Below are 57,671 nucleotides of genomic sequence, written 5' to 3'. Positions count from 1 at the left end.
GACTTTTGGCATCGTTGCCCCGCAAAGACAAGTCTGAGGCGAAGTCTCGTTAGTAGAGTATAACTTTAGGGCTCGCGAAAAGAAACCCGGTTTCTGCGAGTCAATCGATGGCGCGATTTTAGATTTTAGATTTTAGATTTTAGATTTGAAGCATTGACCCGACGGATAAATACGTTCGGCAAGTTTTATCGGATACAGGTTTTTTATTTCTGGATGGATGAATCCGGGGTTTGTATCCTGAATGGTTTCTGTCAATTTTTGGCCATTGCGAGTTCTGCAGTTGCGGTAGTCAATTCGATCGCCAGTGCTAGCTTACCGTCTCTACCCAAAGCTTCATCGGCCAAGTGTACCATCCAGCGATTCGGCTTGGCTTGGGGTCTGGCGGCGAGCACCAACGCCCAAGCTTCCCGTTCTTTGCCACGACCCAACAGCGCAGCACACACAGTCAAAGCTGTGGCCGTTGAACGGCTGATCCCACTTTGGCAGCACATCAGCAAACTGCCTCCCTGGGACGACATTTTGAGGGCGAAGTCAATAATTTTCAGTACATCGTTAAGGCTAGGCAAGATTTGATCGGGGTCATCAACGGGGGTGTCGAGGTCGTTAAACTCCAGGCACATTCGGTTCGGGATTTGATCGAAAGTTTTGGGTTCGGGGACGCCTGGACTGCCGATCGAGATCAAGTATTTAATCTCGCGTCGCGCTTGGCGCTCAACAATGTATTCGCTGGCTTCTGCTTGCGAAGCAATCAGGATTTTTGGCAGTTTTTCACCCGACAAATCCGGGGAAACAGAGGGATCAAAATCAACTGTTTCTGCCTCAGTGCTGACATCCGCCAAGTATTGGGCAGCCCGGGCACGAACGTCAGCAAATTCGCGATTTAAAGCTGTTTCCAGAGCAACAATAGCAGCCGTGGAGCCAATGTGACCGAGGGATTTAACAGCCTTTTGGCGCACTCCAGAATTTTCGTCCCCCAGCAGCCGCACCAAACCTGCCACAGCTTCCTCTGTCCCAATTTCCCCCAAAGCAGCAGCAACTCTCCACCGCACATAAGATTCGCTGTCGCCAATTGCGCTCGCCAGTCCCGCGACCACCATTTTTGGCAATTTCGCATCTCCCTCTGTATTGATGTTCCCAAGGGCAACCGCCGCCCTGCCGCGCACGAAAATATCTCGATCCCAGAGCGACCCGATTACGGCCACCATAGCCACCTCGCTGCTGATTTCTCCCAAGGCAGAAACTGCACTGCCCCGCACGTCTGAGTCGTCATGGTTGAGGGCTTGCACCAGTCCCGCCACAGCCGTTTCCGTGCCGATTTGTCCCAAGGCCTCGGCGGCCCTCAAAGAAACTGCATAGGAGTCGGGATCATCGTGAAGCAATTCTACTAAGCCCGGTACTGCTTCAGAATCGCCGATTTTCCCCAAAGCCGCCGCCGCCCTAGCGCGGACGATGTGATTTTCGTCTCTGAGGGCATTCAGCAGGCCGGGAACTACCTCAGAGACGCCGATTTTCCCGCAGTTGACTGCTGCCCGCCAGCGCACTTCGGAGTCTGGGTGTTTGAGGGCTTTCAGCAGCGCGGGGACGGCTATTTTCGGGTTAATTTTGCCCAAGGCCCAAACAGCCCAGGCGCGCACCCCGGAGTCTGGGTGTTTGATGGCTTTGAGCAGTGCTACGGCGGCTGGTTTCGAGTCAATTTCTCCTAAAGCCCAAGCGGCCCAAGCTTGGATTTGGGAATCTTTGGATGCGAGCGATCGGGCTAATTCAATTACTGCTGCTTCGGAGCCGATTTTCCCGATCGCCCGAATCCCCTCCAGGCGCACTGCACTTTCTTTGTGGTTCAATGCGGCCACCAGTATCGGGATTGCCATATCCGAACTTGTGAGGGCCAGCAGTTGAATTTTGAGTAGGGGCGAAGTGGGGATTTTGTCGATTAATTTTATGGTGGCTATTTGAAATTCTGGCTTTACCGTTCCTGCTAGCTTTGAGCCGAGTTTTAAATTTACTTTTAGAGCTAATTTTACTGCCCGCAACGCCAGACTTTGCTGTTCTACTTGCGGCAATATAGTCGCCAAGGTGTGCATCCCTTGTTTTTGTTTCAAATATTTTTGATGGAATTGAGCATCGCTGAGCTCGGGTAGCTGTTGGATGAGGCTTGCTGCTGAGGTCACTGATTTATCCTAATATTTTGGCGAGCGGTTGAGATTGCTCTTTTAAACTGTCTTTAAAAAATATGGCGTCTACAAAACGCTACTTCTAAAAAAAAGCTTGCACCCACTTCTAAAATATGTCTCATTCCCCTATTTTTGCAACTCCCCAATTATTAATTATCGGGTTTGTTTGGGCGATCGGCTTGACAATGAGTTGCGCTTGCTGCTTGGCATCGCTGGGTTTTGAGATAGCCTAACTCTGCTATATCATTTTATAGCAGGTTGGTTTGAAATAGCGATCGGCGCGGTGGACAATCAAGCATCCAGGATACAAGCCCCCGGATTCATCCGTGGGGTCAATACTTCAATTCTCAAATCTCAAATCTCAAATCTCAAATCTCAAATCTCAAATCGATTGACTGCAGCCAACCGGAAACAGCTTGATTGCGGGACAATCTCTCAACGAGCATAGGGCCCTTTTTTCAAAACCTTAGCCAAAGCGTTATCGTTATCTCGCAAACCTTCGTAAAAAAACATCACTTCTCCTTGAATCCCGCAAGAGCGGTTGTAAGCAATTACTTGCAACAACAGTTCGGGAGTTATGCTATATTTGCTGCCTCGATTCGTCAACAAAATACCGGGCGACACGCACTTTACTTGCTGCCCGCTAAGCTGTCCCGACATCATTTTATCGACCAATTGTTTGTAAGCATTAAAATCGCGACGATAAAACTGCGGGTGAAGCAGATCCACCAAATTTTTGTCAACCCAAGCTTTAGAATCTTGCAAATATTCCACCAGTCCCCAATCATAAGGACTCGGCGACATCGATAGCAACAAATCAGGATTAATCGCTTTCACTTCTCGGTGTAAACGAGCCACAAACTCAGTAATAATATTAGCGCGCCACTGCAGCCAATGTTGCTCTTTACAATCCGACGGCGCTGCTTTACCGCACTCTTCTAGATAGCGTTTAACCGTTTTTTCGTCGTAACCGCCTTCTACCGGAAACGCAATGCGATCGTCTCCTTGAACGCCGTTTACCGGATAATTCTTAGCAACTTCCAGCATCAACCCCAGCACAAAGTCTTGCACTTCCGCGTCAAGAGAATTCATCCAGTCAAAGTTATTTTTTTTAAGTAAATTGCCGCTGGCATCACGGGCAATCCACTCAGGTTTTTTCGCCAGCAAATGACCGCCATTGCGATTGTAAGAACTCACAAATCCGTATTCAAAACAAGGAATTACTTTTAAGCCAACTCTCTTTGCCTCAACACATATTTCTGCTAAGGGGTCGCGACCTTGATAGCGCGAGTCAATTTCCACCCCAAAGTTTTCTCGCATTATCTGAGAAGGATAAGCCGTATAACCCTGGTTCCAAATTATAGGAAAAACGGTATTAAATCCCGTATCGGCGAGAAAGTCCATTGCCTCAGCAATTCGCTCTTTTGATGTGAGAACTTTGCAGTCAGTGGTGGGTATCCAAACGCCGCGAATTCCACCATGATTGTTAGTCGCAAATGAACTTGGCAGCGTTGCTGGATTTGGTGCAGAAAATCCAGTCGTCGCCAACCGCTGTTGGAATGAAGAGACCAAACTGCGAATTGCAGATTGGAAAGGTGTGAAAAATCGCATTTATTTATTCTTTTTTTTTTGTAAGGTGCGGAGTACGCACGCTACGTTATTAATTTGTAGCACCCGATATTATTTATGGATAAGATGCGCCGAAGCACCGCCTATATTATTTTTGAATAAGGTGCGGAGTACGCACCCTATATTGATTGGTAGCACCCGATATTATTTATGGATAAGGTGCGCTGCGCGCACCCCAACATTGTACTATCCAGCGACAGCAGATAACTGCTGGCTCAAAGCTTCTTTCAAAAGTTCGGCCTTATCAGTTTGTTCCCAAGGCAAATCTAAGTCAGTGCGCCCGAAGTGACCGTAAGCCGCCACATCTTGATAGAAACGGCCGCCTCTTTCAGCAGGCAAATTCTGCAAGTTAAATGCCTGAATGATTCCCGCAGGACGCAGTTCAAAATGCTGCTTCACAACTTCTAAAAGGCGATCGTCATCAACTTTCCCAGTGCCAAAAGTTTCGATCATCATGCTAACAGGCCGCGCAACGCCGATCGCATAACTCAACTGCACTTCGCACTTTTGGGCCAAACCAGCCGCTACGATATTTTTAGCAACGTAGCGACAAGCATAAGCCGCGCTGCGGTCTACCTTGGTGGGGTCTTTCCCAGAAAAAGCGCCGCCGCCGTGGCGGGAATAGCCTCCGTAGGTATCCACAATAATTTTGCGGCCCGTCAAACCCGAATCTCCTTGAGGCCCGCCGACCACAAATTTGCCGGTGGGGTTGACAAGGAAGCGAGTTTCTGAGTCCGGCTGCACGCTAATATCGGCAAACACAGGTTGGACGACTGCAGTCCAAAGGTCTTCTTTGATCTTGGCTTGAACTGCGGCCGTTTCTGTGATGTCGCCGATCGTTTCGGTGTGCTGGGTAGAAATTAAAATCGTATCTATGCCAACGGGTTTGCCGTCCTCATAGACTACTGTAACTTGGCTTTTGCCGTCGGGACGCAGGTAAGATAACTGACCGGTTTTGCGGACTGCTGCCAGTTGACGGCAAATCCGGTGGGCTAAACTAATCGGCAGAGGCATCAATTCCGGCGTTTCGTTGCAAGCAAAGCCGAACATCAAGCCTTGGTCGCCGGCTCCAATGGCGTCTAATTCCTCTTCACTCGATTGTTCCCGGCTTTCGTGGGCTGTATTCACCCCTTGAGCAATATCGGGAGACTGAGAATCAAGAGCTACCAACACTGAACAACTATTGGCAGAAAACCCGTTGTCAGCGTGGATGTAGCCAATATCGGCTATTTTTTTCCGGGCTAATTCTATGTAATTTACCTGAGCTTTAGTGGTAATTTCGCCCGTCAGCAGCATTAAGCCAGTGTTGACGACAACTTCTGCTGCGACGCGGCTTTTGGGGTCTTCGGTCAGTAAGGCATCTAAAATCGTATCGGAAATTTGATCGCAGATTTTATCGGGATGCCCTTCAGTGACCGATTCAGAGGTAAACAGGTAGCGGCGTGACAATGATTATTTCTCCTTAGATAGGGGCTCTTCCTGCGCGACCTCGACGACCAACGAGTTATTTTTCAGGTAAAGGCCAAGAAAGATCGCGTCTGGGCTACCGTCGAATTTTTGTCGGTCTGCAGAGCCGTGTTGAAGCAGGGTTTGAGATTGGGTAAAGTGACACTACTATAGCAAAGTGAGTTCCGGGAAGTCCCTAAAAACTTAGATTTTTTAGGATTGTCGATCGATCTTGGACACCGCTCGTCTCCCCCCTAACCTGACAAAGGTTGATGCACAGTAAGATACAGTCAGGGTATCGCCTTGCGGAACGACTATGGCAGGACTCCAAAAATTACCAAACTTGATCCAAACAGTTGCAGACCTAGAATTTCCCGGCGGCCCCATACCGCTTGACTCTCGATTTTATATCGATCGCTCAGGGGCCGAAGCCCTGGCCTGTGCAGAAATTAGCAAACCCGGTGGCCTTGTTCGCATTAAAGCTCCCAAAAAAATGGGCAAAAGTTCGCTGATGCTGCGGATAGTTCACGCGACAGTCGATCGTGGATACCGCACAGTAACTGTAGACTTTCAGCAAGCTGACGCAGCGGTTTTTGCTAGTTTAGATAAATTTTTACGCTGGCTTTGTGTCAATGTCGCTCGGCAACTCAAACTCGAACCAAATATTGATGAATTCTGGGATGAAGATATGGGCAGCAAGGTCAGCTGCACAATTTACTTTGAAAACTATTTGCTCGAACTAATTGACAGTCCTATTGTCTTGGTGATTAACGAAATAAATCGCATATTTGAACGGACTAACATTGCTCAAGATTTTCTTTCGATGATCCGTTTTTGGTATGAACAAGCTCGCGCTAGCACAATTTGGCAAAAACTCCGCATTGTTGTCATTCATTCGACCGAGATTTATATTGCTTTGAGGCTTAATCAATCTCCATTTAATGTAGGAATGCCGATTAAACTCTCAGAATTTACTGCTGAACAAGTTCAAGATTTGGCGTGCAGACACGGACTGAACTGGAGCAATAGCGCTCCGATCGAGCAATTAATGAACATGGTAGGCGGGCATCCTTATTTAGTGCATTTAGCGCTGTATCACCTGGCAATTTTGCAACAAAATCGCCTCTTTGTCGATCGGGATGAACCAGGGCAGGAACTGGCGCTAGCCAAGTTGGCAGAACTTTTAACAGCAGCTCCTACTCACAGCGGAATTTATAGCGACTACTTGCAAAATCAGTCGATCGCCATTCAACAGCAGCCCGAACTCGCCTCCGCATTCCAACAGGTTGTCGATGCTAAAAATAGCGTTCACCTCGAACCTTTGATGGCTTATCAGTTAGACAGCATGGGACTTGTCAAATTAGAGGGAAATAACTGTAGTTTGTCTTGCGAATTATATCGCCTGTATTTTCAAGGGCAAAATTTGTGCGAGGACAAGTTATCGGTGGTTCGTTTTGAGGAGTTGCAGCAAGAAAATCTAAGGCTGCAAGCTTTGGTGAATGTGGACGAACTTACTCAAATTGGCAACAGACGGTATTTTGATAGTTGCTTGCGAACCGAATGGAAACACATGGCTCGCGAGGGGTCTCCGATATCTTTAATTTTGTGCGATCTCGATTATTTCAAAATATATAATGATACCTACGGACATCAAGCAGGAGATGATTGTTTGCGATTGGTAGCTCAGACAATTCGCCGATCGCTCCAGCGTCCTGCTGATGTAGCTGCTCGCTACGGGGGCGAGGAATTTGCTGTGATTTTACCGGAAACTGATGCGTCGGCGGCTCTGGTTGTTGCCGAACAAATTAGAGCAAAAGTGAAAGCTTTGAATATTCTTTTTAACCCGCAGAGTCTTGACGGTCTACCTAATTCTGTGGTAACGATTAGTTTGGGAATTGCCAGCGTTGTTCCCAGCGAGGAAAATGATGCGATAACCCTGCTACTGGCGGCTGATGAAGCTCTTTATGACTCGAAAAGGCAGGGGCGCGATCGGCTCACTATGAGTACGCTTTTCAATTTTCGATTTGCTGGTGTTAATTAGCTACTTCTGGGGGAATATAATTCGTTTCTACACATAACCTGTTGTGCATTTAATTTGTATGTTGAGGGCGGGTTCTCCTGCCCAACCCCTACTCCCCACAAAAGAAAAAATTTATTTTACTATGCAATTTAAATGCGGATTAGCTTACAAAGTCCGCCCGCGCGGACTCTGAAGAAAACGATAGTTAAGAACTGGATTTGATGTTAATAGCGGGGGACGGTTCGATCGACTACCATTGAGTAAGCATCGATACCGCCAACGATATTTTTAACGTTAGTAAATCCTCGATCGGTCAACCACTGGCACATTTGAGCCGATCGCACTCCGTGATGACACAGAACTAGGGTTTCGGTGTCGCGATCGAGTCTAGCGTCAATTTCACCAGACCATTCGGCAAACTCGCTCAGCGGAAAAGCTACAAATCCCGGCAGCGCCGCGAGTTCAATTTCGTGAGGTTCCCGCACGTCTACAAGCTGCAATTTCTCAGCATTAGTTTCTGCTAATTGGCGAGCTAATTCTTCGACTGTAATTTGAGCAAAAATTTCTGACATTTGATTAGGAAAATGTAGGCATCAGTCAATCGATTTTAGATTTTAGATTTTAGATTTTAGATTGTTAACAGTCAACAGTCAACAGTCAACTGTTAACAGTAATTAATTGAGGGGCGAAGGCGGTGAAATTAGCTCCACAGGAGGGGTAGGTGCAGGACGCCCGTCCAACTGGCTCACGCTGTCCCTGGGGTCAAGACAAGTGGCGATTAACCTGTCAGTGGGAAATTCGAGCCTGCCGCTCAAACCGACTACGCATTCAGAAAACTGTTGTGGCAATAAACTGCGGCGGCATCCATCGAGCACTACCAGGGGATCGGCAGGTTGAGTTCGACTTTTGCTGTTAATATTCACTACGCAAGTAGCCAATTCTTGGGGACGCCTCACCCGCCGACAGCTAGAGAGCGCTTCGACACCAGAAATCTTGGTTTTGCGGTTGATTTGGAGGGCGCATTTAGATATGTCGCGGGGGCGGAGGGCGTCAGCACAAGCGGCGGCGGCGGCCTCTGCTGCCACTCCGGCTTCGATTAGTTCCAAGGCGCAGACGCGATAGGGATTCCTAGAGCGAGGAATTCTAATAGTGATGGCTGAGGCTGGCGATATGGGCAGGGCTGTTGCCAACAAACCAAGTGCTGCTAGCTGCGTGCCGAGAGCTAATATCCAGCGCCCGGTAGGGTTTGAGCCGGTCGGTGCTGGCTTTGGGGAAGAAGTGCGGGAGAAATTGCGGTTGTGCATGGCAGATCGAGTAGTGAGTTTTTTTGGCTGATTTGGGCGATCGAGCGATCGGCTTTTCCTTCAGAATTTACCGCACATTATGGATCGCCCTCCGGTCGATCGTTTTTTTATCGATCTTTATTTGAATTTTGACCGTTACCAACATATAATATAGAGTCTGCATAAATATTGCATACAGATATTAGAGAGGAAAATAAATGTCTCGATATCGAGGCCCCCGATTGAGAATCGTCCGTCGCCTGAAAGAGTTGCCCGGTCTAACCCGCAAAACCCCCAGACGAGATTATCCGCCTGGACAGCACGGTCAAAACCGCAAAAAGCTCTCTGAGTATGCGGTTCGCTTGCAAGAAAAGCAAAAACTCCGTTTCAATTACGGTGTGACGGAACGCCAATTGCTCCGTTACGTCCGCAAAGCCCGCCGTGTCACGGGCTCCACAGGTCAAGTGTTACTGCAATTTTTGGAAATGCGCTTGGACAATACTGTGTTTCGGATGGGAATGGCTCCAACCATTCCGTCCGCTAGACAATTGGTAAATCACGGTCACATAACTGTCAATGACCGTGAAGTCAATATCGCCAGCTATCAGTGCAAGCCTGGTGATGTGGTTGCTGTGAAAAATAGAGAGCGCTCGCGCACAATGGTAGAAGCTAATCTCAAAGACCCAGGCTTGGCTCACTTGCCGAATCACTTGGAATTTGATAAGCAAAAACTAATTGGCAAAGTTAATGGCGTTATCGAACGCGAGTGGATTGCTCTACAGATTAACGAACTGCTAGTGGTGGAATACTACTCACGGCAAGCTTAATTTATTAGTCATCAGTCGTTGGTCATTAGTCATCAGTTGGTTGCTAGCAGAATAATTAATAATTGGGTACGAACCCAGTTATTGATTAATTGCTACTGAATAATGAGGACTAAGGACTGAGGACTAAGAATTCATCATTTTTAACACTCCCACCCCCTAAAAAGGGATGGGATTTTTTGAAGGTTTCGCTTGTTAACTTCTTTTATATCGTTTCCGGTTGCATCGGAATGATTTAACCGCAGAGGGCGCAGAGAACGCAGAGGGAGAGAATACAGAGATGAATACAGGACGATGCTACCGGATTTGATATTAGTTGCCATTTGCTCAGACGACACCTGCCTGATGGCTTAAATGATTTCCCAGCCCCAAATTACTCCCTTAAAAAGTTTCTTCTCCTGTGGGTTCTTGGTGGACAAGACCTCGCTTTTGAAGGCGATAATTCGCTACAACGGGGTAAACAACACCGCGTATCCGATTGATCGCACCTACTGGACGATGAACTGCTAAGCCGTTCCAGGGAGAATATCTCAGGTTTTCGTTGAAATCAGATTGTTTTTCATAATCAATAATCTGATGCTTGACGGTGAGACGACCTACTCTCAAGAAGGGTGATTCCTTTTCCTTCCAGACATTGATGCCATCGTCGATCGGCATTTTTAGGCTGGTTTGGAACTGAATGCCAAAATCCCAACAGTATTGAGCGTCAGGTTTCGCCAAGGCTTGAATGAGATCGTCCCGGTAATAATTGTCTGGTTGATTGGGATCTAAACCCAAGGCTTTAGCGCGATCGACAAAGGGAATTTTAGGGATTCCCGGTCGAGATTGTTCTGGAATTATGTCGTGCGGTGGTTTGCATGAAACCGGAGTGAACCCATACTTAATTACAGCAGGATATTCGACAGGAACTAGACCAGGTTGCGAGGGATCGAAATCGGGATTGAGACCCAAAGCAGAGGGTGAACCGCTCCAATATTTGGCTGTTAGCAAACTCTTCGGAGTCCGGCTACCCGTAAGCGTTGACACAGCTAAAAAGTGTCTGGGATGTCGAATTAGCCACTTCTTCAATGTCTCTGGTGATTCAACCAAAGCAGAAAAAAAGCCGTAGTAGTCTTTGATGGTTTGGCTCACAAATAGCTCTGAATTGTGAACAATGATGTCCTGGGTTTTTGACTCGTGGCTTTGCGCCAGTCGTTCCCCTTCCACCCCCATCACTTTCAGTGAGATTGAACGCGAATCTTTTTGGTAATCAGGGTATACTTTGGTAGCGCCGTTAGCAAAGCGCAACCAAACAGGATATTGTTGGGGTTTTGCTAGCAAACCTTGCTTAAGGGAAATCGCATTCAGTTGCGAAGAAGTTAACGAAGCGCGTTTGCCCAATTCCCGTTTAATCGCTTCCTCATCAAAGTCAAAAATTTCCAGAGTTCCTTTAACGCAAGCATGAGTTTTGGCGTGAGTATCTCGCAGCGCCCGATCCTTATTGCCGTAAAGATTATCCATCCGAAGCTTGGCCTGCTCAACCAAAAGATCGTAATATTTGCGTTCGTCTTGTTCGGGATATTCGGTAAATAACTTCTTGTTCATAACATAACCTTTGGTTAATCGCTAAAAAAGGCTCTACACAAACCGTTGCATCTGTGAAACAGTATAAATGCTGGTGCAATTGCTTCCGAATTGCCGTAGCTTATCGCTTGCGAAAATATCGCCTTTTTCTTCCTCATTTTTGAGGGCGCAGGTGTCTTTGCGCCCCCAACTAATTTGAGTCTTAGTTGTCAGCTACAACTTAAAGATCGAAGGAGACTTTGTACTTGGGATCGCTTGGAGGAACATTACGATTCACTAAATCAGAGACTGTTTTGGTATTTTGGATAATTTCCCAACCAACCTCAGAAAAAGTTTCCTTATTGAAGACTTTAGGCGATAACAAAGGATTAGTTAAAGCTTGGGAGAAAGCATCAATGCCAATTATCCGTGCTACTAAAGGCGGAATTGCTGAATTTTCCCGCACATCTTCAGCGTACAATCCGACAAATAGTTCAATCTTATCAACATGACCGTACAACTCTTTTAATTTCTGTTGAGCGTATTCGTCACCCGTAATTTGATTGAAATCAGTCACCCTGGGATAACCACACATTTCGCGGTAATCGTTATAACTGGCTAACTGCGCCTGCCGTCCGAGTTTAACAGATGCTAGTTCGGTAGCATCAATAAATGTATAAGGTGTTCCTGCGATCTTAAAATCAGGTGTGTTAAACAAACCAATTCTAGTGCCTGGTTGGGAACAAGTTTCTTCCATCAATGCACCCAACCCTTTATCGATTAACATCTGATTATTCCAGAGGGAATCGTACATGGATTTTTCTTTCCCGTCATAGGTAAAGGTTTCAGGAACCGCACTATGCCAGCGATAGACAAAACTAAACTCAATCGCCATCCAATTTTCTCGATACCAACTTTCCTTGGTAAAAGCTTCAGGATCGGCAAAGAACCTAAAATTATAGGGCGTAATGTGGAAAATGTACTCTTCCATAATGATATTGAGAACAATCACCATGAGAATATTTCTCGCGGTTTGGAAGAGCCTCTCGTCGTCCCATTCTGGATAGCTTTTTGACAAAACATCGCAAATTCGATTATGCTCCCTGATACATAAAGTGTTGAGCATGACATAGCCAACTTGGACGTTTGCCCGTTCAACTCCCATTGCAAATAGCTTGCTTTTCTTTTCGGGGGATTGTCTTTTCTCATCATTAAGGGGTGCATGAAGACCTTCAAATTGAGGATCGATAATACCCTGCTCAGGATCGGCATAATAAAAGAGTGGATATTCTTCTTCTACGCCATCTTTGCGCTTGAGTTTTTGGGTTTTAAATTTACCGTCTTTGAAAGCTCTGAGCATATTTGTTTGTTTGCGGGTCAACCCGTAAACATTACACATATCAATCTGATGGTTGGAGGTATTTTTGAAGCGGTTTTGCTGATCGATCCGCAGAAAACTATCTGTAAACCACTGCACCCAATAGGGAAAGAGCAGAGTCGATTTGTCTGAATAAATGGTTTTTCCATCTCTTTTTTGAAATAAGGTCTTTAATTTACCCAGTGGTGGTAAATTCCCTTCTTTGTTAAATTCGGGGTCGGGAGGTAAATGTCGCCCAGTATAAGTCTTGTCTGTAAGTGAATCCCAAGAGATGTAGGTATCAGTTTTTTTTGGAATATCTGTCCCTGGAATTTTGGGATCTAAGCCCATTAAGCTATAGGGAAGCGGGCGAGTCGGAAGTTTGTAAATGATGCTATTGAGAAAAAATTTGTTTAGTTTACGTTTCAGAGGCTCGTAACTTTGAACTAAGTTCCAAATTGGTTTGAAATGAGTCAACGTATATGCTAAAGCTTTGTTGCTAAATCCATCTCTAGATGTATCTCTTTTCATGATTGCTTTTCCTTTGTTGTAGATGAGATAGTCTTATTAGGTTCCGTTCTGAGAGCTTGATAAATTTTTATCATTTTTCTATATTATCAATTATTTTGGAGAGAATTTTTTGCAGATTCTTAGGTCGATAGTCTTGGCGTTTTTTTAATCGATTGATCGTGCTTTCGTGAAGATCCTCAATAGCATCGCCCACCTCGCGGAACTTGATTCCTGCCAATTTGAAGAACCCAGGATTGTTTTTAAAATCAATCTCATAATTGGGATTGATACCTGTGGGAATGGCACTTGGATCGAATTCAAGCCCCAATCCCAGGTTACGGGTTGAATCGATCATCCATTGTAAGGCGGCATCTGATAAACCGCTGTATTCTTTCGTTCCACCGCCGATGCAGATATGCGAGCCGGGAAACCAAACTTGAATAACCCGCTGGTTCTCAATATCAGGATTTTTTTTCATAGGCGTAACATCAAAGATTTCGCGAACTTCGTCGATCGCAACGGCGTGCAACGCATTTTGAATTAACTTATTTAAAGTGGTGTCGTGGAATCTGTACCTTTTCTTGAGCTGTTCGTCATACTTCTTGAAGGCGGGTAGAGTAGGAATACCAAGGGCTCCAACGGTGTCGAAACAACCAAGCAAGGTAATCGGGACGCGATCGCCGTAATCTTCGCGGTAATTGGCTGCTACCCGATCCTTTGGTTTAATGTCTCGTTTACGGTAAAGCTCGTAAGCTTCTGATGCCCTGGTAATATGAGGGCGGGATAGGAGACCGGAGCAATAAATCATCCCGGTTAGACTCCTGACTGTGTAAGCACCGCGACTGAACCCGAATAGATATATTTCGTCACCCTTCTCATAGTTGAGAGAAAGAAAACGATAGGCATCTTGTATATTTTTATCGATTCCCAGTCCAGTGGCTCCGCCCAAAATCTTGTTACTATCCGCTCCAACTCCTTCGTCATAAAACACGATTTGCGGAACCCCGTCACTGGCGGTCGATTTCACTGCCTGGGCAAGTTTAATCACATTACTTGGGTAACTACTATTGAGTTGTTGCCAAGTGCCATCACAGCAAACGATTAGACGTTTCATTTTTACTTGTCTCTCTTTGAATCGGAAATTTGAGAGCGATCTGTCATTGGTCATCGGTTACAAGAGAATTGCCAATTCCCCTTTTTGTATGGCGTCAGGCGATCGCTGCTAGTTTTTGGATCGAAATTGTTATGTGGGTGGGCAATCTTTAGTTATTTCGATTGTCAGGATAGTAGTCTCAAACCACCACCTAGTTGAGTTTATTGTATTAAAATGTGAATAATATTTATATTTCTTAATACAAAAAGGGCTGAGCGTGAGATCGTAGGTTTGGTTCTGAGAAAATGCTCGATTATCCTAAAACGTAAAAAATTCAGAGCGTGAAATCGTAGGTTTGCTTCAGGGAAAATGCTCGATTATCGTAACATAAGTAGTGATACGACGCCCTAGCTAACGAACCTTTAAACACATTTACGGTCTGCACAGTGAGTTTTTAGAACAGCTATATATTATCGATTTGTCGGTTGGCTGCAAGATAATAGTGAGATATTTGCCGCACATCAGATTTAGGCGATGTTTTAGGTTAATTTTTGTCTCAGTCACTCTCAGGTTTTCTGCGATCTGCTTGAAGTTTTTAACAATCTGTGGGCTTTTCTGGTTTCTCGATCGGTAAATTTGTGCGAAAATTTCCTAGCCCCGATTAAATTTAAAACGTCCCAAAGTGGGGACGATCGACCGCAGCGACTGGCTACGAGGTTCTCGCACCAAAATCAAAGGCAGCAAGCCTACCAGCCTCACAGCAGCCGAGAGGGCAAACAGTGAGCCCAAACTCATACCAGGAAGTTGGGCAAGAAAGCCGCCGGCGGTAGTTCCCAAAGCCCCAGCTAATCCCGAAACAGCAGCGCCGATCGCAAAATAAGTCGAAGGTTGCTCGATCAACGCGAGCTCCATTTGAATATTGTTAGTACACAGCCCGATCGCCCCTAAAGTCGTTCCCCCCAACAAGTGCAGCAGCGGCAGCCACACCCAGAGGGCAAACGGGTAATTGCCCGTACCCAACCACAGCAAAGGGGTTACAGCCACCACCAGCCCAACCGCAATTAGCAGCGGACGATTCCCCCAGCGATCGGCCAACTTACCCCAAAACATCAGCAGCAGTAGATTTGCGCCGGAACTTAAGCTGGTGTAAATCGTTACAAAACTCACATCCAAGCTTAAATCTTTCAGCAAGTAGATATTAAAAAAAGGCGCGCTGAGATTAACTGCAAATGTCCATAGGCTGAAGTAAAGAATAAACATTAAAAAATTAGAATCTTTCAGCACAGAAGGCACAAAATCTGTTATTTGCTTTTCTTTTTTCTTTGTAAGTCGATCGTTCAGTGCATTTTTTTTGTATACCTGGGGATTCACATCAACCATGAAGGATTGACACCCCAAACTAATCATTCCCGCCAAAACACCCACCAATAAAACAATACCGTAGCCCAAAATTGGGCCGCCGTCCCAAGTTGACACTCCCAATCCCATCAACGGCACTCCCAGCAAAGTGATGAGGCTGACAGCACTGTTGCGAAAGCCAAAATAGCGTCCCCGCAAGCGCTGAGGAACCACAGCAGCCATCCAACTGAACCAGCTAGAATTGGCAAAAGCTGCCAGCACGCTAGCTGCTACGACTGTTACCAGTGTCCATTGCAGCAGTTGGCGGGGATCTTGGTGCTGGGAACCCCAAACAATTGCCACCGCCAGCACCAGCCACAGCAGCCGCGAAACGCTGAATACAAATAGGTTGTACGAGCGGCGGGTGGTTGTCCGATCTGCGATGTAGGCTCCTAATGGTTGCAGGAGATTTACCACCATCGGAATAGCAAAGAATATACCTATTTCCACGCTACTCGCGCCGAGTTGCAGCAAGAAGTTGCTCAGCAGCACGCCGGTGGTCGCCGACTCGAAGATAGTGGCAAAAACGCCGTCTAGAGTTGAGGCTTTCAGGGTCGATCGAACGTCTTTTTTGGAAAATTTGAGAGCTATTTTTGGAGAGAGAACGAGCTGAAATATTTTCGGGTCTACTATTTCTACTATTTCTGCAGTCTGAAGAGATAGAGGTTCATTTAACTCTGCAACTGGTTCAACCATAGTCAATCGATTTTAGATTTTAGGTTTTAGATTGTAGATTGGATAATTGAAGTAACAGGGTTAGATAAAACCAGCCCCACCTTCAAGAGGCTAGCTCGAAAGTAGGACTGGCACGTCCGGGTAATTCAGATCAATATAAATGACTTGCAATCGCTAGGACATCAACCGGTTGGGAGATATAAATTTGCTAATTGTAAACAAGTAGGTTTTAGGGCTTAACAAGGAAGCGATCGCAGCATTTCGCCTGCCAACAATTGCTCGAATTCCGCCTCAAACAAGTCGCCCCAAGGGCCAAAACAAATTTCGCCCGATCCTCGACTCGGCTCTGACACATTTACGGCTAGGTAAATCTATAGAATGAAAGACGATCGACTTGCCGAGTATAGCTGCTAACGATTTGTACCTAATTCCTGGAATCCGTTTGTTCAGCCCCAGCGCTCGCGATCGAGATTCCGGGTTTTTTGTGAAAATCGCCCGCACCGGCCCGTAAGCCTTCGGAGTGGGTTGTTGGCGATCCTCTACGTTGGCGTAGCCCCCGTAGGGGCGGGCTCCGCTAACGCACCTCAACAAAAGTGTGGCTGCGATCAGCAACTGGGAGAACCAAATGATTACTTGACAAAAATTACCCTAACTGCTGATAATAACAAACCCTAAAATTAAGCTTAAATGTTTGAGGGGTATCACTGCTACGGCGTGATGTCGATCGCCAGCCAATTTACGGATTTCTGAATTACAACGTGACAAAAACTCAACCTTTATCGGGGTATACACTGCCAGTATTTGCCTGTGCGGCCGCACTTGCAGCTTTGCGGTGCTTACGCGCAGGTATTCAGTCTCTAGATAGCGTATCAGTCAATTTACTGGAACCGCAAATAACTGCAGAAATTCCGATCGAACAGGCGTCTGTACTCAAAACTGATACCGCTTTAGGAGTGACTCGCTCAGATCCGGGCGACAATCTCGATCTGACTCGAAATACCCCCGTTTGGGCAATGGTGGAATTGGGGAATTGGGAAGAGGGAGAGCAGATTGTGATTCTCGGCGGTGAAGGTATAGGGCGTCACACAGTCGGTGGAGGGGCGGCGATCTATGATTACGCAATGCGACTGTTGCGATCGAATCTGAGCCGAGAACTCGCAGGGGGAGAAAAAATTACTGTCACCCTGATTCTGCCGTCTGGGCGGCAACTAGCCACCCGCACTTCTAACGAAGCTTTCGGCGTGGTAGAAGGACTTTCGCTGCTGGGTACAACGGGCATTTCTCAACCGCTGAGCGCCCCTGGACAGTTGGAAGTTTACCGCGAACAACTGCAACAAAAAGCCGAACTGTTTGACTGTTTGGTTTTCTGCATCGGCGAAAACGGCTTGGATTTGGCGCGACAACTGGGGATTAATCGTGAGAGGTTAGTCAAAACCGCTAACTGGCTCGGCCCGCTGCTGGTAGAAGCCGGATATCAGGGCGTGCAGTCAATTTTGCTGTTTGGCTATCACGGGAAACTGATGAAATTGGCGGCGGGAATTTTTCACACTCACCACCACCTCGCTGACGGGCGCAGGGAAATTCTCACAGCTTACTGTGCTAAGGCTGGAATGCCGGCTGATGCGTGTTCCGCAATTTTTGCCGCAGCGACAGCCGAAGAGGCTCTCGGGCAACTGCGGGCTTTAGACGCCGAGTTTGGGAGCAATTGGGTCGATCTAATTTACGGCGACATCGCCCGACAAATAGACTTGCGGTCATCGGATTGCATTTTTACTCACACTAACTTGCACATCCCCGTGGGCTCGGTGATGTTCGGGCGCGATCGCAAAATTATTGTTAAAAGTGACATAGGAGATACATTTTTGACCCAAATTTGTTAATGTAGTGTGAATATCCCTGAATTCTGTTTAAAACATCGGTCAGGGATAATATTTAACAAGTAATAATTCTCTGTCCCTAAACCTTAATTATACTAGGTTGCTTCGGGAAGCTATTTCTGAAGCAAGAATTCAATTAATTAGGGTAAGGATCGAAGTAAATCTATGGCCCTGTACCCGATTAATCGACTAACATCGCTGACGGCAATCTAGTATCAATAAGATTTATTCCTAGCGACCAATGGTTCCTAGTCTTCCTTAGAATTGTACTGAGAGCGCGACAGATACGTCCGCTACTTTCTGCCCAATTAGCACTTAGCAATTACGCAATAACCGTGACTACTAAAATAGAAACTGAGTCCGTTCTCACAAACTCTTTAATGCAGCAGATCGATCGCCAGATCATCGTGATTCTCGACTTCGGTTCGCAATATTCCGAACTGATTGCTCGTCGAATTCGCGAAACTCAAGTATATTCAGAAGTAATTTCTTACCGCACTACGGCAGAACAGTTAAAAGCTATCAATCCTAAAGGAATTATTCTTTCAGGAGGCCCAAGTTCTGTATACGATGAAAAAGCACCCCACTGCGACCCAGAAATTTGGAATTTGGGAATACCGGTGTTGGGAGTGTGTTACGGGATGCAGTTGATGGTAAAGCAGCTCGGAGGCACGGTTGAACGGGCTAAGTTAGCCGAATATGGCAAGGCATCGCTATTTATTGACGATCCTACAGATTTGCTGACAAATGTCGAAGAAGGCAGCACGATGTGGATGAGCCACGGAGACTCGTGTACTCAACTGCCACCGGGTTTTGAAATCCTCGCTCACACAGACAATACTCCGTGTGCTGCTGTGGCTAACCACGAGAAAAATTTGTACGGGGTTCAGTTTCACCCCGAAGTAGTTCACTCGATCGGGGGAATAGCTTTAATTCGCAATTTTGTTTACCACATTTGCGAGTGCGAACCGACTTGGACGACTGCTACTTTTGTGGAGGAATCGATTCGCGAAATTCGCGCGCAAGTGGGAGATAAACGAGTTTTGCTGGCTCTATCGGGCGGTGTAGATTCTTCTACTTTGGCTTTCTTGCTGCATAAGGCGATCGGCGACCAACTTACCTGTATGTTTATCGATCAAGGGTTTATGCGGAAGTATGAACCAGAACGGTTGGTAAAATTATTTAAAGAGCAATTCCACATTGACGTTGAGTATGTCAATGCTCGCGAACGGTTTTTAGCTCAACTTGAAGGGATTACCGATCCTGAAGTAAAACGCAAGCGGATCGGTCACGAATTTATCAACGTATTTGAAGAAGAATCGAAGCGTCTGGGCCCCTTTGACTACCTCGCACAAGGTACTCTTTATCCTGATGTGATTGAGTCGGCTGACACGAATGCAGACCCCAAAAGTGGCGAGCGAGTTGCTGTTAAAATTAAAAGCCACCACAACGTCGGCGGTTTGCCGAAAAATTTGCGATTTAAGCTGATTGAACCGCTGCGAAAACTGTTTAAGGATGAGGTGCGAAAAGTCGGCCGGTCGATCGGGCTTCCCGAAGAAATAGTGAACCGACAACCTTTCCCCGGCCCGGGATTGGCGATTCGGATTATCGGAGAAGTTACCTCCGAGAGACTAAATATTTTGCGGGATGCTGACTTCATTGTTCGCCAAGAAATTAACCGGCACGGATTGTACGGTGAACTTTGGCAAGCTTTTGCAGTTTTGCTACCGATTCGCAGTGTAGGCGTGATGGGCGATCAGCGCACTTATGCTTATCCGATCGTCTTGCGATTTATTAAGAGTGAAGACGGGATGACGGCTGATTGGGCGCGGGTTCCTTACGATTTGTTGGAACTGATCTCGAATCGGATTGTGAATGAGGTTAAGGGGGTGAACCGAGTGGTTTACGATATTACTTCTAAGCCACCGGGAACGATCGAGTGGGAGTGATTTCTAGTTAGCGATTAAGTAGGCGGACTAATTTTTTTGTCTGTCTACTTATTTTGATTTTGGATAAAAAGTCAACAGTCGTTACTTGTTGACAAGTGATTGAAGAAGAGGTAGTTCTTCCTATGAAGGTCTGAAACATTTGCACAGCAAGAGGTTCAGACTCGTGAAAAACGAAAATTATCACTGTGACACTTGAAGGGCCGAAGGTTGGTTCTAACTGACATCTTGCACCATTCTCGATAAGCATTTTAGGAACAGGCTTTTCGGCCTGTTCCACAAGAAAATTCACTCTTTGTGGAACAGGCCGAAAAGCCTGTTCTTGAGAAGGGTGCAAGATGTGGGTTCTAATTGTTCCACCGCTGCATTAGTTTCAATGTTGTGACTTCGATCACTGGTAACACGGACTTGGTTCACCGAAGATTTTCAGTATTATCACGGAAAAAAACCAGCACCATCACTTGCTCTTAGGAGAAACCACGAGATGATTAAGGTGTCGAGTTCAAAACAATCCCATGTATCCAGTTAATCTTCTCCCCGGCGCTATCAACGAATTAATTGCCACTGTCACCGATACTCACCGCGTTACCAAGGCTGACCGCTACGGCATGATGGCCGCCATCCTCGATGAGTCTATCAGTGAAGAAGAACGTGGCTCACTCGATCGTCTGATTCGCTCCCTAGTCAAAGGTAGGATTCAAGTCAGTGATGAACTCTCCATCGTCTCGTAAGCAGAAAGCTCGTTGAGAACTCGACACTCTACAAGAGCTTTCGATTGGGAAAGTTTAGACCAGTCACTGATATTGCGATCGTCCTTTACAAGGATAGCTTTTTGTATCATGCACTTTTGACATAGACGATTAGCGTTGGGAACTTCATAAACATTATGACGGATACCATCCAGCATCTCATCACAAATTTGGGTAGAAACCCCGTCCTTTTAGGACGGCTTTATATTAGAATGTAATTGGTCAACGACCCACCCGAGACGATGGATCAAACAGCCTATACGAGCGAAGTTCAGCCCGAGGTGCTGGCGGCGAAGCAAAATCGGTAGACCGGGAAAAGAGGATAGGGCAATGGAAGTCTAACCCTAGAATCAAAACAGGAGAAGAATTCCGTTTGGTATTCGACACGTAAAAACCGCAGGGCTTGCGGGGTTAGTCTGTGGAGCGAACATAAGACCAAAACTCTTTGAGGGTGGAGGCAGTTGCGAAGAAGCAGAAACTTAAGTCGCGAGGCTTAAGAATCACCGTACCTTCAGGTCAGTGAGTATGTCAATGAGCCACACATTCAAGATTTGGGTGGATTCCAAGCCCGTCACTTGCTTCCCTCAGACGTTTTAGCACTGGTAGGCCCGTTCATCTTTTTTGACCATCTCGGCCCTGCGGTGTTTCCACCCGGCCGGGGCGTGGATGTCAGACCGCATCCGCACATCAACTTAGCAACCGTCACCTACCTGTTTGAAGGTGTTTTGCTGCATCGTGATAGTGTGGGCAGCGTTCAAGAAATCCGTCAGGCGTGCGGTGAACTGGATGACGGCAGGGCGAGGCATTGTCCACTCCGAACGCACGCCTGACGACGATCGCAGCAAAGAAGCCATCCTGCATGGCATTCAAACTTGGATAGCCCTTCCCCATGAATACGAAGAAACCGACCCCTGGTTTCGGCATCATCCGGCAACTGAACTGCCTGTTTGGGAGTCGGACTTAAGTGCCAAATAGTTTGCTAAACTTATCTACAGTTGATTGCCGAGAAGAAGTTCCATGTTTGCCGTCAAGCGAGCGCTCAAATTGAATAACAGCGAAGCGACCTTGATGGCAAAACACGCAGGATTTAGGCGAGTTGTTTTCAATTTAGGATTGAGCCTGCGAGTCCAAATGTACGGTGAGGGCAATTTTTCTGACTCAAAGGTTATCGGCGAAGTCAAGAAAGTTCTTACCAACCACGTCAAGAAACAACCTGAATGCGCTTGGATGAACCAGTTGTCTTCTCGTGTTTACCAAAACGCTTTGATTGACTTGAAAGAAGCGTTCAGTCGGTATCGTTTGGGGAAAGCCGGCCATCCGAAATTTGCCAGCCGCCGAGACGGGCAATCATTCACGGTTGATTCTTCTAATGGCAAAGTTTTGCTAAGTGCTGGTAACACCATCAAGATTCCTACTTTGGGGACTTTTCGGCTTCACGAGCCACTCCCGTGTGGATTTGCATCTCAAACTTTTACCATTTCAAAAGAAGGAAATCGCTGGTTCGTCTCTTTCTGTGTTGATGCCCAACGCCTGCCAATTCAACAGCCTGATAGTTCTGTAGGAATTGATGTAGGTGTCAAATATGCGGCCACCCTGTCAAACAGTCAAGTGTTTGATGCGCCAAAACCGCTCAAGCAAGCGAAAACCAAGCTTGCTACTTTACAGCGCAAGGCGTCAAGACAAATAAAAGGTTCTCGCAACCAACGCAAAACTTACAACAAGATCGGCAGACTCCACGCACGGATAGCCTGCATTCGTAAAGACTTCCTTCACAAGTTGACGACTTATTTAGCGAAAACTTTCAAGTTAATTAAGATAGAAGACTTGAATGTTAAAGGATTGCTGGCAAATCACAAGTTGGCAGGGGCAATATCCGACTTAGGGTTTTACGAATTCAGGCGACAGCTAGAGTATAAGTGCAAAATGTATGGAGCAAGCTTAGTGCTGGTAGATCGATGGTTCCCCAGTTCTAAGATTTGTGCCAATTGCGGGCATAAAAAAGATATGCCTTTGCAAGTGAGGACTTATGATTGTCCTGCTTGCGGCGTGTCAATAGATCGCGATTTGAATGCTAGCTTGAATATTTTGAATTGGGAACCCAAGGCTATTGGGGGATAGCCTGCTTATCTTGGGATGGCCGACCACCCAACAGCGCAGGAAGTGAGTTCTGAATTGCGACTAAAGATGGCTTTAGTCAAGTTTGGGTAAGTTTTACGAAGCAGGACGCAGGAGTTTCGTTCACCCTGATTGCGGGTGAGGCATACGATCGCACTTCCCCAGTTCAAATATTTTCACCCATGATTTATCTGGACGTGCAACTGACTGCTGGAAGAGAATTTACCTTACCGGGCCATTACAGCGAACAGGCGGTTTACAGCGTAACAGAGGGGCTTGCGATCGATGGAGAGCCTCTGGAACAACATCGGTTAGCGGTTCTAAATTCAGGCACTGAAGTAAACATTTCTGCTTCAGCCAAGGCTCGTTGTATTGTGATTGGCGGTGAACCTGTTGGTGAGCGCCATAAGTGGTGGAATTTTGTTTCGAGTCGGCACTCGCGCATTGAGCAAGCTAAACTCGATTGGAGAGAGGGACGCTTTGCTCAGGTTCCTCAAGAGACAGAGTTTATTCCGCTGCCCGAAGAGCCACCTTCTCAAGCAGAGCAACCGTTGTGAATAACCGCAGAGATTTAACTTTAAAAACTGTTTTTTGATGCATAATTTGTCTTTTTTACTCTAATCTTCACGAATATTATTTCAAAATCGGCGTTGCTTAATCAGGGTATGAAAAAAATCAGTGGGAAATCGGGAAGCTTTGTGGGTACTGGTTTATATGACTTGCATATTGAGCTTTTCATACCGTAAATCAGCAACGCCCTATCTGCCTATATTGCGCTTCATTCGATCGAGTTCTTCGTCTGCTTCCCAGCGTTGAAACTTTTCTTCTAAAGGATCTGCCGCATTAAAACTGTTATAATTTGAACTCTGATTCCAACCCTTTGTATCCCAATTTGGCTCTGTTTTAGTGGTAGGGCGAGTTGCGGCTTCTGCCGCTTTGGCTCGGACTTCTTTTCGCCGTACTTGAATTTGGCGGTACAGTTCTTTTGCTTTTTCAATCCGTTCTTTGCAGCCTTGCATTTGACCCCAGCGCTGATTTCCCTGACGCAGCAAAGCGGCTTGTCGCTCTTGGGCGGCTTGAGCTAAATCGAGCCTTTGAGCAGCTTTAGCTTTGTTGATGCGATCGTTCCAGCGCTGAATTTCTTGGGCGGCGGAGAGAATTTCGGCTTGCAGTTTTTTCTCTTGTTTTTGGATATCGAGAATCAGTCGCAGAGTGTCTTCTTCTTGTTCCTTCAGTTGTTCTTCTATTGCCTGCAATTCGAGATGGGGATTGCTACGCAAAAATTCTTCTAATCGGGTTTCTAGAAAGCGGCTGAAATCATCAAATAAGCCCATTTTTTATAATTCCTCAGTCAATCGATTTTAGGTTTTAGATTTTAGATTTTAGATTTTAGCATTGACTTGCGCGAGATAAATTCGGGGGCAAGTTTATCGGATACAGGTTTTTTATTTCTCCACACATGAATCCGGGGGGTTGTATCCTGGATGCTTTCGGTCATTAGTCATTGGTCATTAGTTATTAGTCATTGGTTCTTAGTCACTGGCGATCGATCATCGGTCATTAGTTGTCGGTTATTATAACTAACTGTTTTCAACGGTGAGGTACAGCCTCGTAATTGCCAATCACCAATTACCATTACCTAACTCATAACTAATGACTGATGACTAATGACTCATAACTGATGACTGATTAGAACTTTTGGCCGACAAAAACCGATCGCACATCTCCTCCCTTGCGAATCACTGCTTCTTGATTTTTGATTTCTGCCAGCGTCCAACCGCTAGCGCCGATGCTTTCGCCGACATAAATTCTGCGGGCTACGCCGTCTACTTCAAACAAAGCAGCCGATCGATCGCCCAACTCCAAAATCCCTACCAGCGTGTGGGCGGAAGTGGAGGCGCTGCTAACGGCCGGTGCCGATTGCTCGGGCGCGGGCGCAGATTGCTGGGCTGCTGCGGGCGCTGGTGCCGGTTCGGTTTCGCGAGCCAAAATCTTTGGCTGGGGAGACTCCGAGGGGGAAGGGGAAGCGGCGAGGGGCTCTCGATTTCCCGCAGCGGCGATCGCACGACCGGAGGCTGGAGCAGCCGGTGAGGGGGAAACTGCCGCGGTTTGAGGAGCAGCAGGAGCAGCAGGAGCCGCCGGAGCCGCAGCCACCTGAGCAGGCGGAGCCACAGTCACCTGAGCGGGGGGAGGGATCACTACGATTTGGGGTGCTGGTGCTCCCGGCTGTGCGCCGGCTTGTTCTAGGGCATCAGCGATGCGGTTGACTGCTGTCGAAAGACCTGCGGTTGCCGGCGGCGCGCCGGAAATTTGAATGCTCGGCAGCGTCCCTGGGGTGGGGGCTGCGGGAACTCCTGCAAGTTGGGGGTTAGCCTGGGGTGCTTTTTTTTGTTCGATCGCTTCTAGGGAGCGCTGCACGTATTCCACAAACGGGGTGTCTGGTGCTGTTTTGCCACTTGCTGCGGGTGTCTCTGGTGCGGGGGCGGCGGGCAAGCGCACGAGTCCCGACCTGCTCGCGAGCCATAACCCCATGACTAGCAGCAGCGACCCAAATGCTGCTCCCAGCAGCATTCTGTCGAATGATTGTTTGGACTGCTGTTTTTTGGTTGTTTCTAGGGCGACTTGGCGGGCGATCGCTTCTACGTCTTTTTCGCCCCGCTGCGACTGGGGGGGTGCCAACTGCGACAAAACTATTTGAGGTACCGAGATCGACTTGAGGGCCACGAATTCTGGCTGCACTGGTTCCGATGGCAGTCCGCCGCTGCCGTCGAATGCTCGATCGACTCCTTCAAACAGTTCGTCCATCAACCGATCGGCGTAGGACTCTACTGCCACTGCTTCGGCTGGCACTGTTTCCACCGTCGCCCTCACGGCGATCGGCTCTGACGCTGATTCCAAAGACATCTGTTCGGCGATTACTTTTTGAGGCATAGTTTTCTGTTTGCTCCCGCTCCTCGACAACCCTGAGATTCTCAACTTCAGACTTCTACAGGATACTTGTGATGTTGACCAATTCTTGGCTCAGAACAGGTCAATTGTATCTCACCCATCACCATATTTTTAGTCCTCGACCAACTTACTTTGCCCGATCGACTTTTGTTTTACCTGTTTTGTGCCTTTTCGCCCCTGTTTTCTGCTGCCAGTCTTACTTGCTTACCCTGACTTTTACTGCATATTCTACTGCTTTTGTCAACCCCACCCTCCGGGGCTTCGCAGTTTGTGACATACAGCTTTACTTGGGGCGATCGCAAAAAAAGCGGGTTTTTTGCCGCTGTTTGCGATGGCTTTGCAGCTTTGACAACGATTTCAGACTTTTATCCGTCTTAAGTTTTTGGTCAGTTTGCTTGACAGTAATGACAGGTTGCAGATTTTCTCATAACTCATGGCTGCAACAGTGGTAACAACCGCTGTAATTCCCCACAAGCTGCCTGAAGCGATAGCGGCGCATTTTCTGGTAAGCTCTGAGAATAACATCGATCGGCTAAATCCTCAACAGGGCGTTTGCAAATAGCCTCATTCTTCTCAAATTTTGCATAAGCATCCTCTTCATTCACAGTTTCTCCCTGCAAATAATCTCCCTGCAAATAGTGTATCCAAGTCTCAATATTGCGCTTGGGAACAAAAATCGCGATCGCCTCATTCGGTTCCCTATTTTCCTGCTTATGTTCATCAAGCACACTAGCTAACCAATTAAGTCTTGCTGCCAGCGTACCCGTATCTGCATCAATTAACACAACTAATCCAATCGCCACCCGGTTTCTATTCTGGCGATAAGCTTTCACTTCCGCCAGATACTGAGTGCGTACATACTGTTCTCCAGCTTGGCTACCTTTCGGACAAATATTAGCCCGAAATCTACCTGTAAAACCTCTCCTTTTTAGGAAATAACGCGCAAAAACAAACTGCTGTAGATCCTCGCAGAGAATGACAATCTGAACTCTACGCTGACTCATTCAACCATCCCCGTGCAATCAGTTCAGAAACTGGCAATCCCGAATTGTCAGCTACTTCATTGCTAATTCGTTTGACTCGAACAGCAGCATTGCTTTGACGCTCAAACCAATAGCCAATCCGTGAAGCTAAAAGATAGTTAATTAACTCAGGATGGTGAGAAATTAGTAATGCTTGAACTTTTTCCTCGCTACAAAGGTCATAAAGCTCAATCAGCCAGGGTTGAATTTCTGGTAATGCTAAAAAGTTTTCCGGTTCATCAATCCACAAGGTATAATCTTCCGATTTTGTACCGTAAATCAGCGCGTATAAAGCCACTAATGTTTTTTGTCCGTCCGACAATTCTCTGAGACGATATTCAATTGGCTTGCTGTTATCTTTTTCTCCTGAAAACCGCAGTTTTAATACCAAATTATCTTCGCTTACTCGCTCAAACTTAAAATTGTTGAATCCATCCAAAACATCTCTTAAAATATTTCCAATCTCAGCAATTTTACCTTGATCTTCAGATAAGTAGCGATACCAAGAAACAAAATTTTCCATCCGAGGACTCAAACGCATTTGTTCTTGGCTACTTTCATCAACCATCAAGCTGGGAACAACTTGCACGATGATAAATCGCGCCATCCGTTCTCTAAACCAAGTTAACTTCGTGTTGTCGTTTCTTGGCATTAATGAAGGCAGAATAGATTGCGACCAGTCAAACTGGTATTTCGGGCCCGGTGAATAATCATCTCGATAGAGTTGAACTTCGCCGAATTCAAATTGTAGTAAAGGCTGGTTATCAAAGAGCAGACTCTCGTACCTAACACGACATTTATCTCCATACTCATCGATTTGTAATTGATATTTGTAGCAGCCGCCATTACCGAGAATTTCTAGCTCGAAACGCTGAATTTGTAAAGTTTGCCAGCGGGTGAAGTCCGCAGGTTTGAAAATTCCTTCAACCTTACTGTCGCCGCTGACCAATGCTTGGATTTTCTGCAACACCTCAAAAACTGTTGATTTACCCGATCCGTTAGAACCCAGAAATAGATTAATGGCATCAAAGTCAAGTTCAAAGTTTACCAAACAGCGAAAATTGTCAATATATATTCGTTTCAGCATGGGATTATTTCACTCATAATTACTCTATAGCAATCCTAAATCATTTGTGAATTTCTTACTCCCTCCCCTTACCAAGGGGAGGGTTGGGGTGGGGTAAAAAATTTACGACTCCTGCAAGGATTGCTATAGCTCCTGTCATTATTAACAGGAGCTAAACACAACATTCGGACAACCCAAATTAACCCACCCGTTCCGCCAATTCCAACCAGCGCTCAGTCGCCCGATCGATCTCCTGCGTCAACTGAGCCAAACGATCCGATAACTTCTTCATCTCGGCAAACTCGCTCGGAGCATTGTGAGACAAAATCTTCTCAATGTCTTCTTTTTCAGCTTCCATTTTCGGGATTTGACTTTCTAATTGTTCGTATTCCCGCTTCTCATTGAAGGAGACTTTGGGAGCTTTTTGAGGGGAATTTGTGGGTTTTGAATTGTTAGATTCAACAGTACGCGTAACTTTTTCTTTTTCTTTTTGCCCTTTTATTTCCTTGGCTTCTTCGGCTTTCTTGTAATCTAAATACACTGAATAATTGCCGGGATACAAGCGCAAATTGCCGCCAGGTTCCAATGCGAAAACCATGTCGATCGTGCGATCGAGAAAATAGCGATCGTGGGACACCACAATCACGCAGCCGTTAAAATCTTCGAGATAATCCTCCAAAACCGCCAAAGTCTGCACGTCCAGGTCGTTTGTCGGTTCGTCTAAAATCAGCACGTTTGGCGCACTCATCAGCACTTTCAACAGAAATAACCGGCGCTTTTCCCCGCCAGAAAGTTTGTTAATCGGTGCATACTGTTGGTTCGGTGGAAACAGAAACTTTTCCAACATTTGAGAAGCGGTAATGATTTCGCCATCCGCCGTTTGCACCAACTCCGCCACACTTTTCAAGTATTCAATAACTCGCTGGTCTTCGTTCGGCGTCAAATCCTCTGAATGCTGGTCAAAATAACCGATATGAATGGTTGTGCCAATTTCGACAGTACCCGAATCCGGCTGAATGCGTCCGGTGATGATATCCATCAGCGTCGATTTTCCCGCACCGTTGCAGCCAATAATTCCTATCCGGTCTTCGGGTGTGAAATTGTAGGTAAAATCTTTAATTAAAGTGCGATCGCCGTAAGCTTTAGAGATATTCAGTAACTCAATCACCTTCTTACCAATCCGGCGGCCCGCTGTCGCAATTTCGACTTTGCCGTTGGCTGTTTTGAACTCCTGGGCTCGCATATCTTTAATGCGATCGATCCGAGCTTTTTGCTTGGTACTCCGCGCTTTCGGCCCGCGTTTGAGCCATTCCAATTCGCGCCGCAATACACCCGCGTGTTTGCGAACTGTGCTGGCGGCGGATTCTTCAGCTAGGGCTTTTTTCTCCAAGTAATAAGCGTAATTGCCAGCATAATTGTAAAGGTCGCCGCGATCGATCTCCAGGATGCGATTGGTAACGCGATCGAGAAAATAGCGATCGTGCGTAATCAGCAGCAAAGCACCGCGATAGCCGTTCAAATAGTTCTGCAACCACTCTACAGACAGCGCATCCAAGTGGTTTGTCGGTTCATCCATCAGCAACACATCGGGCTCGGACAACAAAGCCGTTGCTAAGGCAATTCGCTTGCGGTAGCCGCCGGACAAATCGGCAATTTTCGCATCAAAATCCTCAATCCCCAACTTGGTCAAAATCAATTTCGCCTTGGTTTCCAAATCCCACGCATCCACCTCATCAATCCGTTCAGACACCGCAGACAGACGCGCCATCAACTTGTCTGTATCGCCTTTGCCGTGGGACAATTGATCGGAAATTTCCTCGTATTCGCGCACTAAAGCCATTTGTTCGCCACTGTCGGCAAATACTTGCTCTAAGACAGTGTGATTTTCGTCTAAATCCGGCTGTTGGGGGAGATAGACAATTGTAGACCCTGGATTGACCCAGCGATCGCCAGAGTCGATCGACTCCATACCCGCAATCATTTTCAGCAGGGTTGATTTGCCGGAACCGTTGGTGCCGATGAGTCCGACTTTATCGCCTTCATCGAGGCTGAAACTGGCATCTGTCAAGAGTTCCTTGATGCCGAAGTCTTTTTTGATCGATCGTAGAGTAAAAATAGTCATGAGTATATAAAATTATCTACCTAACTTTTGACATCGGTGAGCGAATTGCGGTATTTTAGGTTATATCATATATTGTAACGCATTTGTGACACAACTATAGAAACAATCTAGACTAAAAAAGTGAATGTTCCAAATTATTTTCACACTAGACGCTTTGTTTTTCTATGATATCAGAAGTAGCACTATCAAAAAGGCGCGGTTTTCAGTTTATAGAACTGGAAGCAAATAAGGTTGGCATTCTTTTAGTCAAAGCTCCCATTGAATTAAGCAGTCCGGTGATTGCCAAAGTATTTGGTGGCAATTTAGAGCTAAACGTATGGGGTAAGCAGTATCATCCTAGTGATTGCTGGATGTCACTTATATATCAGTATAAAGGACATCCGTGGAGTATAGTTTTTCCAATCAATGTGTGTGTAGATAGCAAGGTTTCTCAGGTGTCTGAGTCATTGAAAACTCGATGCATTTATTTACAGAATGAAGATACATCAGGTTGTTCTGCGTATCAGCTATTTGAGAATGGTAAATGTATTGAAGAGTTCGAGTGGGGAGTAGATTACACCGAAGAGGTTTTTGAGATTTCACCCCAAGAATTACCGGAATATGCAGAGGAAATGGAAGCGCGGGGTACGCCCATAGCCGACGGTTGGAACCCCAAGAAATGGGATATTTATATTACCAGTGGTACTCATGTTGGTTACAAATTTCGCACTGAAGAATGCACGCTCAAAGTAACTGAAGATAGTTTAAGAGATTCGAGACTTTTTCTTGATTTTCTCCTGCGAAGGCAAGATGCTTGGTTGCCTGATTATGAATACATCCCTTGGGGAGAAATTATCAAAGCTGAAAGTGCCAACGCTGACGATTTTGTGCGCGTAGACGGGATCTACAGAACGACTAAAATAGAGAGACCAACTCCACTTAACTGGGACACTTGATATGGTTTCGTCAGAACTACTCTTGAGGTTGCGAGGGTCAAAATGAAAATAGATCGTATTACAAGCAATCCAAAGCGGATGAACGGGCAACCATGTATTCGCGATCTTCGGCTTACTGTTCGTCGAGTGATTGAGCTGCTAGCAACTTATCCCGATCGAGAAGAGCTACATCAAGAGTTTCCCGAACTAGAGGATGAAGATATCCGGCAAGCCCTAGTTTTTGTATCTTGTTACCTTGACGATCGCATCATTGAGCTACCTAATCATTATGAAGCTGTTGCTTGACCAGGGATTACCACTTTCGGCGGCAGCATTATTACGTGATGCAGGTATCGAAACCATCCATGTTGGTGAAATTGGTATGTCTCAAGCCGAAGATACCGAAATCATCCAGAAAGCCAGATTTGAGGAACGTGTGGTTGTTACACTCGATGCGGATTTTCATACATTGCTAGCACTTGATGAAGCAGCTTCTCCTTCAGTTATTCGCGTTCGGATTGAAAGGTTACGCGCCCAAGCATTAACGGATTTACTGCTGATGGTAATTGCTGAGTGCGAGGAGGATTTAGAACAAGGAGCGGCCATTTCGGTCGAGCCAAGCCGTATTCGTATTCGTCGTCTGCCACTCATACCGGATGTCTAAAAAATAGTCATCAGTATAAACAGTCATTTACGTGACCCTGATGCTCAAAAGGTTTATGTCAATCTCGATTGTCCACGCCTTCCAATGTACTATAATTCAGATACCAACCTTTGTTGGAGTATTTTTTTATGTCCTTGCAAGAGCTTAAAGAAAAAGCCAGCCAACTATCAGTCAGCGATCGCCTTGCCCTGCTAGGTGCGATCGTTCAATCCCTGCAAAGTACACCAGAAATCGAGAATTGGCAATATTTAATTGCACGTCCTCATCCTTGGCGCAAACAACTTTACATTAAGGGACGTAAATTACTGGCATCGACTATTTGGCGAGACATGACTGCCAATCAGATGTCACCCGAACAAGCTGCCGAAAATTGGGATTTACCCCTGTCTGCTATCTATGAGGCGATTGATTACTGTCAGAATAATCAAGAAATTTTAAAATTAGAAGCAGACGAGGAACGCTATCGATTGGAAGTAAAAGGAGTCCAAGTTCAGTCTACGAATGCTGCTTGACGAAGATTCTCAAGCCAAGTATTTAGTCAATCTTCTTCAGGCAGCCGGTCACGATGTAGCCACAGTCAATACATTAAATTTAATGAATCATCCAGATTCAGTCGTGCTAGACGCTGCCAGAGAAAATGAGAGAGTGCTGCTTACACGCAATTGTGATGACTTTCAGCAATTGCATCAAGCGAACCCAGAACATTCAGGAATTTTGGCAGTTTATCAAGATTCTGAAGCTTCTAAGAATATGAGTTATCAGGCGATAGTGAAGGCAATTGATAATTTAGAAACAGCCGAATATGAACTCAATAATCAGTTTGTGGTTCGGAATCAATGGAATTATTAATGAGAAATTTATGTAAAAATGCAAAATATAAGTCTCATTGTTAGCAGCTATTATACAATTTTATCGAAACCTAGTTTCTGCTAGACAAAGGAGGCTGAATGAAAACCGATCTCGCCCTGCCAATTGACCAAATCACCAAATTCTGCCAACAGTGGCAAATCATCGAACTCTCCCTCTTTGGTTCGATACTTCGTGACGACTTTCATGCAGACAGCGACATCGATATCCTAGTTGCTTTTGCCCCCACAGCCAACGGGCGTCTACTCGATCGCGCCCAAATGCAGGAAGAACTCGAAGCAGTGCTAAGTAGACGAGTCGATCTAATCAGTAAACGGGCGATCGATCGCAGTTCCAACTGGATTCGCCGCCTTTGAAATTCTCTCTACTGCTCAAACTATTTATGTCAAATAACTGGTCTCGCACTTCCTTAATCGATCGCTCTTTTTATTTCAACAACTGCTTCTCCCGTTTTACCCGTGGCGCGATCGGGTATTGATAAGAAGTCGTGCCGATCGACTGCTTAAACAGATCGGCGAAAAGTCCGTTAAGGTTATCTGTTTTCAGCCGAGATTAGGCAAGCAAAATCGTTAGCTTTCTGGGTAAGTGCAAGCGATCGCCGATTGGTGTCCAACTTAAAGATTCAACAGACAGCAGCCATCTTGGCATAGCTGGCATACGCACCTTACTTGTATCTAGAGACGGGTTGTTTCCACAATATCTGCTCTACCTTTAGGAATACATAAACCCGCCCTGATCTAACGCCACAAAAATAATGTTGTGAGTAAAAAGGCAGGGGTGGAAAGTACGAATGCAGATTGTAGGGTTTCCTTGCCTGTCATTCCCAAGTGCGATCGCCGAAGATAAGGGTATAGAAATTAAACGGCTGGTTTTCACCCGCCCTTACACAAAATGAACTCACAACTAGAACAACAAGTAACAATTCTACAAGACGAAACAGCAGCGGCAGGGAATTCAGCCAACCCAACAGTTGAAACTCATGTATTCGCCTCAGAATTTGCCACAGAGGAAAAAGTCAGAGTGGAAGAATTTAAGATTAGCGGCGACAGCCTAATTGGTAAAGTCAAAGAACTAATTCAGCAAGGAAAACTCCGCCGCCTTGTCATCAAAAACTCGCAAGGGCGGACTTTGGCAGACATTCCGCTGATGGCGGGATTGGTAGGTGGCGTTGCAGGATCAGTAGTCTTTCCCATTGCTGCTGTACTTGCTACAGTGGGGGCAGTTGCGGCTCATTTGACTGTGGCTGTCGAGCGCAAAGAATAGAGCTCTTGCAAAAATCCTTTCCCTCAATTGATGGGACGGGCTCTTCGGCCCATCCCACAAGAAAAAATAACTCTTGTGGGATGGGCCGAAGAGCCCGTCCTAATTATTTTTGCAAGAAGTCTAATAGTGATTAGTAATTAAAAATCTTCTCTTCAAGTCCGCGAAGGCGGACTTTGTTTGTTTAGTAGCGATTTCTATCGCCGAATTGTCTGATCAACGTAACTTCTCCGGTACTCTCGCCGCAGGTTGGTCTAAATAATTGTAAACAATCCGCGAAATTCGACGGACAAAATCTCTCACAATCGGGTCATTGTAAGGACGTTTGACAAAGATTGCGGCTAAATAACGCTTACCGTTGGGCATATCAATAATTCCCGCATCGCCAACCACAAAGCCGATATCTCCGGTTTTGTCCGCAATAACTGCACCGGGACCCAAACCTGAAGGCAACAGCGTTCTAGTTGTTGTGTGCCGCAGTAATTCTCAAGCTTGTTCGCGACTGGATTCAGAAACTAATTTATCGCGAGACAGCATTGCCAGCAGCTTTACCATATCCACAGAACTTGTGGTATTTGTTCCTTAAAAATCACCGAGCCAATTGCGAATTATCGTATCAGTTAATCCCAAACTGCGAAAACGTTCGTTGAGTTTAGTAATTCCCCCCAAACGTTCAATAATCATGTTGGTGGCTGTGCAGTTTTAGAGTCATATTTAAAAAGAAAGAGTTTAACGCCTGCAGCGAGAAAGCGGCTGAAAAAACGTTATCAACCGCTTTCGAGAAGAAGCACCTAGCATCATACAGTCAACTCTTGCCCGCAGCCGTATTTTTTTTGTTTTCTTTGAGAGTATTCCGTTTCCGGGACTCCTATCAAATGCGGTTCTATTACCCCTTTTTTTTCGAGTCTGGCGGAGGGAGACGAAAGTTTGTACAGGGGCGAATTCTAGTGGCAGAATTCTTGTTTTGTAGACACAAATTTTATTCACCTGAGATGAATCCAAGTTAGGCGACTTCCCGATTTCTAGCATCTTCGAGCGAGTCGATCGCGGCTTTGAGAAAAACTTTTCCTTTAGCAACAAATCGGCGATCGCTCAAAGGATCGTAAGCTTCCCAATTACCGCTAACTTCGCGATCGCACCACAAAAACCAGCAGCGGTAGATTTCCCCGCTATCTATATCATCGCACAAAGCCAGCCAATCATCCCCCGTCAGAGCGCTGGCATCTAATGCTACCAATTCCACCCACGCAAGTGCAGTGCAGGCATCGATCGCCTCAGCGTCAACGGAATCAGATTTGGTAGCTATAGGTTGTGGTGAACACAGTGTAGACTTCATAATTTCTCCTTAATTCAATTAAATCAATCAATCAATGGATTGCCCTATTTATGGAACTGACCCGGTACGCCAAGTGGAAAAACTGTGTTTTGATAAATTTCTGGTTCGTCAAATTTACCAGCCGCTGATGCTTCTGTTAAATTATTAAGTGTATTAATTGTGAAAATGGCGGCGGTTCCCAAAGCGGCCATTGCCAGTCTGTGTAAGATTTTGCTCATTTGGCTGCTCCTTTTTTGCTTGGTGTATCTACTCTAAAAAGTTAAGTGGTGAGTAGTGGCGGAGATTGGGGAGTTAAGAAAAACTTTTTATCCTCAAATATATTCAACTGTTGAAGCCGTTATCAGGACAGAGTTTGAGGAGTCGATCGCCCCAAAAACCTCTTCAAGTAAAATCCCTTAAATTCCGGCTGGCTGACTATCTTCCTTAAAATCGCCTAAAATAGGGACTTAAGGCGTTAAAATTTCTAGATTCGTTCCCCTTTCAGTGCAAGCGAAGTGCTCAAGTCAAAACGCGATCGTGGTCGCATTCTCACTGCCTCTGGCTTAAAGAAACTTAACGAGGCGCTCCAAGAATGGTCTGACCGATATAACATTAGAGGTACTCTGACTGAAATCGAGGCCGAGTCTGGCGTTGGTGCCGATACAGTCAGCAAAATTAAGCAGGGTAGAGAAGGTGCGGATTTGAGTAAAATTCGACAGTTGTTCGCGGCTTTTGAAATGACTCTGGCTGCTAGCGACCATCGATCGGCTAAACTTGAGGAACCGGAAAATTTAGACGTGCTGGACAATTTGCCGCCAGCGGGAGAAACAGCCACCAGCAGCAGAATTGTTAAAGTATTTGTCAGTTATCGCAGCGCCGAACCCGATCGCGAGTTGGGAAAACAGTTAGAAACGGCCTTAAGCGCGATCGGTCATACAGTTTTCACAGCAGAAAATAATATTAGATTAGGAGATAATTGGTTCGATCGCATTAATTTATTCCTCCAAGAATGCGATTATTTGCTGCTACTGTTACCGCCAACGGGAAACCAAAGCGAACTACTAACATATCAAGTTCAGCAAGCAAAAGAACTCCAAGACTCCCGCCATGACAAAAAACCAATAATTCTCCCCATCCGCGTCGGTTTTCCGCTGAACGCGCCTCTAAATCACGATTTGCGGGGTTATCTGTACCGCATCAAACAGAGGGAATGGAAAACCACCGCCGACACTCCAATTATTATCGAAGAAGTTCTGAACTTGCTAGCAGAAACTCCCGCACCAGTCACAGAAGAAACAGAAGATTTAACACAAAACCAGGTATTAGAAATTAGCAGCGACGAAATACCTCTACCCGCCGCCGAACCAGAATTACCGGGAGGACAAGTCGATGTCGCTTCTCAATTTTATGTAGAACGCCCGCCCATTGAAGAACGCTGCTATCAAACTATTGTGCAACCCAGCGCGTTAATTAGAATTAAAGCACCGAGACAAATGGGCAAAACTTCCTTGATGGCAAGAATTTTGCATCACGGATCCCGTCAAGGCTATTGCACCGTGCCGCTAACTTTTCAGTTAGTAGATAAAGGCGTCTTTGCCAACTTAGATAAATTCTTAAAATGGTTTTGCGCTTACGTCGGCCGCGAGTTGCACTTACCAAATCAATTAGACGATTATTGGGACGAGATTTTTGGCAGCAAAGTTAACTGCAAAGATTACTTTGAAAAATACATTTTGCCGCAAATCGACAGTCCTTTAATTTTAGGATTAGACGAGATCGATCGCGTTTTCCAATATCCCGACATTGCCGAAGACTTTTTAGGACTACTGCGGGCGTGGCACGAAGAATCGAAGCGGCGCGACATCTGGAAAAAACTGCGATTAATTGTAGTTCACTCCACGGAAGTTTACATCCCGATGAACATCAATCAATCGCCTTTCAACGTCGGACTTCCCGTTGATTTGCCGGAATTCAACGCTGGGCAAATCCAAGATTTAGCAGCGCGCCATAATTTGAATTGGTCGGAGGCAGAAGTTGAGGAATTGATGGCAATTGTCGGCGGACATCCGTATTTAGTGCGAGTTGCATTATATCACATTTCGCGATCGGATTTGACACTAGATGAATTAAAAGAAAGTGCGATCGCAGATGCTGGAATTTACAGCGACCATTTGCGCCGCCAATTGTGGAATTTAGAAGAATATCCAGAGTTGGCGCAGGGGATGAGAGAGATTGTAGTGGCGGACTCTCCGGTGCAATTAAAGGCTATGCAGGCTTTTAAATTAGACAGCTTGGGGTTGGTGAAATTGCAGGGGAACGAGTGCGTGCCGAGGTGCGAGTTGTACCGACAATATTTTCGATCGCACTTGAGCGCGATCGGGTAAAATGTAAAGCGGTTTGCGATCGTATAATTCCCGATATTGTAGGGGCGGGTTCACCGATAATAACAGCCTAAAACTGACAATCTCATAAACCCGCCCCCACCAAACGAAAAATCACAATCTACATATTTTTAGATTAAAACATCCCATGAACGATATTTTTTTGATAACATCCGATAATTGGCTAGATTGGATAGCCGTATTTGGTTATCTAGCTTTTACAGCTTTCATTGCATGGCGCGTATTCACCACAAAGTAGATATATTATGAAATTACCTTCCTCTTCTTCTTCTTTCTTACTTCGCGTCCTTCGCGCCTTCGCGGTTCGTTAAATAAACAGTAAAATAAAACAATAATCAACTCGCCCAGACAGTTATGCCGCCCGTCGAAAGTGTTGCAGCAATTCCGAACGATCTGATTTTGCGCTTGAGCATCGAGCAGTATCATGCGATAATTCAAGCTGGCATTCTCACCGATGATGACTCTGTAGAATTGCTGGAAGGTTGGCTGGTTTTCAAAATGCCCAAAAATCCACCGCATCGAGTCACAACTCGTCTTGTCAGAACAGCTTTAGAGAATATTTTACCCCCTGGTTGGTATGTCGATTCTCAAGAACCGATAACGCTATCTAACAGCGAACCAGAACCTGATATAGTGGTTGTTCGAGGGGATACAAGACAGTATCTCGATCGCCATCCGGGTGCTGAAGATATTGCCCTGATTATTGAAGTATCTGATACGACACTTCAGCGCGATCGCACTGTCAAAAAACGGATTTATGCCCGCGCTGGAATTGCGATTTATTGGATTGTGAATCTTGTTGAAGGACTGGTGGATGTGTACTCTCAACCAATTGCTGAAGTTGAGCAGCCAGATTACAGTCAAAGATTAGATTTCGGGCGATCGGCTGTTATACCGATTATTATTGAAGGCAGAGAAATTGGGGCGATCGCTGTGAATTCTCTTTTGCCTTAAGATAAAATGAGTAATATCGTTTACGGTTGTTTTTGAATGATTAAACCGCAGAGGCCGCAGAGGGCGCAGAGGAAGATAAGAGAGAGATGAATAATTCCGATAGCAACGGATTTGAGATAAATCCTCAACTTGTAGGGTGCGTCAGACGAAGTTTTAGGGCGATTATTCAAAGTTTAGGATATGACGCACCTTACTAATTAAACAGTTATACATTTTAAGATAAGTTACAGAGGTAAGCACTATGAGGAAAGTAGCCGAGTCTAGGAAGCATCCAGACATTAAGCAAGTCATTCTTTATAAACCTGAACTTGGGGAAGGTGTATATGCTTTCCCATGCACATCACTCAATGATGGCTTTGGAATTGGTGATATTTTTTACCAAAGTTGGCGGGATGCAGAAGAATTTTGTGAACAAGAATATGGAATTTCCAAGGATGCCTGGAAATTTATTCCAGACCCCCTAGCAAACTGTCAACAAGACTGGATTGCACCAGTTCGAGTAATAGGTCGAAATACAGGAACACCGCAATGGGGAAAATTAGAGAAACTGATTGATGGTAAGTGGGTGGAGATAGAGCTAGTAAATGGAATATGGATGGAGAAATAATAATAATTTTATTGTTAGCTATTGGTCATTTATTTGTCATGGGTAATTGAGCTCTCAACTTTCGCAAAATTGGAATTTGTTCCAACTGTTCCGGCCGTATATGATCCCAGTTTAACCCAATTGGACGCGGATAACTTGTATTAGTATCAATTACCTCCTCAGCATTAACAATCCAATTCAGCGCCCAATCGTGAGCCTGCATTGGTAAACGCAAATCTTCGACTATTTGCAAAGGATGCACTGTTGTGACAATTGGCGTATCGATTTTTACTAACCCGAATTCTTTCAACATAGCCAATTCCAAATCGGCAAAACCTGCACCTTTCCCGGTTCTTCCCCCGTTGCGCGCCACCGCTACACAACCGACTATTACTAAATCAATTGGCTCCATTTCTGCAAAACTTACCAATTTTCCGCAATCGAGAGCTTTGCGGGCGATCCTCTTCGAGGGCTTCGCTAACGCACTTTCGGCAATTGATATATTTTGTCTCTGCAAATCCTCAGCGGTTAACTCAACAAAACAGCGATCTTCTGTCAAGCGCGGTACTGCCATATACAGGCGTTTTCCATCTTGCAAAGCTTGCATCCGCACCGGATTTTGCGCCGCATCTGGATTGCACTTAATCGTTTTTGCTTGTTGCCAAATTGGTAAATTTGCCAATTTTTCCGCCGCCAACTGGGCCCCAACAAAGTTGGGAATATGACCAAACGGATCGCCAATAGATGCGGCTTGCTGCTTGAGCAAAGACCAAATTTCTGTTCTTAACTTGTCTTTGTCGTCGTTATATCCAGTCCAATCAGTTTTCATGTTATTAGGCCTTATTGGTGGCGGTAAACTGCGCTAAAATTGTATGGTGCGTCCGACTTTCGTTATAGGGCAATTATTCAGGATTTCGGATCTGACGCACCTTACTAATTGTGCCCGTTTCGGTAGATGTAAAGAGATATTTTAAATGATGTAGTAGCGGTTGAAACCGCCGAATGACTAAAAGGTGATCTTTTTATTGTACCATTTTATCCTATGGATTATACCACAAAACCCAGTTACTATCAAGTCGGTGGGAGTTTGACAAATAACGCTCCCAATTATGTGAAGCGGCAAGCAGACGACGATTTATATAACGGATTGAAGGCGGGGGAATTTTGCTATGTTTTGAATTCCCGGCAAATGGGCAAATCTAGCTTGCAGGTGCGGACAATTCAGCGGCTGAGAAATGAAGGAATTGCTTGTGCTGCGATCGACATTTCGGAAATTGGCAACCGCGGCGTCACTCCCGAACAGTGGTATGCTGGTTTGCTACGCATCCTCGAAAATAATTTTAACCTGTCGGATATTGTCAACGTGCGGACTTGGTGGCGCGATCGCAATTTTTTAACTCCGGTTCAAAGGTTGAGCGAATTCATCGAAACCGTACTGTTACCGAACATTTCCAGCAATATTGTCATTTTTATTGACGAAATCGACAGCATTCTCGCCCTAGATTTTCCCGCCGACGATTTTTTAGCCTTAATTCGATCGTGCTACAACAAGCGCGCCAACAATTCAGAGTTCGATCGCCTAACTTGGGCCCTCTTAGGCGTCGCATCGCCGACGGATTTGTGCCGCGAGCAAAATGCCAGCAGCAATACCCCTTTTAATATTGGCAAGGCGATCGAATTAACTGGTTTTGACGAAACAGAAGCGCAACCGCTAGCAGCGGGGCTGGCAGAGTTTACAGACAGCCCTAATCAAGTTTTGAGAGAGGTTTTGTATTGGACGGGCGGGCAGCCGTTCCTGACTCAAAAGCTGTGCAAACTATTGTTGGAAAATGCCGAATTAATCCCGAATTTACCCCAGGGCGGGCACGGGGGCACCGCCCCTACATTCGGGGGGAAAGATACCATCCAAAATCCTCAAGAGTGGGTTGAAAAGGTAGTACGCTTGAAAATCGTGGAGAATTGGGAATCTCAGGATGTTCCAGAACATTTGTCCACAATTCGCGATCGGCTTTTCAAAGAAAACCAGCGCATTGTCAGGAGACTAGGATTATATCAGCAAATTTTAGAGCAAACTGAAATTGTCCCCGATGGTAGTGCCGAACAAATGGAGTTGCGATTAAGCGGATTAATCGTTAAGCGCGGGGAAAAATTAACAATTTCTAATCCGATTTATGAAGCTGTATTTAACAAAAAATTAATTGAAGAAAAATTAGAAAAACTCTCGCCTTACTCGGAAGCGATCAAAGTCTGGCTAAATTCTAGCTGTGAAGATGATTCCCAACTGTTGCGAGGAGATGATTTGCAGTCAGCATTAGTTTGGGCGGCAGGAAAAAGTTTAAGAAACGAAGATTTTCAGTTTTTGACTGCCAGCCAGAAAGTGATTTTGAGCGACCAAAATCAACTGCTGCATTTAGCTACACTCGAAACCAAAAAAGCTGTCTGTGATGCCGAAAAAGCTTTGAGTGAAGCTGACTCTGCCAAACAAAAAGCCAAACAGTGGATCGGCATCGGTTCTGCGGTACTGGCAGCATCGTTACTGGCGGCGATCGGCTTTTCAACTCTCGCTTACCAGCGGTTTAAACTAGCACAAGCAAGTATTGAAATCGAACAAAATGGCAGCGATGCTTTACTGTTGGCGGTATCTCAAAAAACCGAAAACACCGAAGCTTTATCAGAAGCTTTACTGAGGGCGATCGCCTCCGGGAAAAAATTAAGAACCTTGGTTCAAAACAAACCTAAGCTAGAACAATACCCGGCAACTAGACCGCTGTTAGCCTTACAAATAATTCTCGATAAAATTAGCGAAACACAGCAAATTAAAGCCTCATTAAGTCCGCCAAGAAAGATAACGTGGCAAGCTCATAAAAATGCCGTTACCAGCGTCAATTTTAGCCCAAATCGGCAGATTTTAGCAACCGCAGGAATAGACGATAGAGTTCGGATATGGAACTTTTCCGGGCAAAAAATTGCTGAATGGAAAGCTTTCCAGCAGTCAGTTAATATGGTAAATTTTAGCCCAAATGGTAAATTTTTAGCGACCGCAGGAAGGGACAGCACAGTTAAAATCTGGAATTTATCAGGTAAAAATATTGCTACTTTGAAAGGAATTAAAGGCTCTGTTACCAGCATCAGTTTCAGCCCGGAAGGAAAGTTATTAGCGGCGGCAGGGATAGACAGCTATGCTGCAATTTGGCAATTGTCAAAACAGCCACAATTAGTATCGCCTAGCCAGAAACTCCCAGGTCACAACGGCTTAGTGAGAAGCGTAAATTTTAGCCCAAATGGTGATTTCATAACGACTTTAGATGGCAAATCTACAGTGCGACTTTGGAATTTATCGGGCAAGCTAAAAAAAACACTGCCTATTCAGGCAATAGGGATTAGTTTCACTCCGGCTCAACACCAGTATCGCTTTGCTACAGTAACATTAAATGGCAAAGTTGGGCTGTGGAATCTGTCAGAAAAAGAATTAGTTAAGGAATTTCAAACCTTGCATTTTGATGCGAAATCAATTAGTTTTAGCCCCGACGGAGAACGGCTGGCTACAGTGGGAATTGACAAGACAGTGCGACTGTGGAATTTAGCGGGGCGGCAGGTTGCTCAATTTGAGTTCGAGGAGAATGTTGTTAGTGTCAGTTGGAGTCGAGACGGAAAACAAATTGCTGTAGCTGGAAGCAACGGCACTGTATGGTTGAGGCAGGTTGAAGGGTTAGAAGAATTGCTGAAGCAAAGCTGCAATTTTTTCGCCACTCAACCGAAGTATTTTACCAGAGTTTCAACTATCTGCAAGTAGGGACACCGCACCGTGCCCTTATTCGTGTCAACTTAAGCTGTCAGCCCGCCAAGTCTGTTAGTCGTCCATCAAGTCCGCCAGGGGTTGAAACCCCTGTCTAATAGCGAAAGTCCTCTCAAAGAGGACTGAAGAGAAGAATCTCCACTCATTAGTCCTCTGAAGCGAGGACTTTAGCTTTGAGGCAGGGGTTTCAACCCCTGCCGGACTATTTGTTGTACCTTAAGTTGACACCTATGGGCACGGTGCGGTGTCCCTACTAATGATTATCAATTTACTTTAACAGGCGAAACACTTACATTAGGATTTGTAACTCTTTTTAAGAGTTCTTGTCGGGCTTGTTCGGGATTTTGACCTTTGGGTACTTGATATAATAATCTACAGGAACCGTCTTGAGGATTAGCTGCACAAATAATTAATTGACCGTTGCTAGATGCACCTGCTGTGACAATATTATCCCAGCTTCCTTGCGGTTGCGAGTTGTTGAGAATTCCTGAGACTCTGGTGCACCGAGTAATCGCATCTTCTCCTGATTCATTGAAATAGTTATCAGCTAGCCACAAAATAACGGGAATATTTTTGCCTTGTTGGACTGCAATTGTAGCGGGGCGGCCACCAGTAGCGCCACAGAAGAATGAAGGCGCTTGGGCGAAGGCTGGACTGTTTGCTAAAATCGGAGCAGCAAGGGCAATAATTGACGCGCTAAAAACTGACTTTAAGAGCCGAAATTTCATGAGCAGTAATAAGCTTTTTCATTTAAGGTTACTAATAGTCTAAAAATTTAAACTGTTTGTTGCCGGGAAGATTAGGCATTTAGAGAAAAAAATAAAATTTATTCGGCAAATTTTTGCGATCGCACACACTGGCCTCATCTGGGCCAAAACTCCGGGAAAAAAGCTCGCTGACAAACACCAAAGGCAGAAAATAGATGCAGCCCTAGGGGGCGCAGGCGCGAAGGTATAGGGTAAAGGATTGGTTTTTCAGCGTTTTTTGCGATCGCCTCGCTCTTCCCGATCCCGCCCCACCTAAAGTGGAACCTGTGTTACCATCGGGAAAAATATTCTCTTTAATAATCAACAATGGGCAATGTTCTGGTGCTGAACGCCTCCTACGAACCCCTTAACATCACCAATTGGCGAAGGGCGGTAGTTTTGTTGCTGAAAGGAAAAGCAGAACAGGTAGAACACAACGGGAAATTTATTGCGCCAAACTTCCCGCTACCAACTGTGATCCGACTGCGGCATTATGTCCGAGTTCCCTATAAGGATATTCCGCTAACCCGCCGGAACATCTTGCACCGGGACGCACACTCTTGTCAATACTGTAGTTATACGGGCGACGATTTAACCCTCGATCATGTAATTCCCCGATCGCGCGGAGGAGGGGACAGTTGGGAAAACCTCGTCACCGCTTGCGTGCGCTGCAATGTCAATAAAGGCAGCCGGACGCCGAAAGAAGCGGGAATGTCGCTGCGCTATCCGCCTAGGAAACCTCACAGCGGTCTTTATTTTGAAGTCACTAAACACGTTAAGAGCGGTATGCACAAAGAATGGCAAAAATATGTAATAGGCCTTTAAAACCCCTGTCAGCGCAAGCGCGGGGGTTTTTTGCGGGAGTTATTAGTTCTGAGATTGCTTCGTTCCTGGCAACACGCACTCTCTCCATGAATTAAAAAAGTAAACAGAGAATTTACCATCTTAAATCAGGTTTCTCGTAAAAAGTATGGGCTTTGACAAACAGGCATCTACAAAGAAACCGGGTTTAAGATCGAATGTCGTGCAAATCTTGAAATAGTTAAATTGTTAATTTTCAACGATGAAAGACCATCCCCCTAACAATTCCGATGAAACATCCGGCAACCGCGAAGGTGAACTTGAGGCCAGCAGCGAGGTTGTACCCGGAGTGAGTGCGCCTGGGAAACGGCGCAGCAAAGCCGAAGTTGCTTCCGAAGAGAATCGCGGCCGTCTCCGCGAGGAATTGCACGATCGCAAAGTCGAGCAATTGCGCCAAATGTTCGATCGGCACAAAGGCACTCGCCAGTTAATCTTACTGCAAGATTTTCCAGATCCCGACGCACTTTCGAGCGCTTGGACTTACAAATTAATCGCCGAACAATACGATATCCAATGCGAGATTATCTACGCCGGCGCCCTCAGCCACCAAGAAAATATTGCCTTAGTTAAATTGACAGGGTTGCCGTTGCAGCGGTGGACGGTGGAAACAGTAAAGACTAAGGATTTGTCGGTGTTTCAGGGCTGCGCTTTCATTGACAATCAAGGGACGACTTGTAACTTAACCCAGTATATTTTAGCGGCTGGAGTTCCGATCGCTGCCGTCATCGATCATCATAATTTGCAGGGGGAAATGAACGCAGAATTTACCGATTTGCGCCCTCAAATCCGCGCTACAGCCACGATTTTTGCCGAGTATTTACAGTCTGGACTGTTAACTCTCGACGCCAGCGTCAGTCTGCACATCAAGTGCGCTACAGCTTTGATGCACGGTTTGCGATCGGATACGATCGCCCTCAGACAAGCTCAGGAAGAGGACTTTTTAGCTGCGGCTTATTTGAGCCGGTTTTACGACCCGCAGTTGCTGAATGCCGTGTTACAGTCATCTCGTTCCAAGTGGGTGATGGACGCGATCGAGCGATCGCTCAAACACCGCACCGTCCAGAACAATTTTTCGATCGCCGGCATCGGCTATCTCCGCTATGACGATCGGGATTCTATTCCCCAAGCTGCGGACTTTTTAGTAACAGAGGAGAACGTACACACAGCCGTTGTTTACGCAATTGTTCACGACAAAGACGAAGAAATTGAAGTAGTAATTGGCTCGCTGCGAACTAATAAACTTACTCTCGACCCCGACGAATTCATTAAAGAAGCCTTCGGTCAAGATGCTCAAGGACGCTTTTTTGGTGGTGGCAGAAGTCAAGCTGGAGGTTTTGAAATTCCCGTGGGATTTCTTTCTGGCGGGAATGAGAAGAGCGATTATGCAAGGCTAAAATGGGAAGTATTCGACGATCAGATTAAGCAAAAGTTGCTGCATTTAATTAGTCCTAAAGACAATCCTGTTTACGATCATTAATATCATGTCCGATCGATTAATCATACAGCATATTCGGTGGTTCATGAAGTACAGGAGCAGCTATATTATGTGGTGTTAGTCCGTAGTCCGTAGGGTTCGTCGCTCCTTCATATTTGATAAAGATTGCAGATTGACGGGTGTATCCGCACCTTACTCGCGTCTCTCTTCTTGTGTGTACCACATATACATGGAATATGCTGTAATATCCCGGTCGGGGCGAGTTTTTGAGATTGTCAATTATTGGCAGGTATTCTTGGTGAACTCGCCCCTACAAAAATCGCGGTTCCTCGACCGGACACGATATCAATCGGGAGTTTCTAGCTGCAGTATTGATTCCAGCAACAGCCTGGGAATGCGAGCTTTTCGACCTCCGGTTGCTACCAGGTTTGGCCGTGTTTTTTTCTCATTCCGGGCACAATCTCAACTTGACAATCAGTCATGCCCGCACTCCAACTCTCATCAACCAGGTTTTTTAACTCTTATTCAGGGTGGGAACTCCTGCCCAGTCTACCTCTGCCAGGAACAGGCTTTCCGGCCTGTCCCATAAAAATTAAATTTTATTGTGGGTAGTACGGGTAGGACAGGAGAATCCGCCCATAGAAAATTTATTTAAAATCGTGCAATATGTTCAGTTTTAAGGAAGTAAGGAGGTTGAAAAACCCGGTTGAGTTCTCCAGGACTAACAGTAATAAATTTTCTACCAATTTTCCCAAATCATACACTAAAGAAACCGGGTTTTTTAACAATTGTCAAGGGATATCACGAAGTATTTTGATAAAAAAACCAGGTTGAGGGGCAAATTTAGTGTGTTCTATTTTACTAAACTCCACAAGAATTATGAGGTTTTAACAATTATACAGGGTTAATTTTGGGGAGTTTTATTATTTATTCGCTAAATCAATCACAATTTGTTATAGTTGGTGCAGTAGCTTTGCGATAATAATTAGCCAAAAAACGATTGAGAAGAAGCAAAATAGATACCAAATAACCTAAAACTTTGGCGAAATGACATCAAAAAAGCAATTGTAGCAGTCAGCATAAAATTGGCTAGCCACATAAATATTGATTTTTTCCTAAGCCCAGCCAGCGATTCCTACGAGTTAAAAGAAATTATTATATTTATTTGTGGCGGGTTAGAATAGTAGAAAATAGCTTAAACAAACAAGGAACACGGAGATGTCTACAAAAAAGACTTTCTCTTGGTCGTTAGAGAAAAGCATAGAAAAAGTTTCAGAAATTGCACTTAAAATCAACGAGTTCGTGGATCTGGAGACAATTTTGCAATGTGCGCTACACGAAACCAGGGTGCTGCTGCAAACAGATCGCGTGATTATTTATCGATTCCTACCGCATAGAGAGAGGGTAGTATTTGCTGAATCTGTTGGCGATCGGTGGCGGCCAATCCAGGGACAACTGATTCATGACCCTTGCCTTGAAGCTACCTGGGTAGATCGCTACAGCCAGGGGGAAACGAGTGCCATTTCTGATATTCACGCTGGTGATATTCAAGCTTGTGATGTCGAATTGCTCGATCGCATCCAAGTTCAGGCAAATTTAGTTGCGCCAATCTTGCTAGATGGCCAACAGCAGCAATCTCCGAAGCTTTGGGGACTGTTGATTGCTCATCAATGCCGAAGTCCGCGTCAGTGGGAACCTCTCGACATTGAGATCCTGCAACAGGTTGCAATGCACATCGGGTTGAGGATGCGGCACTTGGAATCTCACGGCCCGGCGATCGGGCCAAATCAACCGCCGGAACTCGAAACAGAACCGAATCAAACTGATCCCAATACAGAAAGCGCGCCCAGAGTCAATCATCAAAATTGTCTACAACCAGAGTTTGCCTGTTCCCTGAGCGGCGATATTGTCCACCTCAAAGCCTTTGACTTGTTGCAAAACCCGATCTGGATATTTGATATTGAGGATTGGCAAATGCGGTGGGCAAACCAAGCTTCCTTGTACCTGTGGAATGCTTCGACGCGCCAGCAACTGGCGAGCCACAACTTTAGGGATATGTTGTCAGAGTCTACTCGGATTCGCTTGCAGAGCTATCTGGAGCAGTTTGAGCAAGGCCAAACCTTGTCTGAGCAGTGGACGTTTTACCCGGCCGGTGAGCCTGTTTGTGTCGGCTGTCGGTGCTCTGGCATCAGGATTGATGGCGGGCGTTTGGCAATCCTGGTGGAGGGTACGGTCGAAACCGCTCCTCAAATCGAGCCGGAAACCCTGCGATCGATCGAGGCAATCCGACACACCACGCTGATGGTTTCGCTGTACACCCTCGAAGGTGTGCCGCTGCTGCAAAACCCGGCGGCCTTGCGCTGTTACGGAGATATGCAGCCACCTCACTCTGCGACAGATAATGCTTTTGTGAGTCGCTTTGTTGACTCTCAGGTAGCAGAGCGAGCAATGGCAGTTCTTAAGTCCGGTGAGGTATTTAGCACGGAGGCTCAAGTGATTACTCTGGCGGGAATTCGCTGGCATGGGATGGACGTGCGGTGTACCAACGACCCGGTAACGGGCAACCCGATGTTGCTGGTGAACGAAAAGGACATTACCGACCGCCAGCAGACAGAAACAGACCTGCAAAAGAGTGAAACCCGGTTGTCAGAAGCCCAGCGGGTTGCCCACATCGGTAACTGGGAGTGGGACGTGAGTACGGGTAAAATTACCTGGTCTCCCGAACTATTCGAGATTTTGGGACGATCCAGGGCCCTAGGCGAACCTACTTATGAAGAAAACCTGCGGCTTTACCATCCCGAAAGTGCCAAACAGCTACACCTGGTAGTTCAACGAGCGCTCAGTCACGGAGAGCCTTATCTATTGCGCCTCAGAGTCGTGGGCCCGAATGGCTCTATCCGCCATACCGAAGCCAGAGGACAGGTTCAACTCAATGCAGAGGGAAAAGTCATTCGGTTGTTTGGTACATCCCAAGACATTACGGATCTTGTCCAGGCAGAAACAGAACTCAGAGAATTGAGTACAGCTCTTGCTAATGCCGTTGAGGGCATCTCGCGGCTGGATATTTTCGGACGGTACATCACCGTTAATCAAGCCTACGCGAATATAGCAGGTTATCAGCCTGAAGAAATGGTTGGTATGAGTTGGCAGAAAACAGTTCATCCCGAAGACTGCGACAGGATGATGGCCGCTTATCAAAAAATGCTAGCCGAGGGCCGAGTGGAGGTTGAGGCCCGGGGTATCCGGAAAGATGGCTCGATCTTTTACAAGCACGTGGTGATGTTGGCGGCCTACGACTCGCAGGAGCGATCGATCGGGCATCACTGCTTTATGAAAAATATCACCGATCGCAAGCAAGCAGAAGCAGCATTGCAACAAGAGTTCGAGCGTCTGGCGGTGGTGATTGCCACCCAACAGGAAATCGCCACCCCCAATCCTAACCTGGATGCAGTGATGGCGGTGATTACCGATCGAACTCAAAAATCGCTCGGTGCCGATGGGGCCGTGATTGAAATGCTGGAAGGGGATGAGTTGGTGTATCGGGCAGCCAGCGGTATCGCCAGCGCCTATGTGGGATTACGGATCAAAGTAGGGACAAGTTTATCGGGAAAATGTATTGCGACCGGCCAAATCATGCTTTGCGATGATTCACAAGCCGATGCACGGGTGGATCAGGCTGTCTGTCAGCGCATTGGTATCCGGTCATTGGTGGTTGTTCCCTTGTTCTATCAGGACGATCGGGTTGGCGTCTTAAAAGTTGTTTCCGCTAAACCCTGTGCCTTTACAGAGTCAGATATTCATACCTTACAACTGATGGCGGGGTTTTTGGCGGGTAGCCTGCATCTGGCTTCAGAGTTTGATGCTAAAAACATTCTCCTGAGTCAATTGCAGGAGAGCGAGGAACGGTATCGTTCTGTGATTACAAGCATGACTGAAGGCGTCGTACTTCAGCTAGCAGACGGACAAATTACTACCTGTAATGCTAGTGCCGGAAGGATTCTCGGACTGACCCCCGAACAACTGATGGGGCGTACATCCATAGATTTAGACTGGCGAACCGTTCACGAAGATGGCTCTCCTTTCCCCTGCCAACAGCATCCGGCAATGATTACCCTACGGACGGGAAAACCCCTATCAAATGTGGTGATGGGCATTCACAAATCGGATAAAACGCTGACTTGGATTTCGATTAATTCGCAACCGCTGTTCCAGATGAATCAGTCTCAACCCTATGCAGTAGTAACGACTTTTGCTGATATTACAGAACGCAAGCGGGCCGAGGAGATGCTCAGACACCGGGCAGAACAAGAAAGATTAATTGCTACGACAGATGGGTTAACACAAGTAGCAAACCGCCGCTGTTTTGATGAGCGATTGCCGTCGGAATGGCACCGACTGATGCAGGGGAAACAACAGCTTTCGTTGATTATGTTGGATGTAGATTATTTCAAGCGATATAACGATTGCTACGGACATCAAGCGGGGGATATTTGTTTAGTAAAAGTGGCTTCATCGGCGGCACAAGCGGTTAAACGCTCATCGGATCTGTTTGCACGTTACGGGGGGGAAGAATTCGCTGCTATCCTACCGAATACGGATGCGGATGGCGCGATCGCGGTTGCTGAGTCGATCCGAGAGGCAATCCGAGATTTGGGAATCCCTCACGAGCAATCTAATGTGAGCACGATCGTGACTGTTAGCATGGGAATTGCCACTGTGATTCCCACTGCGGAAACATCACCGGATGAACTCGTTGCCCTCGCCGATCGAGCATTATATGATGCGAAACGACAAGGGCGCGATCGCTACACAAGCGCCAACCAGATGACAGCGCCAGAGGTCAATCCAGTTGTAGAATAGGCAAAAGGTAGGTATATCCTAGATTGCTCCTATAAAAACGGGATAAAATGCCTGGAAGTATTGATATATGGTTATTTATTTGATCCGGCACGGTATCGCCGCGGCACCCGAAGAATATGATACAGACTCAGAACGCCCGCTGACTAAAGAGGGCGATCGTAAAACCAGGAAAATTGCTCAACGGCTCTACGAGCTCGAAATTCAGTTTGACTTGATTCTCACCAGTCCCCTACTGCGCGCCCAGCAAACCGCCCAAATCCTGCAAACAGTCGGTTTGAGTTCCCAAATAGAAGAATCCGCCGCCCTCGCACCTTCAGGAGACATCGGGAACTGGCTGGAGTGGTACAAACAATGGCAGGACATCGGTAGTGGCAGCTTGGCCCTAGTGGGCCACCAACCAGACTTAGGCCACTGGGCAGAAACTTTGCTTTGGGCTCGATCGCAAGATGCCCTGATTCTCAAAAAAGCCGGTATCATCGGCTTAATCCTCCCGGAGACAGGCTCCCCTGTGGGCCGCAGCCAAATGTTTTGGCTAACTGCGCCCAAGTTTTTGCTGCGCTAGAAACAGCGAACCGCCCCGACATTAACAGGAGACGCCAGCCCTCTTAAAACCGCATTCTGGGACGGCGAAACCGGGAAAAAGGGGCGACAATACGCAGCGGTGCGATCGGGCTGTGTGTTGAAAAACCCGGTTTCTGAACCCGAATTAAATGATTATTTGTCAAGACTGCGACACTATCTTGCTTTCTGGTAATGTACTTTTAGTAGATTGAACTCACACAAAACGGTATCGCAATGGTCGTCGGCGAATTCAAACCAGGTTTAGAAGGTGTTCCCGCCACCTTGTCCAGCATTAGCTACGTCGATGGACAAAAAGGGTTGCTGGAATATCGCGGGATTAGCATCGAGGAACTGGCACTCAAAAGTTCCTTTCTCGAAACTTCATATTTATTAATCTGGGGGGTACTTCCGACAAAGGAAGAACTAGAAGCTTTCGAGCATGAAATTCGCTATCACCGCCGGATCAAATATCGCATCCGGGACATGATGAAATGCTTTCCAGAAAGAGGACATCCAATGGACGCCCTGCAAGCTTCAGCGGCCGCCCTGGGCTTGTTCTACTCCCGCCGAGCTCTGGCTAACCCAGCATACATTCGAGAAGCTGTAGTGCGGCTGCTAGCTAAGATTCCCACAATGGTAGCAGCGTTCCAGCAAATGCGACGGGGAAACGATCCGGTGCGGCCGAGGGATGACTTGAACTACTCGGCTAACTTTCTTTATATGCTCAACGAGCAAGAACCCGATCCCCTGTTAGCTAGCATTTTTGACACTTGTCTGACTCTCCACGCTGAACATACAATTAATGCCTCTACATTTTCGGCAATGGTAACAGCTTCGACGCTGACAGACCCTTACGGAGTGATTGCTTCAGCAGTTGGCACTTTGGCGGGGCCGCTGCACGGGGGAGCTAATGAAGAAGTGATTGATATGTTGCAGCAAATTGGTTCGGTAGAAAATGTGCGGCCTTTTGTCGAGAAGTGTGTTGCAAATAAGGACAAAATCATGGGTTTCGGTCACCGAGTTTACAAGGTGAAAGATCCGAGAGCAACTATTCTTCAGAGGTTAGCGGAACAGTTGTTTGAGAACTTCGGCCGCGATGATTATTACGACATTGCTGTCAAGTTGGAAGAAGTGGTTGAAGAGAAATTGGGCCAGAAAGGAATTTATGCAAATGTAGATTTCTATTCTGGTTTGGTTTACCGAAAAATGGGAATTCCGCTGGACTTATTTACACCAGTTTTTGCGATCGCCCGCGTTGCCGGCTGGTTGGCCCACTGGAAGGAACAGCTAGAAGCAAACCGCATTTACCGCCCTACTCAAATATATACGGGGACTCACGGTGCTCCTTATATTGCGATCGAGGACAGACTCCCATCCTAAAGCAAAATTATTAACCCGATCTGAAAATGGCGAGAAGAATTGTTTTGCTTTCGTGAAGTGTTGAATTAAAAATTGCTTTCGCCTTCCGAGTCACGAAGCAATTTCTGTCTGCCACAAGCTGCCGTGCTGGGTTGCACCCCTCTTGTATGTTGTGGTGTTGGTTGGCGACAATAGTAAGAAGTGACGATTTTCAGGAACTCCGGTCCTCAGACTTGCTGGTCTGAGGCTTTTTATTGCAATATTAATATAAACCACGCCAGTAACGTGCTACATTACTGGGCCTGTAATATCATGTCCGATCGATTGACCATAATATCCCGGTCGGGCGGGTTTTTGAGATTGTCAATTATTGGCCGATATTGGCAGGTTTACCCGCCCCTACCTGATTTCGGGCGAAGCGAAGCGGAGGGAATCGACCGGACATGATATAAGGGGGGCGAGGCGCACCGTACTTTTATTCCTCCGAATCTACCTGCTTAACTTCCTCCAAAGTTAGCCCCAGCAACTCTGCTATTTGCTCGTCTTTCAAGCCGAATTGGCGTAACTTACCAACCATTTCAATCTTGGCTTGATACTGGTCTCGCTGAAAGTCAGGAGTCGCAGGCCGGCTTTTATTAGGGGTAGGAGTGGGGCGATCGGAGCAAATATTGATGTAACCCATAATGTTGCTAATATTGTTATCGCCAAAACTAATATTGAGATTTCCTTTCCGTTCTAAAACCGATTTAAGATTGTGTTTATCAACGGGTTCATCAAACACATCTGATAACATTTGCAAAAGTTCGTAACCTCTATCCTTAACGTGACCTTCCGAAAGACGATAACTATCGGCAATCTCAGCATACTTTTGTCGATTCAGAGTTCCCTCGATAATTCCACGCTGTAAATCATTGAGGCGTTTACCTGTCTTATCGTAGACAACTTGATCTACAAATTCGAGTACCTCGCGAATATCCATTATCAAGGCTGTGAGAAACTTCGATTATTATATCCGACTTTAACCGCCTCGATCCGTCTTTTTCCGACTTATAACTCAAAGGTTAGAAAGATCCGTCTTTTCCCGCTTTTCAGCTTAGGGGCGATCGCTATAGTATGTGGAGGAGTGATAAAGATGAGCTTGACATAAAGCGGTAGCTGTAAGCAAAAGGCTATTCGAGAGAATTCTCAAAGCGCTGACGCTGATCGGTTCTAAGAAAAAAGCTGTAGGCTGAGCACTCAATACACTAGAAAAGCTCAAGGAACCAAGTGTTATGGCCAGACTTAAACTTCTGCGTGTGGCGACTTCCCTTTCTGCTGTCGTAATTCCGTTTTTGCCTTTGGGTTACAGCGGTGCGATCGCTCAAGAGTATCCGGGCTGTTTCTGGACAGATCCCAAAACGGGCAACCACATATCCCTTGAGCCACTATGTGAGAGAGGACGGATAGACGATGCTATAAAGGCAATAGAACGAAATCAGAACCCCTTAATTGCTAACTTAAGAGTATCCTCAGACTTAAAAAAAGGAATAGAAAATTGGGCTCTCATTGAAGGTAAAATCACGAACCGCAGCAGTAGACCCATTAAGATTGGTACCCCAAATATTCAGATCGGTAAAGGCAATACAATTCTCTACACGCATCTGGTGAGAATTAATCAAACGTTACAGCCGGGTCAATCAGTTGCTATCAACGAATCCATTGTTAAAAGTTCGTTAGGAGTAAGTTTTATGGGTGGACTGGAAGTTAAAATTGAGGATTGGGACTCTAGCGACTAAGGGGAATTAAAATCTATCCTCTTTATTTCATAAATCGCCCGAACCGAAAGGATAAAAAGCTTAAAAATGCGATCAATATACTTACATACACCCATCAATTTAATCATGAATTTTCTATACCAAGCTATCACCATCGTGGCAATTCCACTGACAATAGGTATAACCCCTAATGCTGCGTCTAGCCATGCTCCCATAGTTATTATATCTCAAGCGAGTTCCACAGACTTCTATACAAGGGGTGACGACTTTTTTAATAACAAAGACTATAAAGGAGCAATTGAAGCCTACACCCAAGCTATCAAAATCAATCCTAATTTTGCTGAAGCACACCAAAGCCGATGTTTGTCACGACTTCTGATCGGGGACTATCCTGCTGCACTTGGAGACTGCAATAATGCCATCCGCATTCGACCTAATTATGCTGATGCTTACCGCATTCGGGGTACTGTTCGTCTTAACTTAAAAGATATTAGAGCAACAGTTGCCGACTGGCAAACAGCAGCCAACCTTTATAATGCTCAAGGAGATAGAGAAAGCTTTGAGTACATGATGTCTCGCCTCAAAAATGTTCAGCAAGAACTTCAGCGGATACAGCAGCGATGACTGGGAATTTTAACCTTTGAAAAAAATATAACGAGCAACGTTACCTGTGGCCGCTAGCCAGTATTATTGATGCCCCACGCACAAAATTAGCGGGCGATCGTACTCAAGCGTTTTTTTGGGTATTGTGGGTGAGAGGCAATATTTATCATGGCAAAAACCCGGTTTCTACCTTGATTTGAGAGGACGGGCGATCGCACTCAAGAAACCGGGTTTTCGATCGCGATATAAAGGTGAGATAGTTTGTGGCAAATTTGGCAAGGAGCGATCTGTTTTTATGCCTTTACGCCACGGTGAGCGATCGGTTTTGTCCCCTGGTACGCCAGGGGTTGAAAACCCCTGTCTCATAGCGAAAGTCGGTTGAAACCGACTGGAAAAAAACATTAAAATGCTTGTAAAAAATGTATTTTTCAGTCCTCTTTTAGAGGACTTTCGCTATGAGACGGGGGTTTTTAACCCCCGGCGGGCTTGTGGGTTGGCGTACAGATTTTGACTTGTTTTGACAAGAAGCGGTTTCAACCGCCGAATCTACACAGATTGAGCTACATGATGGCGGCTGGTCAATTTATCCAATTGATTCACCAACAAACTTAGGAACAATCCCACATCGGTAACAACTCCAATAGACTCGATCGAACCCCGATCGCTCAATTTCGTCACCACCGCCGGATTAATGTCCACACACACCATCTTCACACCAGCCGGCGTCATATTTCCCACACCAATTGAGTGCAGCATAGACGACAGCATTAACACCATATCCGCACCGCGTAACAGCTCAGTATATTCTTCTTGAGCCTTAACTAAATCCATTTGCGTGTCGGGAAGTGGGCCGTCATCGCGGATCGAACCGGCAAGAGAAAAGGGTATATTGTTCTTGACGCACTCATACATCACACCGTTAGTAACCAAGCCTGCTTCAACAGCTTTTGCAATACTCCCGTAACGCCGCACACTGTTAATTATTTTCAAGTGGTGCCGATGTCCGCCGCGCACAGCAATACCGCGTTTCATGTCAACCCCTAAAGAGGTTCCCATATTCGATTGTTCCATGTCGTGAACTGCGATCGCATTTCCGCCCAACAACGCTTGTACGTAACCTTCGCGAATCAAATGTGCTAAATGTTCGCCACCGCCGGTGTGGATAACAACAGGCCCCGCCGTAACTACAACTTTGCCACCGCGATCGCGAATTTGGCGCAATTCCCAGGCTACTTGTTCCACCACCAATTCTACGCGGCGCTCGCTAGAAACGCTGCCCGACATAAAGCTGAATTCTTGAGAATTGCGCTGTTCCCGCGATTCTGTTTTGCGGATGGTGCGGATGCCCACTACATCTACAACGACTTTTTCTCCTACTTTTAAGTCGCGCAATAATTTGCATTTAGCCACTGGGCCATCAGCGGTTTCAGTAATAGCAACAGCACCATCCATCCGCTGATTTTGCGCTTTCACCCACTGACCATTTACCCGCACTTCCGTGGGATAAATCGTACTAACATAAAAGTCGTCCGGGCCAACGCCATCTTGCACTACCGGTTCTAAAATAGCGTCGCAAATCTCTTGTGGTGGCGGTACTGCACCCAAGTCAATCAGCATTCCCATCATTTCTTCCATCACATCGTGGGAAGGAGCCGAAACTTTAACGTCGGCAGATGATGTACTTTGCCGCTGCTCTCCTAGATTGAAATTGAGCACTTGGAAACTGCCACCGAGATCGACAATTAAGTCTAAAGCGCGGCTGATTAAACCTGCATCGAGCAAGTGACCTTCCATGCGAATTGTGCGGCTTTCTACCATCACGTTTGCCGATCGATCTTCTTGCAACGGTTCCGTTACCCGTAGCGTCAAACACTTACAGGCGCCGCCAGCTTTCAGGAATTCGCTCATCGGCGTTTCAATTACTTGAAAACCGGCCTGAGTAATGCGCGTTTTCAAGGCTTCGCTAACCTTGTTCATTACCACAACTTTGTCAATATTGACGGCATTGCAGGCAAAATTTGCGGCATCGGCTTCTTCAATAGCAATGCGTTTTTCCGGCGCAACTCGCATTTCAATTAAGCGGTTGGAGTACGAGTCAAATGCTGCTGGATAGTAGAGCAAATAGCCGCCTGTCAGAGGACAAAAACAGGTGTCTAGGTGATAGAAACGTTCGTCAACTAAACGCAGCGAAAGCACTTCTATGTTGAGCCATTTTGCTAGTAACGGGTGCGAGTCGAGTTCGGAACGGAAGCCGTAGCCGGCCCACAACCAGCGTCCTTCGCGATCGAGTAAAGCATCGCCAGCGCCCTCAAACGGCAAGTCTTTCGGGAGTTCGTGCACGGTGAAACCTTTGCTTTCAAACCATGCTTTGAAATAGGGTTCTTCGCCTTGGCGTTCTTTGTGATAGAAACGGCTGAGGACGAAGGTATTGCCTAAAAGTAAGCCTGCGTTGGCGGTGAACACCATATCCGGCCAGCCTTTTTCGGGCGGTACGAGGTCTACCACGGCGTTGTCTTTGAGGACGTGGTAAAGTTTTTCCCACTGTTCGACGGCGCGATCGCGCGATGATTTGTGGACATTTCCCTCCATCCACGGATTAATCACGTAATCCACATCGTAGTGGTCGGGAGCACACATGAGGAAGCGAATTGAGTCAGTCATAATTCAGTTAAAATGTGGTAGACGCTACAGCAGACGTATGTTGACAGAGTTTGTATAATAGCAACTGTAATATTGACTACTAATTTTAGCAGCGCAACGTCTGGAGCCTCAAAAGGCTAACTCTTTATTATATCATGTTTAATATGAGATTACACTAAGGAATGAGAATTAAATAACTTCCACTCTTGAAAGTGGGATGGGCGTCCCGCCCGGCCGTTTTTGACGGGCGGGGCGCCCATCCCACAATAACAAATAAAATTGTAAGTTATTTAATTAGCG

At 46.1% G+C, this 57,671-nt stretch carries 50 protein-coding genes and 1 pseudogene (1 of these 51 running past the window's edge); 27 read left to right on the top strand and 24 right to left on the bottom strand.

The annotated features are described in order from the left end of the window. The 4 genes from QT973_RS08175 to metK form a co-directional block, all read right to left on the bottom strand. On the bottom strand, positions 1 to 12 hold the start of the coding sequence (locus QT973_RS08175; protein ID WP_333054655.1) for a hypothetical protein. It extends 294 nt beyond the left edge of the window; only the first 12 of its 306 coding nucleotides appear in the window; the start codon lies at positions 10 to 12; its stop codon lies off the left edge, out of view. A gap of 239 nt (positions 13 to 251) precedes the next feature. Beyond that, complete coding sequence (locus QT973_RS08170; RefSeq protein ID WP_333232445.1) at positions 252 to 2,168, bottom strand: HEAT repeat domain-containing protein; 1,917 nt, start codon at positions 2,166 to 2,168, stop codon at positions 252 to 254. A 438-nt stretch (positions 2,169 to 2,606) separates the two neighbouring features. Then, complete coding sequence (locus tag QT973_RS08165; RefSeq protein ID WP_333054653.1) at positions 2,607 to 3,782, bottom strand: family 10 glycosylhydrolase; 1,176 nt, start codon at positions 3,780 to 3,782, stop codon at positions 2,607 to 2,609. A gap of 204 nt (positions 3,783 to 3,986) precedes the next feature. Continuing rightward, positions 3,987 to 5,249 carry a methionine adenosyltransferase gene (metK, locus tag QT973_RS08160; RefSeq protein ID WP_333391133.1) on the bottom strand — a complete coding sequence of 421 codons (1,263 nt, stop codon included), beginning with the start codon at positions 5,247 to 5,249 and terminating at the stop codon, positions 3,987 to 3,989. Between the two features lie 313 nt (positions 5,250 to 5,562). Between metK and QT973_RS08155 the strand changes: the two genes are divergently transcribed. Beyond that, a complete protein-coding gene (locus QT973_RS08155; RefSeq protein WP_333391130.1) occupies positions 5,563 to 7,287 on the top strand; it encodes an AAA-like domain-containing protein in 1,725 nt (574 codons plus the stop codon). A 203-nt stretch (positions 7,288 to 7,490) separates the two neighbouring features. On the opposite strand, the gene QT973_RS08150 is transcribed toward QT973_RS08155, so the two are convergent. Both QT973_RS08150 and QT973_RS08145 read right to left on the bottom strand, forming a co-directional pair. After that, positions 7,491 to 7,838 carry a rhodanese-like domain-containing protein gene (locus QT973_RS08150; protein ID WP_333391128.1) on the bottom strand — a complete coding sequence of 116 codons (348 nt, stop codon included), beginning with the start codon at positions 7,836 to 7,838 and terminating at the stop codon, positions 7,491 to 7,493. A 102-nt stretch (positions 7,839 to 7,940) separates the two neighbouring features. Then, complete coding sequence (locus QT973_RS08145; protein WP_333391125.1) at positions 7,941 to 8,570, bottom strand: hypothetical protein; 630 nt, start codon at positions 8,568 to 8,570, stop codon at positions 7,941 to 7,943. 197 nt (positions 8,571 to 8,767) lie between these two features. Here QT973_RS08145 and rpsD point away from each other — a divergent pair, with 197 nt between their 5' ends. After that, positions 8,768 to 9,376 carry a 30S ribosomal protein S4 gene (rpsD, locus tag QT973_RS08140; RefSeq protein ID WP_193975783.1) on the top strand — a complete coding sequence of 203 codons (609 nt, stop codon included), beginning with the start codon at positions 8,768 to 8,770 and terminating at the stop codon, positions 9,374 to 9,376. 378 nt (positions 9,377 to 9,754) lie between these two features. Here the strand turns inward: rpsD and QT973_RS08135 are convergent, their stop codons facing one another. The 5 genes from QT973_RS08135 to QT973_RS08115 form a co-directional block, all read right to left on the bottom strand. Then, positions 9,755 to 10,957: a catalase gene (locus QT973_RS08135; RefSeq protein ID WP_333391121.1), complete on the bottom strand. Its 1,203-nt coding sequence runs from the start codon at positions 10,955 to 10,957 to the stop codon at positions 9,755 to 9,757. A 199-nt stretch (positions 10,958 to 11,156) separates the two neighbouring features. Next, positions 11,157 to 12,803, bottom strand: coding sequence for a peroxidase family protein (locus tag QT973_RS08130; protein ID WP_333054644.1), 1,647 nt, complete (start codon positions 12,801 to 12,803; stop codon positions 11,157 to 11,159). A gap of 70 nt (positions 12,804 to 12,873) precedes the next feature. Next, positions 12,874 to 13,896: a DUF2235 domain-containing protein gene (locus tag QT973_RS08125; RefSeq protein ID WP_333211749.1), complete on the bottom strand. Its 1,023-nt coding sequence runs from the start codon at positions 13,894 to 13,896 to the stop codon at positions 12,874 to 12,876. Between the two features lie 630 nt (positions 13,897 to 14,526). Continuing rightward, positions 14,527 to 15,969, bottom strand: a complete 1,443-nt coding sequence (locus QT973_RS08120) for an MFS transporter (protein WP_333391118.1) — start codon at positions 15,967 to 15,969, stop codon at positions 14,527 to 14,529. 270 nt (positions 15,970 to 16,239) lie between these two features. Next, a complete protein-coding gene (locus QT973_RS08115) occupies positions 16,240 to 16,560 on the bottom strand; it encodes a hypothetical protein (RefSeq protein WP_333391115.1) in 321 nt (106 codons plus the stop codon). Between the two features lie 146 nt (positions 16,561 to 16,706). Between QT973_RS08115 and cbiD the strand changes: the two genes are divergently transcribed. The 7 genes from cbiD (at position 16,707) to QT973_RS08080 (ending at position 23,192) form a co-directional block, all read left to right on the top strand. Beyond that, positions 16,707 to 17,828, top strand: a complete 1,122-nt coding sequence (gene cbiD, locus QT973_RS08110; protein ID WP_333211776.1) for a cobalt-precorrin-5B (C(1))-methyltransferase CbiD — start codon at positions 16,707 to 16,709, stop codon at positions 17,826 to 17,828. 332 nt (positions 17,829 to 18,160) lie between these two features. Continuing rightward, positions 18,161 to 19,774, top strand: a complete 1,614-nt coding sequence (gene guaA, locus QT973_RS08105) for a glutamine-hydrolyzing GMP synthase (protein WP_445242999.1) — start codon at positions 18,161 to 18,163, stop codon at positions 19,772 to 19,774. Between the two features lie 512 nt (positions 19,775 to 20,286). After that, positions 20,287 to 20,502, top strand: a complete 216-nt coding sequence (locus tag QT973_RS08100) for a hypothetical protein (protein WP_333054638.1) — start codon at positions 20,287 to 20,289, stop codon at positions 20,500 to 20,502. A gap of 569 nt (positions 20,503 to 21,071) precedes the next feature. Further along, positions 21,072 to 21,350 carry a pirin family protein gene (locus QT973_RS08095; protein ID WP_333054637.1) on the top strand — a complete coding sequence of 93 codons (279 nt, stop codon included), beginning with the start codon at positions 21,072 to 21,074 and terminating at the stop codon, positions 21,348 to 21,350. Then, positions 21,307 to 21,495 carry a pirin family protein gene (locus QT973_RS08090; protein ID WP_333232458.1) on the top strand — a complete coding sequence of 63 codons (189 nt, stop codon included), beginning with the start codon at positions 21,307 to 21,309 and terminating at the stop codon, positions 21,493 to 21,495. The genes QT973_RS08095 and QT973_RS08090 overlap by 44 nt, the downstream gene beginning before the upstream one ends. A gap of 42 nt (positions 21,496 to 21,537) precedes the next feature. Continuing rightward, positions 21,538 to 22,638 (top strand): RNA-guided endonuclease TnpB family protein, encoded by a 1,101-nt coding sequence (locus QT973_RS08085; RefSeq protein WP_333247056.1) that lies wholly within the window; start codon positions 21,538 to 21,540, stop codon positions 22,636 to 22,638. 179 nt (positions 22,639 to 22,817) lie between these two features. After that, positions 22,818 to 23,192: a pirin-like C-terminal cupin domain-containing protein gene (locus QT973_RS08080; protein ID WP_333234240.1), complete on the top strand. Its 375-nt coding sequence runs from the start codon at positions 22,818 to 22,820 to the stop codon at positions 23,190 to 23,192. Positions 23,193 to 23,393: 201 nt separating this feature from the next. Here QT973_RS08080 and QT973_RS08075 read toward each other — a convergent pair whose 3' ends face one another. The 5 genes from QT973_RS08075 to QT973_RS08055 all read right to left on the bottom strand — a co-directional run bounded on the left by QT973_RS08075 (position 23,394) and on the right by QT973_RS08055 (position 29,794). Continuing rightward, positions 23,394 to 23,969, bottom strand: coding sequence for a TIGR04376 family protein (locus QT973_RS08075; protein WP_333054634.1), 576 nt, complete (start codon positions 23,967 to 23,969; stop codon positions 23,394 to 23,396). Between the two features lie 355 nt (positions 23,970 to 24,324). Next, on the bottom strand, positions 24,325 to 25,566 hold the full coding sequence (locus QT973_RS08070) for a hypothetical protein (RefSeq protein WP_333391112.1): 1,242 nt from the start codon (positions 25,564 to 25,566) through the stop codon (positions 24,325 to 24,327). Positions 25,567 to 26,015: 449 nt separating this feature from the next. Next, positions 26,016 to 26,588: a hypothetical protein gene (locus QT973_RS08065; RefSeq protein WP_333054631.1), complete on the bottom strand. Its 573-nt coding sequence runs from the start codon at positions 26,586 to 26,588 to the stop codon at positions 26,016 to 26,018. Next, the gene (locus QT973_RS08060; protein WP_333263716.1) at positions 26,575 to 27,693 is read right to left on the bottom strand and encodes an AAA family ATPase; all 1,119 of its coding nucleotides are present in this window, start codon (positions 27,691 to 27,693) and stop codon (positions 26,575 to 26,577) included. The genes QT973_RS08065 and QT973_RS08060 overlap by 14 nt, the downstream gene beginning before the upstream one ends. A gap of 178 nt (positions 27,694 to 27,871) precedes the next feature. Continuing rightward, on the bottom strand, positions 27,872 to 29,794 hold the full coding sequence (locus tag QT973_RS08055) for an ATP-binding cassette domain-containing protein (protein ID WP_333373574.1): 1,923 nt from the start codon (positions 29,792 to 29,794) through the stop codon (positions 27,872 to 27,874). A 164-nt stretch (positions 29,795 to 29,958) separates the two neighbouring features. On the opposite strand from QT973_RS08055, the gene QT973_RS08050 reads away from it, so the two are divergent. The 7 genes from QT973_RS08050 (at position 29,959) to QT973_RS08020 (ending at position 33,502) form a co-directional block, all read left to right on the top strand. Further along, positions 29,959 to 30,729, top strand: a complete 771-nt coding sequence (locus QT973_RS08050; protein WP_333212195.1) for a hypothetical protein — start codon at positions 29,959 to 29,961, stop codon at positions 30,727 to 30,729. A gap of 42 nt (positions 30,730 to 30,771) precedes the next feature. Further along, positions 30,772 to 31,014, top strand: a complete 243-nt coding sequence (locus tag QT973_RS08045; RefSeq protein ID WP_333212197.1) for a DUF433 domain-containing protein — start codon at positions 30,772 to 30,774, stop codon at positions 31,012 to 31,014. Further along, the gene (locus QT973_RS08040) at positions 30,998 to 31,372 is read left to right on the top strand and encodes a DUF5615 family PIN-like protein (RefSeq protein WP_333212199.1); all 375 of its coding nucleotides are present in this window, start codon (positions 30,998 to 31,000) and stop codon (positions 31,370 to 31,372) included. Before QT973_RS08045 ends, QT973_RS08040 begins: the two co-directional genes overlap by 17 nt. Before the next feature lie 128 nt (positions 31,373 to 31,500). Next, entirely contained in the window at positions 31,501 to 31,884 is a 384-nt protein-coding gene (locus tag QT973_RS08035; protein WP_333212201.1) for a hypothetical protein, read from the top strand. After that, complete coding sequence (locus QT973_RS08030) at positions 31,874 to 32,221, top strand: DUF5615 family PIN-like protein (RefSeq protein WP_333212203.1); 348 nt, start codon at positions 31,874 to 31,876, stop codon at positions 32,219 to 32,221. The genes QT973_RS08035 and QT973_RS08030 overlap by 11 nt, the downstream gene beginning before the upstream one ends. Before the next feature lie 98 nt (positions 32,222 to 32,319). Further along, complete coding sequence (locus tag QT973_RS08025) at positions 32,320 to 32,595, top strand: nucleotidyltransferase family protein (RefSeq protein WP_333212204.1); 276 nt, start codon at positions 32,320 to 32,322, stop codon at positions 32,593 to 32,595. A 535-nt stretch (positions 32,596 to 33,130) separates the two neighbouring features. Next, positions 33,131 to 33,502, top strand: coding sequence for a DUF4342 domain-containing protein (locus QT973_RS08020; RefSeq protein WP_333212206.1), 372 nt, complete (start codon positions 33,131 to 33,133; stop codon positions 33,500 to 33,502). A 213-nt stretch (positions 33,503 to 33,715) separates the two neighbouring features. Here the strand turns inward: QT973_RS08020 and QT973_RS08015 are convergent. The 3 genes and pseudogenes from QT973_RS08015 to QT973_RS08005 form a co-directional block, all read right to left on the bottom strand. Continuing rightward, a pseudogene (locus tag QT973_RS08015) lies at positions 33,716 to 34,183 on the bottom strand (serine hydrolase). Positions 34,184 to 34,502: 319 nt separating this feature from the next. Continuing rightward, positions 34,503 to 34,835, bottom strand: a complete 333-nt coding sequence (locus QT973_RS08010) for a hypothetical protein (protein ID WP_333054618.1) — start codon at positions 34,833 to 34,835, stop codon at positions 34,503 to 34,505. A 44-nt stretch (positions 34,836 to 34,879) separates the two neighbouring features. Further along, the gene (locus tag QT973_RS08005; RefSeq protein WP_333040368.1) at positions 34,880 to 35,053 is read right to left on the bottom strand and encodes a hypothetical protein; all 174 of its coding nucleotides are present in this window, start codon (positions 35,051 to 35,053) and stop codon (positions 34,880 to 34,882) included. Between the two features lie 276 nt (positions 35,054 to 35,329). Between QT973_RS08005 and QT973_RS08000 the strand changes: the two genes are divergently transcribed. The 3 genes from QT973_RS08000 to QT973_RS07990 all read left to right on the top strand — a co-directional run bounded on the left by QT973_RS08000 (position 35,330) and on the right by QT973_RS07990 (position 38,777). After that, a complete protein-coding gene (locus QT973_RS08000; protein WP_333391109.1) occupies positions 35,330 to 37,198 on the top strand; it encodes an AAA-like domain-containing protein in 1,869 nt (622 codons plus the stop codon). A gap of 372 nt (positions 37,199 to 37,570) precedes the next feature. Further along, positions 37,571 to 38,170 (top strand): Uma2 family endonuclease, encoded by a 600-nt coding sequence (locus QT973_RS07995; RefSeq protein WP_333391106.1) that lies wholly within the window; start codon positions 37,571 to 37,573, stop codon positions 38,168 to 38,170. Positions 38,171 to 38,411: 241 nt separating this feature from the next. Beyond that, complete coding sequence (locus QT973_RS07990) at positions 38,412 to 38,777, top strand: hypothetical protein (protein WP_333054615.1); 366 nt, start codon at positions 38,412 to 38,414, stop codon at positions 38,775 to 38,777. A gap of 25 nt (positions 38,778 to 38,802) precedes the next feature. On the opposite strand, the gene QT973_RS07985 is transcribed toward QT973_RS07990, so the two are convergent. After that, positions 38,803 to 39,585 carry a 5-formyltetrahydrofolate cyclo-ligase gene (locus QT973_RS07985; RefSeq protein ID WP_333391103.1) on the bottom strand — a complete coding sequence of 261 codons (783 nt, stop codon included), beginning with the start codon at positions 39,583 to 39,585 and terminating at the stop codon, positions 38,803 to 38,805. A 213-nt stretch (positions 39,586 to 39,798) separates the two neighbouring features. Between QT973_RS07985 and QT973_RS07980 the strand changes: the two genes are divergently transcribed. Then, a complete protein-coding gene (locus tag QT973_RS07980; protein WP_333391100.1) occupies positions 39,799 to 42,549 on the top strand; it encodes an AAA-like domain-containing protein in 2,751 nt (916 codons plus the stop codon). Positions 42,550 to 42,815: 266 nt separating this feature from the next. Here the strand turns inward: QT973_RS07980 and QT973_RS07975 are convergent, their stop codons facing one another. Next, positions 42,816 to 43,280, bottom strand: a complete 465-nt coding sequence (locus QT973_RS07975) for a COP23 domain-containing protein (protein WP_333054612.1) — start codon at positions 43,278 to 43,280, stop codon at positions 42,816 to 42,818. Between the two features lie 345 nt (positions 43,281 to 43,625). Here QT973_RS07975 and QT973_RS07970 point away from each other — a divergent pair, with 345 nt between their 5' ends. The 5 genes from QT973_RS07970 to QT973_RS07950 all read left to right on the top strand — a co-directional run bounded on the left by QT973_RS07970 (position 43,626) and on the right by QT973_RS07950 (position 52,395). After that, on the top strand, positions 43,626 to 44,123 hold the full coding sequence (locus QT973_RS07970; protein ID WP_006633674.1) for an HNH endonuclease: 498 nt from the start codon (positions 43,626 to 43,628) through the stop codon (positions 44,121 to 44,123). A 238-nt stretch (positions 44,124 to 44,361) separates the two neighbouring features. Beyond that, positions 44,362 to 45,636 (top strand): bifunctional oligoribonuclease/PAP phosphatase NrnA, encoded by a 1,275-nt coding sequence (locus QT973_RS07965; protein WP_333263725.1) that lies wholly within the window; start codon positions 44,362 to 44,364, stop codon positions 45,634 to 45,636. A 1,176-nt stretch (positions 45,637 to 46,812) separates the two neighbouring features. After that, positions 46,813 to 50,454, top strand: a complete 3,642-nt coding sequence (locus QT973_RS07960) for a diguanylate cyclase domain-containing protein (RefSeq protein ID WP_333391098.1) — start codon at positions 46,813 to 46,815, stop codon at positions 50,452 to 50,454. Between the two features lie 67 nt (positions 50,455 to 50,521). Next, positions 50,522 to 51,016, top strand: a complete 495-nt coding sequence (gene sixA, locus QT973_RS07955) for a phosphohistidine phosphatase SixA (RefSeq protein WP_333054609.1) — start codon at positions 50,522 to 50,524, stop codon at positions 51,014 to 51,016. Between the two features lie 233 nt (positions 51,017 to 51,249). Next, positions 51,250 to 52,395 (top strand): citrate synthase, encoded by a 1,146-nt coding sequence (locus tag QT973_RS07950; protein WP_333212217.1) that lies wholly within the window; start codon positions 51,250 to 51,252, stop codon positions 52,393 to 52,395. 454 nt (positions 52,396 to 52,849) lie between these two features. Here QT973_RS07950 and QT973_RS07945 read toward each other — a convergent pair whose 3' ends face one another. Continuing rightward, the gene (locus tag QT973_RS07945) at positions 52,850 to 53,353 is read right to left on the bottom strand and encodes a hypothetical protein (RefSeq protein WP_333054607.1); all 504 of its coding nucleotides are present in this window, start codon (positions 53,351 to 53,353) and stop codon (positions 52,850 to 52,852) included. 292 nt (positions 53,354 to 53,645) lie between these two features. Between QT973_RS07945 and QT973_RS07940 the strand changes: the two genes are divergently transcribed. Further along, positions 53,646 to 54,149 carry a hypothetical protein gene (locus QT973_RS07940; RefSeq protein WP_333391095.1) on the top strand — a complete coding sequence of 168 codons (504 nt, stop codon included), beginning with the start codon at positions 53,646 to 53,648 and terminating at the stop codon, positions 54,147 to 54,149. A 105-nt stretch (positions 54,150 to 54,254) separates the two neighbouring features. Beyond that, positions 54,255 to 54,752 carry a tetratricopeptide repeat protein gene (locus QT973_RS07935; protein ID WP_333106882.1) on the top strand — a complete coding sequence of 166 codons (498 nt, stop codon included), beginning with the start codon at positions 54,255 to 54,257 and terminating at the stop codon, positions 54,750 to 54,752. A gap of 165 nt (positions 54,753 to 54,917) precedes the next feature. On the opposite strand, the gene QT973_RS07930 is transcribed toward QT973_RS07935, so the two are convergent. Together QT973_RS07930 and argZ are read right to left on the bottom strand one after the other, a co-directional pair. Further along, on the bottom strand, positions 54,918 to 55,097 hold the full coding sequence (locus tag QT973_RS07930; protein ID WP_333054604.1) for a hypothetical protein: 180 nt from the start codon (positions 55,095 to 55,097) through the stop codon (positions 54,918 to 54,920). A 180-nt stretch (positions 55,098 to 55,277) separates the two neighbouring features. After that, on the bottom strand, positions 55,278 to 57,392 hold the full coding sequence (argZ, locus tag QT973_RS07925) for a bifunctional arginine dihydrolase/ornithine cyclodeaminase (protein ID WP_333275211.1): 2,115 nt from the start codon (positions 57,390 to 57,392) through the stop codon (positions 55,278 to 55,280). Positions 57,393 to 57,671: the final 279 nt, after the last annotated feature.

The organism is Microcoleus sp. Z1_A1 (genome assembly GCF_036700305.1).
Lineage (GTDB): Bacteria > Cyanobacteriota > Cyanobacteriia > Cyanobacteriales > Microcoleaceae > Microcoleus.
This window is presented reverse-complemented; position numbering and strand designations above follow the sequence as displayed.

Bases quoted from the DNA above. Each gene is read 5' to 3' on its own strand.
- QT973_RS08165 (WP_333054653.1), bottom strand. From the start codon at position 3,782: ATGCGATTTTTCACACCTTTCCAATCTGCAATTCGCAGTTTGGTCTCT.
- QT973_RS08155 (WP_333391130.1), top strand. From the start codon at position 5,563: ATGGCAGGACTCCAAAAATTACCAAACTTGATCCAAACAGTTGCAGAC.
- QT973_RS08150 (WP_333391128.1), bottom strand. From the start codon at position 7,838: ATGTCAGAAATTTTTGCTCAAATTACAGTCGAAGAATTAGCTCGCCAA.
- QT973_RS08145 (WP_333391125.1), bottom strand. From the start codon at position 8,570: ATGCACAACCGCAATTTCTCCCGCACTTCTTCCCCAAAGCCAGCACCG.
- rpsD (WP_193975783.1), top strand. From the start codon at position 8,768: ATGTCTCGATATCGAGGCCCCCGATTGAGAATCGTCCGTCGCCTGAAA.
- QT973_RS08135 (WP_333391121.1), bottom strand. From the start codon at position 10,957: ATGAACAAGAAGTTATTTACCGAATATCCCGAACAAGACGAACGCAAA.
- QT973_RS08130 (WP_333054644.1), bottom strand. From the start codon at position 12,803: ATGAAAAGAGATACATCTAGAGATGGATTTAGCAACAAAGCTTTAGCA.
- QT973_RS08125 (WP_333211749.1), bottom strand. From the start codon at position 13,896: ATGAAACGTCTAATCGTTTGCTGTGATGGCACTTGGCAACAACTCAAT.
- QT973_RS08120 (WP_333391118.1), bottom strand. From the start codon at position 15,969: ATGGTTGAACCAGTTGCAGAGTTAAATGAACCTCTATCTCTTCAGACT.
- QT973_RS08100 (WP_333054638.1), top strand. From the start codon at position 20,287: ATGTATCCAGTTAATCTTCTCCCCGGCGCTATCAACGAATTAATTGCC.
- QT973_RS08090 (WP_333232458.1), top strand. From the start codon at position 21,307: ATGACGGCAGGGCGAGGCATTGTCCACTCCGAACGCACGCCTGACGAC.
- QT973_RS08085 (WP_333247056.1), top strand. From the start codon at position 21,538: ATGTTTGCCGTCAAGCGAGCGCTCAAATTGAATAACAGCGAAGCGACC.
- QT973_RS08080 (WP_333234240.1), top strand. From the start codon at position 22,818: ATGATTTATCTGGACGTGCAACTGACTGCTGGAAGAGAATTTACCTTA.
- QT973_RS08075 (WP_333054634.1), bottom strand. From the start codon at position 23,969: ATGGGCTTATTTGATGATTTCAGCCGCTTTCTAGAAACCCGATTAGAA.
- QT973_RS08070 (WP_333391112.1), bottom strand. From the start codon at position 25,566: ATGCCTCAAAAAGTAATCGCCGAACAGATGTCTTTGGAATCAGCGTCA.
- QT973_RS08065 (WP_333054631.1), bottom strand. From the start codon at position 26,588: ATGAGTCAGCGTAGAGTTCAGATTGTCATTCTCTGCGAGGATCTACAG.
- QT973_RS08060 (WP_333263716.1), bottom strand. From the start codon at position 27,693: ATGCTGAAACGAATATATATTGACAATTTTCGCTGTTTGGTAAACTTT.
- QT973_RS08055 (WP_333373574.1), bottom strand. From the start codon at position 29,794: ATGACTATTTTTACTCTACGATCGATCAAAAAAGACTTCGGCATCAAG.
- QT973_RS08050 (WP_333212195.1), top strand. From the start codon at position 29,959: ATGATATCAGAAGTAGCACTATCAAAAAGGCGCGGTTTTCAGTTTATA.
- QT973_RS08045 (WP_333212197.1), top strand. From the start codon at position 30,772: ATGAAAATAGATCGTATTACAAGCAATCCAAAGCGGATGAACGGGCAA.
- QT973_RS08040 (WP_333212199.1), top strand. From the start codon at position 30,998: ATGAAGCTGTTGCTTGACCAGGGATTACCACTTTCGGCGGCAGCATTA.
- QT973_RS08035 (WP_333212201.1), top strand. From the start codon at position 31,501: ATGTCCTTGCAAGAGCTTAAAGAAAAAGCCAGCCAACTATCAGTCAGC.
- QT973_RS08030 (WP_333212203.1), top strand. From the start codon at position 31,874: ATGCTGCTTGACGAAGATTCTCAAGCCAAGTATTTAGTCAATCTTCTT.
- QT973_RS08025 (WP_333212204.1), top strand. From the start codon at position 32,320: ATGAAAACCGATCTCGCCCTGCCAATTGACCAAATCACCAAATTCTGC.
- QT973_RS08020 (WP_333212206.1), top strand. From the start codon at position 33,131: ATGAACTCACAACTAGAACAACAAGTAACAATTCTACAAGACGAAACA.
- QT973_RS08010 (WP_333054618.1), bottom strand. From the start codon at position 34,835: ATGAAGTCTACACTGTGTTCACCACAACCTATAGCTACCAAATCTGAT.
- QT973_RS08005 (WP_333040368.1), bottom strand. From the start codon at position 35,053: ATGAGCAAAATCTTACACAGACTGGCAATGGCCGCTTTGGGAACCGCC.
- QT973_RS07995 (WP_333391106.1), top strand. From the start codon at position 37,571: ATGCCGCCCGTCGAAAGTGTTGCAGCAATTCCGAACGATCTGATTTTG.
- QT973_RS07990 (WP_333054615.1), top strand. From the start codon at position 38,412: ATGAGGAAAGTAGCCGAGTCTAGGAAGCATCCAGACATTAAGCAAGTC.
- QT973_RS07985 (WP_333391103.1), bottom strand. From the start codon at position 39,585: ATGAAAACTGATTGGACTGGATATAACGACGACAAAGACAAGTTAAGA.
- QT973_RS07980 (WP_333391100.1), top strand. From the start codon at position 39,799: ATGGATTATACCACAAAACCCAGTTACTATCAAGTCGGTGGGAGTTTG.
- QT973_RS07975 (WP_333054612.1), bottom strand. From the start codon at position 43,280: ATGAAATTTCGGCTCTTAAAGTCAGTTTTTAGCGCGTCAATTATTGCC.
- QT973_RS07970 (WP_006633674.1), top strand. From the start codon at position 43,626: ATGGGCAATGTTCTGGTGCTGAACGCCTCCTACGAACCCCTTAACATC.
- QT973_RS07965 (WP_333263725.1), top strand. From the start codon at position 44,362: ATGAAAGACCATCCCCCTAACAATTCCGATGAAACATCCGGCAACCGC.
- QT973_RS07960 (WP_333391098.1), top strand. From the start codon at position 46,813: ATGTCTACAAAAAAGACTTTCTCTTGGTCGTTAGAGAAAAGCATAGAA.
- sixA (WP_333054609.1), top strand. From the start codon at position 50,522: ATGGTTATTTATTTGATCCGGCACGGTATCGCCGCGGCACCCGAAGAA.
- QT973_RS07950 (WP_333212217.1), top strand. From the start codon at position 51,250: ATGGTCGTCGGCGAATTCAAACCAGGTTTAGAAGGTGTTCCCGCCACC.
- QT973_RS07945 (WP_333054607.1), bottom strand. From the start codon at position 53,353: ATGGATATTCGCGAGGTACTCGAATTTGTAGATCAAGTTGTCTACGAT.
- QT973_RS07940 (WP_333391095.1), top strand. From the start codon at position 53,646: ATGGCCAGACTTAAACTTCTGCGTGTGGCGACTTCCCTTTCTGCTGTC.
- QT973_RS07935 (WP_333106882.1), top strand. From the start codon at position 54,255: ATGAATTTTCTATACCAAGCTATCACCATCGTGGCAATTCCACTGACA.
- QT973_RS07930 (WP_333054604.1), bottom strand. From the start codon at position 55,097: ATGAGACAGGGGTTTTCAACCCCTGGCGTACCAGGGGACAAAACCGAT.
- argZ (WP_333275211.1), bottom strand. From the start codon at position 57,392: ATGACTGACTCAATTCGCTTCCTCATGTGTGCTCCCGACCACTACGAT.